This window comes from Pseudomonas sp. S06B 330 (assembly GCF_002845275.2).
Taxonomy (GTDB): Bacteria; Pseudomonadota; Gammaproteobacteria; order Pseudomonadales; family Pseudomonadaceae; genus Aquipseudomonas.
In genome coordinates this window covers 1,995,550-2,053,220 of the sequence record NZ_CP088149.1, presented here as the reverse complement: position 1 = coordinate 2,053,220, position 57,671 = coordinate 1,995,550, and the positions used below count along the sequence as shown (strand labels likewise).

49 protein-coding genes and 1 tRNA gene (2 of these 50 only partly in view) are annotated in these 57,671 nt (G+C 59.9%); 24 read left to right on the top strand and 26 right to left on the bottom strand.

Annotated features, from left to right (window positions below; genetic code table 11):
• A protein-coding gene (locus CX511_RS09490; protein WP_045180255.1) for a RidA family protein crosses the window boundary here: on the bottom strand, window positions 1–208 show its 5' portion. Its footprint begins 173 nt before the window's first position; the window shows 208 of its 381 coding nt (coding positions 1–208); its start codon is at window positions 206–208; its stop codon lies off the left edge, out of view.
• 229 nt (window positions 209–437) lie between these two features.
• On the opposite strand from CX511_RS09490, the gene CX511_RS09485 reads away from it, so the two are divergent.
• Window positions 438–512, top strand: a tRNA-Gln gene (locus CX511_RS09485).
• Window positions 513–655: 143 nt separating this feature from the next.
• On the opposite strand, the gene CX511_RS09480 is transcribed toward CX511_RS09485, so the two are convergent.
• Window positions 656–2,368 (bottom strand): amidase, encoded by a 1,713-nt coding sequence (locus CX511_RS09480; RefSeq protein ID WP_101291866.1) that lies wholly within the window; start codon window positions 2,366–2,368, stop codon window positions 656–658.
• 170 nt (window positions 2,369–2,538) lie between these two features.
• On the opposite strand from CX511_RS09480, the gene CX511_RS09475 reads away from it, so the two are divergent.
• The 3 genes from CX511_RS09475 to CX511_RS09465 all read left to right on the top strand — a co-directional run bounded on the left by CX511_RS09475 (window position 2,539) and on the right by CX511_RS09465 (window position 6,842).
• Window positions 2,539–4,956 (top strand): glucose/quinate/shikimate family membrane-bound PQQ-dependent dehydrogenase, encoded by a 2,418-nt coding sequence (locus CX511_RS09475; protein WP_101291867.1) that lies wholly within the window; start codon window positions 2,539–2,541, stop codon window positions 4,954–4,956.
• A gap of 93 nt (window positions 4,957–5,049) precedes the next feature.
• A complete protein-coding gene (locus tag CX511_RS09470) occupies window positions 5,050–6,327 on the top strand; it encodes a carbohydrate porin (RefSeq protein ID WP_101291868.1) in 1,278 nt (425 codons plus the stop codon).
• Between the two features lie 149 nt (window positions 6,328–6,476).
• Window positions 6,477–6,842, top strand: a complete 366-nt coding sequence (locus CX511_RS09465; protein WP_045180247.1) for a glyoxalase superfamily protein — start codon at window positions 6,477–6,479, stop codon at window positions 6,840–6,842.
• Between the two features lie 275 nt (window positions 6,843–7,117).
• On the opposite strand, the gene CX511_RS09460 is transcribed toward CX511_RS09465, so the two are convergent.
• Entirely contained in the window at window positions 7,118–7,594 is a 477-nt protein-coding gene (locus CX511_RS09460) for an Lrp/AsnC family transcriptional regulator (RefSeq protein WP_177327744.1), read from the bottom strand.
• A 144-nt stretch (window positions 7,595–7,738) separates the two neighbouring features.
• Between CX511_RS09460 and CX511_RS09455 the strand changes: the two genes are divergently transcribed.
• On the top strand, window positions 7,739–8,374 hold the full coding sequence (locus tag CX511_RS09455) for a LysE family translocator (RefSeq protein ID WP_045180243.1): 636 nt from the start codon (window positions 7,739–7,741) through the stop codon (window positions 8,372–8,374).
• A gap of 133 nt (window positions 8,375–8,507) precedes the next feature.
• On the top strand, window positions 8,508–9,527 hold the full coding sequence (locus tag CX511_RS09450; RefSeq protein WP_045180240.1) for a branched-chain amino acid aminotransferase: 1,020 nt from the start codon (window positions 8,508–8,510) through the stop codon (window positions 9,525–9,527).
• Window positions 9,528–9,578: 51 nt separating this feature from the next.
• On the opposite strand, the gene CX511_RS09445 is transcribed toward CX511_RS09450, so the two are convergent.
• Window positions 9,579–10,103, bottom strand: a complete 525-nt coding sequence (locus tag CX511_RS09445; protein ID WP_101291869.1) for a sulfite exporter TauE/SafE family protein — start codon at window positions 10,101–10,103, stop codon at window positions 9,579–9,581.
• A gap of 353 nt (window positions 10,104–10,456) precedes the next feature.
• Between CX511_RS09445 and CX511_RS09440 the strand changes: the two genes are divergently transcribed.
• Together CX511_RS09440 and CX511_RS09435 are read left to right on the top strand one after the other, a co-directional pair.
• Window positions 10,457–11,137 carry a response regulator transcription factor gene (locus CX511_RS09440; protein WP_045180238.1) on the top strand — a complete coding sequence of 227 codons (681 nt, stop codon included), beginning with the start codon at window positions 10,457–10,459 and terminating at the stop codon, window positions 11,135–11,137.
• Entirely contained in the window at window positions 11,115–12,503 is a 1,389-nt protein-coding gene (locus tag CX511_RS09435; protein ID WP_045180235.1) for a sensor histidine kinase, read from the top strand. Before CX511_RS09440 ends, CX511_RS09435 begins: the two co-directional genes overlap by 23 nt.
• 91 nt (window positions 12,504–12,594) lie before the next feature.
• Here the strand turns inward: CX511_RS09435 and cysS are convergent, their stop codons facing one another.
• Entirely contained in the window at window positions 12,595–13,977 is a 1,383-nt protein-coding gene (gene cysS, locus CX511_RS09430; protein ID WP_101291870.1) for a cysteine--tRNA ligase, read from the bottom strand.
• 9 nt (window positions 13,978–13,986) lie between these two features.
• Window positions 13,987–15,690 carry a glutamine--tRNA ligase/YqeY domain fusion protein gene (locus CX511_RS09425; protein ID WP_045180232.1) on the bottom strand — a complete coding sequence of 568 codons (1,704 nt, stop codon included), beginning with the start codon at window positions 15,688–15,690 and terminating at the stop codon, window positions 13,987–13,989.
• Between the two features lie 237 nt (window positions 15,691–15,927).
• On the opposite strand from CX511_RS09425, the gene CX511_RS09420 reads away from it, so the two are divergent.
• Complete coding sequence (locus tag CX511_RS09420; RefSeq protein ID WP_101291871.1) at window positions 15,928–16,431, top strand: peptidylprolyl isomerase; 504 nt, start codon at window positions 15,928–15,930, stop codon at window positions 16,429–16,431.
• Entirely contained in the window at window positions 16,428–17,150 is a 723-nt protein-coding gene (locus CX511_RS09415; protein WP_101291872.1) for a UDP-2,3-diacylglucosamine diphosphatase, read from the top strand. The genes CX511_RS09420 and CX511_RS09415 overlap by 4 nt, the downstream gene beginning before the upstream one ends.
• A 116-nt stretch (window positions 17,151–17,266) precedes the next feature.
• On the opposite strand, the gene CX511_RS09410 is transcribed toward CX511_RS09415, so the two are convergent.
• Genes CX511_RS09410 through CX511_RS09400 form a run of 3 tightly spaced genes read right to left on the bottom strand, consistent with a single transcriptional unit; the run spans window position 17,267 to window position 20,523 of the window.
• Window positions 17,267–18,796, bottom strand: a complete 1,530-nt coding sequence (locus CX511_RS09410) for a DHA2 family efflux MFS transporter permease subunit (RefSeq protein ID WP_101291873.1) — start codon at window positions 18,794–18,796, stop codon at window positions 17,267–17,269.
• Window positions 18,793–19,995 carry an HlyD family secretion protein gene (locus tag CX511_RS09405; RefSeq protein WP_101291874.1) on the bottom strand — a complete coding sequence of 401 codons (1,203 nt, stop codon included), beginning with the start codon at window positions 19,993–19,995 and terminating at the stop codon, window positions 18,793–18,795. The genes CX511_RS09410 and CX511_RS09405 overlap by 4 nt, the downstream gene beginning before the upstream one ends.
• Window positions 19,996–20,004: 9 nt before the next feature.
• A complete protein-coding gene (locus tag CX511_RS09400; RefSeq protein WP_045180220.1) occupies window positions 20,005–20,523 on the bottom strand; it encodes a MarR family winged helix-turn-helix transcriptional regulator in 519 nt (172 codons plus the stop codon).
• A gap of 259 nt (window positions 20,524–20,782) precedes the next feature.
• Here CX511_RS09400 and CX511_RS09395 point away from each other — a divergent pair, with 259 nt between their 5' ends.
• Together CX511_RS09395 and CX511_RS09390 are read left to right on the top strand one after the other, a co-directional pair.
• Complete coding sequence (locus tag CX511_RS09395; RefSeq protein WP_220639115.1) at window positions 20,783–24,235, top strand: toxin VasX; 3,453 nt, start codon at window positions 20,783–20,785, stop codon at window positions 24,233–24,235.
• Window positions 24,228–25,418 carry a DUF6708 domain-containing protein gene (locus CX511_RS09390; protein WP_231353392.1) on the top strand — a complete coding sequence of 397 codons (1,191 nt, stop codon included), beginning with the start codon at window positions 24,228–24,230 and terminating at the stop codon, window positions 25,416–25,418. Before CX511_RS09395 ends, CX511_RS09390 begins: the two co-directional genes overlap by 8 nt.
• Window positions 25,419–25,436: 18 nt before the next feature.
• Here the strand turns inward: CX511_RS09390 and CX511_RS09385 are convergent, their stop codons facing one another.
• The gene (locus CX511_RS09385; protein WP_045189914.1) at window positions 25,437–26,042 is read right to left on the bottom strand and encodes a MiaE family protein; all 606 of its coding nucleotides are present in this window, start codon (window positions 26,040–26,042) and stop codon (window positions 25,437–25,439) included.
• Between the two features lie 158 nt (window positions 26,043–26,200).
• Between CX511_RS09385 and CX511_RS09380 the strand changes: the two genes are divergently transcribed.
• The gene (locus CX511_RS09380; protein ID WP_045189912.1) at window positions 26,201–27,064 is read left to right on the top strand and encodes a universal stress protein; all 864 of its coding nucleotides are present in this window, start codon (window positions 26,201–26,203) and stop codon (window positions 27,062–27,064) included.
• A 105-nt stretch (window positions 27,065–27,169) separates the two neighbouring features.
• On the opposite strand, the gene CX511_RS09375 is transcribed toward CX511_RS09380, so the two are convergent.
• Window positions 27,170–27,637, bottom strand: a complete 468-nt coding sequence (locus tag CX511_RS09375; RefSeq protein ID WP_045189910.1) for a DUF1289 domain-containing protein — start codon at window positions 27,635–27,637, stop codon at window positions 27,170–27,172.
• Between the two features lie 406 nt (window positions 27,638–28,043).
• On the opposite strand from CX511_RS09375, the gene acnB reads away from it, so the two are divergent.
• Window positions 28,044–30,644 (top strand): bifunctional aconitate hydratase 2/2-methylisocitrate dehydratase, encoded by a 2,601-nt coding sequence (acnB, locus tag CX511_RS09370; RefSeq protein ID WP_177409697.1) that lies wholly within the window; start codon window positions 28,044–28,046, stop codon window positions 30,642–30,644.
• A 462-nt stretch (window positions 30,645–31,106) separates the two neighbouring features.
• On the opposite strand, the gene prpD is transcribed toward acnB, so the two are convergent.
• From prpD to CX511_RS09340, 6 genes are all read right to left on the bottom strand, one after another.
• A complete protein-coding gene (prpD, locus tag CX511_RS09365; protein ID WP_101293247.1) occupies window positions 31,107–32,591 on the bottom strand; it encodes a 2-methylcitrate dehydratase in 1,485 nt (494 codons plus the stop codon).
• 52 nt (window positions 32,592–32,643) lie between these two features.
• Window positions 32,644–33,834, bottom strand: a complete 1,191-nt coding sequence (gene prpF, locus CX511_RS09360; RefSeq protein ID WP_101293248.1) for a 2-methylaconitate cis-trans isomerase PrpF — start codon at window positions 33,832–33,834, stop codon at window positions 32,644–32,646.
• Between the two features lie 81 nt (window positions 33,835–33,915).
• Window positions 33,916–36,504 carry a Fe/S-dependent 2-methylisocitrate dehydratase AcnD gene (gene acnD, locus CX511_RS09355; protein ID WP_101293249.1) on the bottom strand — a complete coding sequence of 863 codons (2,589 nt, stop codon included), beginning with the start codon at window positions 36,502–36,504 and terminating at the stop codon, window positions 33,916–33,918.
• A 121-nt stretch (window positions 36,505–36,625) separates the two neighbouring features.
• A complete protein-coding gene (gene prpC, locus CX511_RS09350) occupies window positions 36,626–37,753 on the bottom strand; it encodes a bifunctional 2-methylcitrate synthase/citrate synthase (RefSeq protein WP_045189899.1) in 1,128 nt (375 codons plus the stop codon).
• A gap of 78 nt (window positions 37,754–37,831) precedes the next feature.
• Complete coding sequence (gene prpB / locus CX511_RS09345) at window positions 37,832–38,722, bottom strand: methylisocitrate lyase (protein ID WP_045189897.1); 891 nt, start codon at window positions 38,720–38,722, stop codon at window positions 37,832–37,834.
• Complete coding sequence (locus CX511_RS09340) at window positions 38,719–39,429, bottom strand: GntR family transcriptional regulator (RefSeq protein WP_045189895.1); 711 nt, start codon at window positions 39,427–39,429, stop codon at window positions 38,719–38,721. Before CX511_RS09340 ends, prpB begins: the two co-directional genes overlap by 4 nt.
• A 293-nt stretch (window positions 39,430–39,722) precedes the next feature.
• Here CX511_RS09340 and rloA point away from each other — a divergent pair, with 293 nt between their 5' ends.
• From rloA to pabB, 4 genes are all read left to right on the top strand, one after another.
• Window positions 39,723–40,259, top strand: coding sequence for a retropepsin-like aspartic peptidase RloA (gene rloA, locus CX511_RS09335; RefSeq protein WP_045189893.1), 537 nt, complete (start codon window positions 39,723–39,725; stop codon window positions 40,257–40,259).
• Window positions 40,260–40,264: 5 nt separating this feature from the next.
• Window positions 40,265–41,797 carry an osmotic stress tolerance membrane protein RloB gene (rloB, locus tag CX511_RS09330; RefSeq protein ID WP_045189891.1) on the top strand — a complete coding sequence of 511 codons (1,533 nt, stop codon included), beginning with the start codon at window positions 40,265–40,267 and terminating at the stop codon, window positions 41,795–41,797.
• Window positions 41,797–42,777, top strand: a complete 981-nt coding sequence (locus tag CX511_RS09325) for an alpha-L-glutamate ligase-like protein (protein ID WP_045189888.1) — start codon at window positions 41,797–41,799, stop codon at window positions 42,775–42,777. Before rloB ends, CX511_RS09325 begins: the two co-directional genes overlap by 1 nt.
• 127 nt (window positions 42,778–42,904) lie before the next feature.
• Window positions 42,905–44,248 carry an aminodeoxychorismate synthase component I gene (gene pabB, locus CX511_RS09320; RefSeq protein WP_045189886.1) on the top strand — a complete coding sequence of 448 codons (1,344 nt, stop codon included), beginning with the start codon at window positions 42,905–42,907 and terminating at the stop codon, window positions 44,246–44,248.
• Between the two features lie 66 nt (window positions 44,249–44,314).
• Here pabB and thrH read toward each other — a convergent pair whose 3' ends face one another.
• A complete protein-coding gene (gene thrH / locus CX511_RS09315) occupies window positions 44,315–44,932 on the bottom strand; it encodes a bifunctional phosphoserine phosphatase/homoserine phosphotransferase ThrH (protein ID WP_045189885.1) in 618 nt (205 codons plus the stop codon).
• Between the two features lie 129 nt (window positions 44,933–45,061).
• Between thrH and CX511_RS09310 the strand changes: the two genes are divergently transcribed.
• On the top strand, window positions 45,062–45,796 hold the full coding sequence (locus CX511_RS09310) for a phosphoadenylyl-sulfate reductase (protein ID WP_101293250.1): 735 nt from the start codon (window positions 45,062–45,064) through the stop codon (window positions 45,794–45,796).
• A 73-nt stretch (window positions 45,797–45,869) separates the two neighbouring features.
• Here CX511_RS09310 and cysB read toward each other — a convergent pair whose 3' ends face one another.
• From cysB to CX511_RS09290, 4 genes are all read right to left on the bottom strand, one after another.
• A complete protein-coding gene (gene cysB, locus CX511_RS09305) occupies window positions 45,870–46,844 on the bottom strand; it encodes an HTH-type transcriptional regulator CysB (protein ID WP_045189882.1) in 975 nt (324 codons plus the stop codon).
• A 124-nt stretch (window positions 46,845–46,968) separates the two neighbouring features.
• Window positions 46,969–47,466, bottom strand: coding sequence for a universal stress protein (locus tag CX511_RS09300; RefSeq protein WP_045189879.1), 498 nt, complete (start codon window positions 47,464–47,466; stop codon window positions 46,969–46,971).
• Between the two features lie 93 nt (window positions 47,467–47,559).
• Window positions 47,560–48,468: a 5'-nucleotidase gene (locus CX511_RS09295; RefSeq protein ID WP_045189877.1), complete on the bottom strand. Its 909-nt coding sequence runs from the start codon at window positions 48,466–48,468 to the stop codon at window positions 47,560–47,562.
• Window positions 48,469–48,571: 103 nt separating this feature from the next.
• The gene (locus CX511_RS09290) at window positions 48,572–49,519 is read right to left on the bottom strand and encodes a putative 2-dehydropantoate 2-reductase (protein ID WP_045189875.1); all 948 of its coding nucleotides are present in this window, start codon (window positions 49,517–49,519) and stop codon (window positions 48,572–48,574) included.
• 116 nt (window positions 49,520–49,635) lie between these two features.
• Between CX511_RS09290 and CX511_RS09285 the strand changes: the two genes are divergently transcribed.
• Together CX511_RS09285 and CX511_RS09280 are read left to right on the top strand one after the other, a co-directional pair.
• Window positions 49,636–50,082: a PilZ domain-containing protein gene (locus CX511_RS09285; protein ID WP_045189874.1), complete on the top strand. Its 447-nt coding sequence runs from the start codon at window positions 49,636–49,638 to the stop codon at window positions 50,080–50,082.
• A gap of 169 nt (window positions 50,083–50,251) precedes the next feature.
• Window positions 50,252–51,328, top strand: a complete 1,077-nt coding sequence (locus tag CX511_RS09280; RefSeq protein WP_045189872.1) for a 3-deoxy-7-phosphoheptulonate synthase — start codon at window positions 50,252–50,254, stop codon at window positions 51,326–51,328.
• A gap of 85 nt (window positions 51,329–51,413) precedes the next feature.
• On the opposite strand, the gene CX511_RS09275 is transcribed toward CX511_RS09280, so the two are convergent.
• Entirely contained in the window at window positions 51,414–51,695 is a 282-nt protein-coding gene (locus CX511_RS09275; protein ID WP_045189870.1) for a GNAT family N-acetyltransferase, read from the bottom strand.
• Window positions 51,696–52,203: 508 nt separating this feature from the next.
• Here CX511_RS09275 and oprI point away from each other — a divergent pair.
• Window positions 52,204–52,455 (top strand): outer membrane lipoprotei OprI, encoded by a 252-nt coding sequence (gene oprI, locus CX511_RS09270; protein ID WP_003259780.1) that lies wholly within the window; start codon window positions 52,204–52,206, stop codon window positions 52,453–52,455.
• Between the two features lie 137 nt (window positions 52,456–52,592).
• On the opposite strand, the gene CX511_RS09265 is transcribed toward oprI, so the two are convergent.
• From CX511_RS09265 to CX511_RS09255, 3 genes are all read right to left on the bottom strand, one after another.
• Window positions 52,593–53,564 carry a L,D-transpeptidase family protein gene (locus tag CX511_RS09265; protein WP_101293251.1) on the bottom strand — a complete coding sequence of 324 codons (972 nt, stop codon included), beginning with the start codon at window positions 53,562–53,564 and terminating at the stop codon, window positions 52,593–52,595.
• A 121-nt stretch (window positions 53,565–53,685) separates the two neighbouring features.
• Window positions 53,686–53,967 carry a hypothetical protein gene (locus CX511_RS09260; protein ID WP_045189866.1) on the bottom strand — a complete coding sequence of 94 codons (282 nt, stop codon included), beginning with the start codon at window positions 53,965–53,967 and terminating at the stop codon, window positions 53,686–53,688.
• Window positions 53,968–54,023: 56 nt separating this feature from the next.
• On the bottom strand, window positions 54,024–54,629 hold the full coding sequence (locus CX511_RS09255; protein WP_177409695.1) for an arylesterase: 606 nt from the start codon (window positions 54,627–54,629) through the stop codon (window positions 54,024–54,026).
• A gap of 10 nt (window positions 54,630–54,639) precedes the next feature.
• Here CX511_RS09255 and CX511_RS09250 point away from each other — a divergent pair, with 10 nt between their 5' ends.
• Together CX511_RS09250 and CX511_RS09245 are read left to right on the top strand one after the other, a co-directional pair.
• Window positions 54,640–55,323: an ABC transporter ATP-binding protein gene (locus CX511_RS09250; RefSeq protein ID WP_045189863.1), complete on the top strand. Its 684-nt coding sequence runs from the start codon at window positions 54,640–54,642 to the stop codon at window positions 55,321–55,323.
• A protein-coding gene (locus CX511_RS09245) for an ABC transporter permease (protein WP_101293253.1) crosses the window boundary here: on the top strand, window positions 55,323–57,671 show its 5' portion. 162 nt of this gene lie beyond the right edge of the window; only the first 2,349 of its 2,511 coding nucleotides appear in the window; its start codon is at window positions 55,323–55,325; its stop codon lies beyond the right edge, outside the window. The genes CX511_RS09250 and CX511_RS09245 overlap by 1 nt, the downstream gene beginning before the upstream one ends.

Below are 57,671 nucleotides of genomic sequence, written 5' to 3'. Positions count from 1 at the left end.
GATCCATGGAGCTGCCGGCGCGCTCCAGCGCAACCTTGAGCGCCTGCAGCGTGCACTCGCTCTGCACAGTAATATCGCCCAGTTCCAGGCTGCCATCGGCGCGGGTCGGAATCTGGGTGGAAACCAGCAGCCCGCCGAAGCCGGCAACGTCACTGGAAATGGAGTCTGCGTCAGGATCGGGAAGGAAGCTAATGTCGTGATTGGCCATGGAAATGTCCTGCTCAAAGAGGGGAAAAAGGCAGTGAAGCGTGTCCAGGGCATTATGAGGCCTGACGCTCTCCAACAGTAACCGGCTGTTTTAAAAACAATTTATTTGTTCTGACTCTTCACAGACGGAGAAAAAGTTGGTAAATTTCCGCGCATTCCCGCAACGGCACACATTGCTAGTTGTGGTGAATCTCTTCAAACGGGTGCCAGACACTCGTCGCAACAGCTACAGGGGCGTCGCCAAGCGGTAAGGCAGCAGGTTTTGATCCTGCCATGCGTTGGTTCGAATCCAGCCGCCCCTGCCATTTTTCTACTGATCCAACTCAACACCTTTGCCGACAGGCGTCTACTCGACACCCTTGTCGCGATTTCGCGTCGCTCAAATCTACTCCGCCGCCTTTTAGCGGCCAGGGCTGGAGCGACCTCACTCCAGCCCTACCCTGCGCTGTTACTGGCCAGCTACCAATGGCGGCGTACGCGGCGGCACCAGCCGCTTGGAGCCGGTGGATTCAAACGCAGCCGCTAGGCGCAGCAGCGACGAATCATCATAGGCGCGCCCGGCAAATGTCAGCCCGACCGGCATACCAATGTCCGCCATCACCCCCATCGGTACGGTAACGGTTGGCACCCCCAGATGACGAATGGCCAGGTTGCCGTTCGCAACCCAGACACCGTTGCTCCAGGCAATGTCCGCCGACGCCGGGTCGACATCCGAGTTGGCCGGCGCCACATCGGCCACGGTCGGGAACAGCACAGCATCAAGCTGCAAGCCATCCATCCAGTCTTCGAGGTCGATGCGCCGGGTCTTCTCTAAACCACGTAGCCCCTCCGGCACGGTGCTGATCTGATCCCAAGGCGTAATGCCGCGCTCGGCCATGCGCACGTACTCGTCCATACCGGCAGCCAGGTCGCCTTCACGGTTAGGCAGTGTGCCCGGATCGTGGGGAAAGATGTTCGGGCCATCGACATCGACCAGGCGGTTCAATTTGGGGTCACCGTTGGCCTGGAGGAAATCATCGAAAGCCCACGCCGTCAGGTCCCACAGCTCATGATGCAAAAACTCCTTGGAGACCAGGCCACGGCTGAACACCGTCGGCGCCCCAGGGCGGTCACCCTCGCAATTGGACACCAACGGGAAATCCACCTCGATCACTTCGGCACCCGCCGCTTCAAGGGCCTTGCGCGCCTGCTCCCACAGGGCAATGACCGTAGGCCGGGTATTGATGCGCTGACCGGTCGGGCCACCGATACCCGGGTTTTCGCTGGTGCCCGCCTCAGGATCGGCATTGATGTACATGCGCGGGATACCCAGACGCTTGCCGGCGAGCGCAGCGGGTGTGGCGGCCAATTCCAGATAAGAAGCCGGACGCACCGAGGCGACGCTAGGGATCGCCACCCATGGCTGCATCCGCCACAGGTCGCCACGGGTATCGGGGTCCTCGGCAACGACGACATCCAACACCTCAAGCAGATCGGCCATGGTCCGGGCAAACGGCACGACAACGTCCATGGTGGGCGTCAGCGGCCAGTTGCCGCGCACCGAGATCACTCCGCGCGACGGCGTGTAGGCACACAACCCATTGTTCGAGGCCGGCCCACGCCCACTCGACCAGGTTTCCTCAGCCAGGCCGAACGCGGCGAAGCTGGCGGCGGTGGCGGTACCGGCACCATTGGATGAGCCCGAAGCAAATGGCGCGGTCAGGTAGTCCGCGTTATACGGACTTTCGGCACGGCCGTAGACGCCACGCTGCATGCCACCATTGGCCATGGGCGGCATGTTGGTCTTGCCCAGACAAATGGCACCAGCGGCGCGCAGGCGCTCGATGGTGAATGCATCGCGGTAGGCCACCAACTCGGCAAACGCCGGGCTGCCGGAGGCGGCCGTGAGTCCTTTGACCAGGTAGCTGTCCTTGGCTGTATACGGGATGCCATCGAGCGGCCCGAGGATTTCGCCCTTGGCCCGGCGGGCATCGGCCGCCTGCGCTTCGGCGAGTGCTTCGGGGTTGCGCACGACCACAGCATTGAGCGCCGTCGCCGTGGCCGGGCCATCATAGGCATCGATGCGAGCCAGATAGGCCTGGACCAATTCGACCGAGGTGGTTTGGCCGGATTCGAGCGCTGCACGCAGCTCGGCGATGGAAATTTCAGTGACTTCGATCATGCTTGTTACTGCCTGCGGCTGAAGGTTGAGCAATGGGCACCATGAAACCCTGACACTGCCTTTAAAGCAACAGAGCAGCCTGATGATCCGAAGGTCTAAAATGTACTAACTTGTTAATTAGCTTGCTAAGGGTATAATTCGGCCACTCCCCACTTCGAGTTTTTTTCGATATGAAGCAAACACCGCGCACCTCTGGCGCCTCAACATTCATCCTGATAGGCCTGGGCATCATCATCGCCCTGCTCGGCCTGGCACTGGCCGCCGGTGGCGTGAAACTGGTGGGCCTGGGTGGCTCCTGGTACTTCCTGATTGGTGGCCTGGCCATGGCTGTGTCCGGCCTGCTGATAGCCCGCCGCAAACCATCCGGGGCCTGGTTGTATGCCGTCTTCCTGATCGGTACGGCACTCTGGGCATTGGCCGATGTAGGGCTGGTGTTCTGGCCACTGTTCTCGCGCCTGTTCATGTTCGGTGCGATCGGTTGTGTGCTGGCGCTGGTCTATCCGCTGCTAGCGCGCGCCGCTGGCACCACACCCGGCCGTGGCGCCTACGGCGTAGCGGGCGTACTGGCCGTCGTACTGGTGATTGCCGCGGGCAATATGTTCGTCGCCCATCCCACTGTCGCGCCCACTGGCAATGGCCCGGGCCTGACCCCGGTCGACCCGGCTAACGCCCAGAAAGACTGGGCCCACTATGGCAACACCGAAGGCGGTAGCCGCTTTGCCGCGCTGGATCAGATCAATCGCGGCAACGTCAACCAACTGAAAGTAGCCTGGACCTATCACACGGGTGATGTGGCCGTCAGCGACGGCAACGGCGCTGAAGATCAACTGACCCCACTGCAGGTTGGCAACAAGGTGTTCATCTGCACCCCGCACAACAACCTGATTGCCCTCGATGCCGATACCGGCAAAGAGCTGTGGAAGAACCAGATCAATGCCAAATCGGCGGTCTGGCAGCGTTGCCGCGGCATGGCCTATTTCGATGCCACTGCACCTATCGCGCAACCGACGCAAACGAACAGCTCGGCAATCATCCCGGCCAGCGTACCTACCGGTGCCAACTGCCAGCGACGCCTGCTTACCAACACCATCGACGCCCGTCTGATTGCCGTTGATGCCGATACCGGTGAGTTCTGCCAAGGCTTTGGCAACAACGGCCAGGTCGACCTCAAGGCTGGCCTGGGCAACGTCCCGGACAGCTACTACCAGCTGTCATCGGCGCCGCTGATGGCCGGTACCACCGTGGTGGTTGGCGGACGTATTGCCGACAACGTCCAGACCGACATGCCAGGCGGAGTGATCCGCGGTTTCGACGTCATCAGCGGGCAGATGCGCTGGGCCTTCGACCCGGGCAACCCCGAGGACCGTAACGCACCAAGCGGCGACAGCAGCTACGTGCGCAGCACCCCCAACAGCTGGGCGCCGATGTCCTATGACCCAGCCATGAACACCCTGTTCTTGCCGATGGGCAGCTCGTCTACCGACATCTATGGTGTCGAACGTACCGCGCTGAACCACAAATACGGCGCGTCGGTATTGGCGCTGGACGCGAGCAGCGGTGAAGAAAAGTGGGTGTACCAGACCGTGCACAACGACCTCTGGGACTTCGACCTACCGATGCAGCCCAGCCTGATCGACTTCACCAACGCTGACGGCCAGTCCGTCCCCGCCGTGGTGATCGGCACCAAGGCCGGACAGATCTACGTGCTCGATCGCGCCACTGGGAAACCGCTGACTGAAGTGGTGGAAACTCCGGTCAAGCCGGGCAACATCCCGAACGAGCCTTACTCGCCTACCCAGCCAAAATCGATAGGCATGCCGCAGATCGGTGCGCAACAGCTGACGGAGTCGGACATGTGGGGCGCCACACCCTACGACCAACTGCTGTGCCGCATCGACTTCAAGAAAATGCGTTATGACGGTCTTTACACTGCGCCGGGCACCGACCTGTCGCTGAGCTTCCCGGGTTCGCTGGGCGGCATGAACTGGGGCAGTATCTCTACCGATCCGGTGCACGGCTTTATCTTCGTCAACGACATGCGCCTGGGCCTGTGGATTCAGATGATTCCATCGCAGAACAACGGCCAGGCTGCCGCCGGTGGCGAAGCGCTGAACACCGGCATGGGCGCTGTGCCGCTCAAGGGCACGCCGTATGCGGTGAACAAGAACCGCTTCCTTTCGGTGGCCGGCATTCCTTGTCAGGCCCCGCCGTTTGGCACCCTCACCGCCATCGACATGAAGACGCAAAAAGTCGCCTGGCAGGTGCCGGTTGGCACTGTCGAAGATACCGGCCCGCTGGGTATCCGTATGCACCTGCCGATCAAGGTTGGCCTGCCTACTCTCGGCGGCACCCTGTCGACTCAAGGCGGCCTGGTGTTCATTGCCGGCACCCAGGACTTCTACCTGCGCGCCTTCAACAGCGGCAACGGTGAGGAAGTCTGGAAAGCCCGCCTGCCAGTGGGCAGCCAGGGTGGCCCGATGACCTATGTATCGCCGAAAACCGGCAAGCAGTACATCGTCATCACCGCCGGTGGCGCCCGTCAGTCGAGCGACCGTGGCGACTATGTAATGGCTTACGCCCTGCCCTGATTCGCCCGCCTTTACGCAGGGCAAGCCCGCTGTGCTAGCGGACTTGCCCTGCGATCAGGACCGCCTGCAATACATCGTTAGGAACGCTGCACAATGCCCCGCGCTTTTCGCTTCACCCATTGCCTGCTCACCGCCCTCACCGGTTTAACCGCCCTCCCCAGCCAAGCCCATGACGACCTCCTTACCCGCAACACCCTCAGCGGTGACTGGGGTGGCGTGCGTCAACAACTCGACGCGCATGGCATCACGTTCAAAGGTGATTACAGCGGCGAGACGGCCTACAACGCTGATGGCGGCCTGCACCGCTCAGCACGCTACTCGCAGAACCTCAAGCTCGGCGTGCAGTTTGACCTGGGTAAGCTGTATGGCCTGGAGCACGGCGACAAGATCCAATTAACCGTCAACGACCGCCGTGGCAACAGCGCCTCCGAAGAACTGGTCGGCAACCGTCTACCCATCCAGGAAAACTACGGCGGCCTCTACACCCGCCTGACTGAACTGAGTTACGAACGCACCCTGTTCACCCCGGCACTGAACGTCAAATTCGGCTACATGGCCATGGGTAACGACCTCGGCGGCCTGGACAGCGGCATCCTCTGCAACTTCATGAACGCCGGTTTCTGTGGTCACCCACTGAACATGTCGGGCGGCAGCGGCTGGACCAACTACCCCAATGCCCACCTTGGTGTGCGGGTGAAGTACGACCTGTCAGCAGCCTGGCAATTGCGTGTGGCCGCCTTCAATGTCGACCCTGAAAGCAACGGCAACTCCAGTCGTGCCTGGCACCTGGGGCCTAAACACAGCACCGGTACCGTGGTGCCGATAGAACTGGTGTACAAGCACCAAGGCAGCCTGCCGGGCGAGTACAAGCTGGGCTATTACTACGACAGCTCTGATACCCAGCGCATCGGCAGCGACGACGAGGTGGCCGGTCGTGGCGGCCATTACCTATTGATCGACCAGGCACTGTGGAGCTCCCAGGTCTCGACCGGGCGCAGCCTGCATGCCTTCGGTCAGTACTCGGCGGCCAGTGCAGCCGCATCGCCGTTCAAAACCTGGTATGGCGTGGGCATGGTGCTGTACAAGCCCTTCGAGGGCCGTCCCAAAGACACCTTCGCCCTGGGCTACGGCCGCGCCGTACCCAACCCGCGCAGTCGCGACGTGCAGCAGGATGCCGCCCTGGCCAATGGTGAAAACTTCCCTAACCTGGACAGCGCCGAACAGTTGATCGAGCTCAGCTACGGTTACCAGGCCACGCCCTGGCTGACCCTGCGCCCGGATGTGCAATACATCATTGAACCTGGGGCGTTTTCCGGGGAGCACATCGACAATGCCCTGGTCCTGGGGTTGCAGGTCAAGGCAACCTTCTAAGCCTCTCCCTGTGGGAGTCAACCCTGCGGGCTCCCACAAAATCAGCACAATACCAGTGCCCCACCAGCAGGCAGCGCCGCATTTGATGACGGTGACGCCGATCAGCTATAACTGCGCATCCAATAGATAGATGACAAGGACTTCATACCATGCACCTCGCCCCCGCCATCCCGGTCCTGCGTATCTTCTCAGTTGAAAAAGCCAAGGAGTTCTACCTCGACTTCCTCGGCTTCACCCTGGATTGGGAGCACCGCTTTGAGCCTGACCTGCCGCTTTACGCGCAAATCCACCGCGACGATCTGGTTCTGCACCTGAGCGAACATCACGGTGATGCGACGCCAGGTTCGACGGTATTTGCCCGCATCGAGGACATCGCCGCACTGCAGTGCGAACTGATCGACAAGCGCTACGGTTACTCCCGCCCTCAAGCACAGAATGTAGGCTGGGGCTTGCAGATGGAGATCGCCGATCCGTTCGGTAATCGCCTGCGCTTCTGTCAGCAGATCGAGGGCTGAACGGGCAGGCAAACAGCAACGCGCCCCACGATCGAATGCCGCTCCAGCAGTTGAAACTGGACGCGCAGAGGCTACTGGGAGCTGAGAGCCGCGTTGTACGGGACATGAAATGACAAGGCCCCGTCCATTGCTGGGCGGGGCCTTGATTTACCCTGCTGCCTGGTGTTGAAGCTCTCGTGCCTGCGCCGCGAATGGCGGTGTCGTGGCACGGATCGAGGTCAGCGGGCAAAGCGTCATTGAAATTATGGTGCGCCCGACTTTGTCATCTGTCCAGCTCAACGTGCATCTAGATGCGCCAACGGTAGCGGACCGTGGGGTTTGACCGTCTGGATCGCGAAATTACTGCGAATATCACTCACGCCGGGCAGCTTGAGCAGCGTCTCGATAAGAAAACGCTCGTAGCTGCGCAGGTCAGGCACCACCACCTGCAACAGAAAATCCGACTCGCCCGAAACCAGATGTGCGGCAATCACCTCGGGCAACGCCAGTACCGCCTGTTGAAATGCCTGCGCCGCCGGCTCGTGGTGGCGCTCGACCTTGACCCCGACAAACACTGTCAGGCCCAAACCCACTTCATCGCGGTCCAGCTGGGCAGCGTAGCCCTTGATCATGCCCGCTTCCTCCAGCAAGCGCACGCGGCGCAGGCAGGGGGAAGGTGACAGACCAATCAGCTCGGCCAACTCGACATTACTCAGGCGGGCGTTGCGCTGGAGCGCGTCGAGAATTTTACGATCAAAAGCATCAAGGGTAATTTTTGGCATTATCTGTATTTTCCTTTACTGATATTGGCAGTTTATATCAATACACCCCACCATCAACGCAACAATCGCAAGCACCTGCCAAGCCCTTCGGGCTTAGAATTTTCTCCAGTCTGTAGCTCGCCAGGGGATGGTTTGATGACTCAATACAGCGTGTTTTGCGTAGCCCTGCTGGTGGTCTACCTAGTACCAGGACCGGATATGTTCCTGTTGCTCAACACCGGCGCCAGCGAAGGCCGACGCCAGGCGTTGATGACCGCACTGGGCCTGGCCTTGGCGCGTGCAGCGCATGTTTGCCTGGCGGCCTTGGGCCTGGCCGCGCTGCTACGCAGCCACCCCTGGGCTTTTGAGCTGCTGAGCATCGCTGGTGGCCTGTACCTGGCATGGCTGGGCTGGCAATTACTGTGCGCGCCGCTGACCCCACCCCCCACTGTCAGTGACATTGCGCTGCGCCGAGGCCATTGGTCGGCAGCGTTGAAAAAAGGCCTGTTGACCAATCTGCTCAATCCCAAGGCCTTACTGTTTTGCTCGGTGTTGCTCCCGCAGTTCATCAGCCAAGAGGCCGGTTCAGTCAGCCAGCAGTTCGCTATCCTCGGCACCGCGCTGGTGGTTGTAGGCCTGGGTTTTGACAGTTTCTATGCTCTGAGCGGTGACCGCCTGGGCCGCTGGATGGCCGCCAGCCCGTGGAAACAGAAGTTGCAAAACCGACTGTTCGGCACCTTGCTGATCGGCTTCGGCACGCGCCTGGTTCTGCTGCGCGAGCTGGCTGGCTGAAGATTTTCACTGCGACCATGGTCCAATCCTATGACTGGGCGTTCCCGATCTGCACGGGATGTATTATCGTGGCTGCGTGCGCAATAACAGACGCCTGAGCCGTCAGGCATATGCAAACCGATTCGAGGGTGCCATGAGTAACGAAAGCATTAACTGGGACAAGCTGGGCTTCGACTACATCAAGACCGACAAGCGCTACCTTTCCTACTTCCGCAACGGCGAGTGGGACCAAGGCACCCTGACCGAAGACAACGTGCTGCACATCAGCGAAGGCTCGACCGCGCTGCATTATGGCCAGCAATGTTTCGAAGGCATGAAGGCCTACCGCTGCAAGGACGGCTCGATCAACCTGTTCCGCCCGGACCAGAACGCCCTGCGCATGCAGCGCAGCTGCGATCGCCTGCTGATGCCACAGGTGCCGACCGAACAGTTCATCGACGCCTGCAAACAGGTGGTCAAGGCCAACGAACGCTTCATTCCGCCATACGGCAAAGGTGCGCTGTACTTGCGTCCGTTCGTCATCGGCGTCGGCGACAACATCGGTGTGCGTACCGCGCCGGAGTTCATCTTCTCGATCTTCGCCATCCCGGTCGGCTCGTACTTCAAAGGCGGCATGACCCCGCACAAGTTCCTGATTTCCGACTACGACCGTGCCGCGCCTCAGGGCACCGGCGCCGCCAAGGTCGGCGGCAACTACGCGGCCAGCCTGCAACCGGGCTACAAGGCCAAGCAAGCCGGTTTTGCCGACTGCATCTACCTCGATCCGCTGACCCACACCAAGATCGAAGAAGTCGGCTCGGCCAACTTCTTCGGTATCACCGCCAACAATGAGTTCATTACGCCGAAATCGGCGTCCGTACTGCCGGGCATCACCCGCCTGTCGCTGATGGAACTGGCGCAAACGCGTCTGGGCCTGACGGTTATTGAGGGCGACGTATTGATCGACAAGCTTGACCTGTTCAAGGAAGCCGGTGCCTGCGGCACCGCCGCCGTGATCACCCCGATCGGCGGTATCCAGTACGGCGGCAAGCTGCATGTGTTTTACAGCGAAACCGAAGTCGGTCCGGTAACCCAGAAGCTCTACAACGAGCTGACCGGCATCCAGAGCGGCGACATCGAAGGCCCAGCGGGCTGGATCGTCAAGGTCGCCTGAGGCGCTACTGAGCGATAACAGAAGGGCATACCAGCGATGGCATGCCCTTTTTCATATCCACATAGACACACCCATTCTACCGATAAGAAATAACAGCAAGATCAAAAAGAACACCCGAATAAAACCACTACCATATCGCAATGCCAAAAAGACCCCCTGCAGCACTTCTTTGGTCCCGCATTGTATTTTCGTATGAACCCGCCCTAGATCCTTTCTTACAAAGGTATAAACCGCCATCACGATCAGTACGACAAAAACAACGGGCTCCATAAGCGCTTTCGGGACGAGCGAGATGGAAAAAGCCCCTAGTAACGCGAACATGAATGCAGAAACCAGAGTAGGAAGCAGAAGCCTCCATGCAATTTCTATTCTTTTTGTGTAGCTAAGAACGGATGAAAGATTTCCTGCCAAAACCGCCAGCTTGTTAGTTCCAAAAACGGTAGACAAGCTATATTGCGGCAAAGCGTGCAAGAGCGCCGGCACTTGAACGAGCCCTCCCCCACCTACCGCCGCATCTATTAAGCCACCGCAAAATGCAAAGAAGCCTAGTACTACCAAGGTGTATTCATAGCCCATGAGAATCGTCCAGCAAGGGCATGCACACTTACATCTACGGCACTCTTCAGTCGGCCATCCCAACGCCGAACGTGGCAGCCAAAACATTTACAAGCACCGCAAAATACGCCTATGAACGCTTGTAAAGTGGTAAAGACTGCAATCTAGCAAGAACACCCAATGCGAAGATGTAGGACCCTTCCGAGCATCGAGTAGGCTTGCTCCAAGGACTACTCTTTCGGCGCACATCTGCGCCCCGGCGACCAGCCACCCACCAAAGCGGCAAGAACACCGCGCAGATGAATTTTTCTTTAACCCGGGCACCACCTATTCTTTGGCACAATCACGTCTCTACTCGCCGCCCAGGTATTAGCATGCCCCGCGTACTGACTATCGAAGACGACGCCATCACCGCCCAGGAGATCGTCGCCGAGCTCTCCAGCCATGGCCTGGAAGTGGATTGGGCCGACAACGGCCGTGAAGGCCTGGCCAAGGCCATTGCTGGCGGCTACGACCTGATCACCCTCGATCGCATGCTCCCCGAGCTTGACGGCCTGACCATCGTCACCACCCTGCGCACCCTGAAGATCGCCACGCCGATCCTGATGATCAGTGCCCTCTCCGATGTCGACGAACGGGTCCGCGGCCTACGTGCCGGCGGTGACGACTACCTGACCAAGCCATTTGCCTCCGATGAAATGGCCGCCCGCGTTGAAGTGTTGCTGCGGCGCAACAGCGTACCGATGGCGCAGACCCGCCTGCAGGTCGGCGACTTGGAGCTTGACCTGATCAGCCACGAGGCCCGGCGCGGCGAGAACACCCTCAACCTGCTGCCCACCGAGTACAAGCTGCTAGAATTCCTCATGCGCCACGCCGGCCAGGTGATCACCCGGATGATGATCTTCGAGGAAGTCTGGGGCTATCACTTCGACCCCGGCACCAACCTGATCGACGTGCATATCGGACGCCTGCGCAAAAAGATCGATGCCGCTGGCCAGACTCCGCTGATTCGAACCGTGCGGGGCTCGGGCTATGCCATTGCCGAACCCATCTAAGGGTTGGAGTTCGTCGACCAGTCGTCTATTGGCGCTGTACAGCTTTCTCTTCGTGGCCTGGAGCAGCATCCTCATGGGGGTGCTGTACTTTGAAGTTTCGGACTACCTGAACAAGCTCACCCGCCATTCTCTGCTGCAGCGCCAGCACTTGTTCGCGCACATGAGCGGCAAGCAACTGGACGACGCCCTGATCGCCAGCCAAGCCTTCGAAGAACGCAGCTTCGATGCCTATGGCCTGTTTGATGCACAGTTCAACCCCTTGGCCGGACAAATCCGCCAAGTGCCGACCGACCTGGGCCTGGACGGCAAGATCCACGAACTGGGCCGTTGCCTGGATGCCGATGACCCGCACCTGCCACGCGACAGCTGCGACGCCGTGGCAATCAAGGTGCGTGATGGGCGCTGGCTGATCCTGGTACGCGACAACGGCTCGCTCTTCGTGGTCACTCGCATCATCCTCCACGCCCTGCTCTGGGGCCTGTCATTGACCATTATCCCCGGGATCGCTGGCTGGTACCTGCTGCGCCGCCGGCCACTCAAGCGCATCCGCGCGATCCAGGCCACGGCCGAACAGATCGTCGCTGGCGACCTGACCCAACGCCTGCCACTGTCGCCGCGACGGGATGAACTGGACATGCTCGCGGCCATCGTCAACGCCATGCTCGACCGCATCGAGCGCTTGATGCATGAAGTCAAAGGCGTCTGTGACAACATCGCCCACGACCTGCGCACGCCCCTGACCCGCCTGCGCGCCCAGCTCTACCGAATCCGCCAACACGCCGGTGATGACTCACCGCAGGCTGATGCCCTCGAACAGGCGATTGGCGAAACCGACACGCTCATGGCCCGCTTTCGCGGCTTGTTGCGCATCAGCGAGCTGGAAGATCGCCAGCGCCGAGCCGGTTTTGTCGAGCTTGATCCACATGCCCTGCTGCGAGAGCTGCATGACTTCTATCTGCCGCTGGCTGAAGACGGTGAGATTGCCTTGCAGCTGGAAATGGCCGATCAGCTACCGGCCCTGCACGGTGACCGCGAACTGCTGTTCGAAGCACTGGCCAACCTGCTTGGCAATGCGATCAAGTTCACCCCGGCCGCAGGCCAGGTGTTGTTGCGAGCGCGCAGCGATGCCACGGGCTTGCGTATTGAAGTGCACGACAGCGGCCCGGGGATTCCCGAGGATGAGCGAGGGGCGGTATTGAAGCGCTTTTATCGCAGTGAGCAAGGCCATCGTCACCCAGGTTTCGGGCTGGGCCTATCGGTGGTGGCGGCGATTGTTGACCTGCATGGCTTTGCGCTGGAGGTCGGGGCGAGTGAGTTGGGTGGGGCGAAGCTGGTGCTGCATTGTCGGACCGGGGTAGCCAGTTAGGGCTCATCGCTGGCAAGGCCAGCTCCCACAAGGATGTTTTACACAACACCTTTGTGGGAGTCGGTCTTGCCGGCGATGGCGGCAATGCTGATCAGTCAGCCAGACGCCAGGTAGTAGCACCCTTGCTGTCTTCAAGCACCACACCCATGGCGGTGATCTGGTCACGAATGCGGTCAGACTCTGCCCAGTTCTTGTCCGCACGCGCTTGCAGGCGCGCCTGTATCAAGGCTTCGACGTGCGCCGCATCCACTTTGCCTTCAGCACCGGCACGCAGGAAGTCGTCGGCGTCCAGCTGCAGCACGCCCAACAGGCCTGCCAGCTCACGCAGGCGACCGGCCAGACCCGCAGCAACCTCAGGCTCGCTTTCGCGCAGGCGGTTGATCTCACGTACCAGATCGAACAGCACGGCGCAGGCTTCAGGCGTACCGAAGTCGTCGTTCATCGCCAGGGTGAAACGCTCGACATACGCCTCGCCGCCCTTGGCCTCAACCCGCGGCAAGCCGCGCAGCGCGTGATAGAAACGTTCCAGGGCACCCTTGGACTCGCGCAGGCTGTCTTCGGAGTAGTTGATCGAGCTGCGGTAGTGGCTCGACACCAGCAGGTAGCGAACCACCTCGGGGTGATACTTGTCGAGCACATCACGAATGGTGAAGAAGTTGTTCAAGGACTTGGACATCTTCTCGCCATTGATGCGGATCATCCCGCAGTGCATCCACGAATTGGCGTACTGCTTGCCCGTGGCGGCCTCGCTCTGAGCGATTTCGTTCTCGTGGTGCGGGAACTCCAGGTCGTTGCCACCACCATGGATGTCGAAGCTCTCGCCCAGGCAGCAGGTCGACATCACCGAGCACTCGATGTGCCAGCCCGGACGCCCCGGGCCCCACGGCGACTCCCAGCTCGGCTCCCCCGGTTTGACACCCTTCCAGAGAACGAAGTCGAGCGGGTCCTGCTTGGCTTCGTCGACCTCGATCCGCGCACCGATGCGCAGGTCTTCGATCTTCTTGCGCGACAGCTTGCCGTAACCGACGAACTTGCCGACCCGGTAGTACACGTCGCCATTGCCTGGCGCGTAGGCGTAGCCCTTGTCGATCAGGGTCTGGATCATCGCGTGCATGCCGGCAATATGGTCGGTGGCACGCGGTTCCTGATCCGGCGGCAGGATGTTCAGACGGCGCTCGTCTTCGTGCATCGCGTCGATCATGCGGGCGGTCAGCGCGTCGAACGACTCGCCGTTTTCATTGGCCCGGTTGATGATCTTGTCATCGATGTCGGTGATGTTGCGCACATAGGTCAGGTCGTAGCCGCTGTAACGCAGCCAACGGGTGACCAGGTCGAAGGCCACCATGCTGCGGCCATGGCCCAGGTGGCAGAAGTCGTACACGGTCATGCCGCAGACGTACATCCGTACCTTGTTGCCTTCGAGCGGTTTGAAAACTTCCTTGGTCTTGCTAAGTGTGTTGTAAATGCTAAGCACGAGCGTTCCTCAGCTGCCCCACGAATCGCGCAGGGTCACAGTCCGGTTGAATACCGGGCGACCCGGCTGGGAGTCTTTCAGGTCGGCGCAGAAGTAACCTTCGCGCTCGAACTGGAAGCGGTCTTCTGGCTGGGCCTGGCCCAGGGAAGGTTCCGCACGACAACCGGTAAGCACCTGCAGCGAATCGGGATTGATGTTGTCGAGGAAGCTGCCGCCATCTTCGGTCTTCTCGGGGTTGGCCGAGCGGAACAGGCGGTCGTACAGACGCACTTCACACTCGACACTGGCCGCAGCCGGCACCCAGTGGATCACACCCTTGACCTTGCGGCCCTCAGGGTTCTTGCCGAGGGTGTCCGGGTCGTAGGAGCAATGCAGTTCGACGATGTTGCCGTCGGCGTCCTTGATCGCTTCGTCGGCGCGGATCACGTAGCTGCCGCGCAGGCGGACTTCACCGGCAGGTTCCAGGCGCTTGTAGCCTTTTGGTGGCTCTTCCATGAAGTCGTCGCGATCGATGTAGATCTCGCGCGCGAACGGCAGTGCACGCACGCCCATGTCTTCTTTCGGGTGGCGCGGCAGTTCGAGGTTCTCGACCTGGCCATCCGGGTAGTTGGTGATGACCACTTTCAGCGGACGCAGTACACACATGGCGCGCGGCGCGGTGCGATCGAGGTCATCACGGATGCTGAACTCGAGCATCGACATGTCGACCACGCCGTCGGAACGGTTGGTACCGATCATTTCGCAGAAATTGCGAATCGAGGCCGGGGTGTAGCCGCGGCGACGGAAACCGGACAGGGTCGACATGCGCGGGTCGTCCCAACCGTGAACGTGCTGCTCGTCGACCAGCTGCTTGAGCTTACGCTTGCTGGTGATGGTGTAGTTCAGGTTCAGGCGGCTGAACTCGTACTGGCGCGGCTTGGCCGGCACCGGCAGGTGCTCCAGGAACCATTCATACAGCGGACGATGACCTTCGAATTCCAGAGTGCAGATCGAGTGGGTAATGCCTTCGATGGCATCCGACTGACCATGGGTGAAGTCGTAGTTGGGGTAGATGCACCACTTGTCACCGGTCTGGTGGTGGTGGGCATGACGGATGCGGTACAGGATCGGGTCGCGCAGGTTCATGTTCGGCGAAGCCATGTCGATCTTGGCGCGCAGTACGCGCTCACCGTCCTTGAACTCGCCAGCCTTCATCCGGGCGAACAGGTCCAGGTTTTCCTCGACACTGCGCTCGCGGAACGGGCTGTTCTTGCCCGGCTCGGTCAGGTTGCCGCGGTATTCCTTGGCCTGCTCCGGGGTCAGGTCGCACACATAAGCGTTGCCCGACTTGATCAGATCCACGGCCCAGTCATGCAACTGGTCGAAATATTCGGAGGCGTAGCGCACCGGCCCGGTCCACTGGAAGCCCAGCCACTGAACATCGCTCTGGATGGCGTCGATGTACTCCTGGTCCTCTTTGGCCGGGTTGGTGTCATCGAAACGCAGGTGACAGGCTCCGCCGAATTCCTGGGCCAGACCGAAGTTCACGCAGATCGACTTGGCATGGCCGATGTGCAGGTAACCGTTGGGCTCAGGCGGAAAACGGGTGACGATGCTGCTGTGCTTGCCCGAGTCCAGGTCGGCCTGCACGATCGGGCGCAGGAAGTTCGCAGGAACGGCGGGAGCGCCTTTGGCAGCGGCGTTAGGAGCGGTGTCGGCAGTGGGCTTGCTCATAGGATCCTTGAAATACGGGTACACGGCCTGGGTAGGCCGACTGAATCAAAGCGCTTATCATAGCCGAAGCGGCCGAGCTGCCGACAGCATCGGGCCGACAAACTGGCGCGATATTCGCCTGACAATGCGAAAAAACTGCCGCGAACCACGTATCGCCAGCGGTAGACTGTGCGTCAGGTGTGTATCGCGATACTGCGCGAACTCTTTTCCAATGCCTTGAATAGCGAGAATTTGAGCATGACCCAAGTCAAATTGACCACCAATCACGGTGACATCGTCATCGAATTGAACGCCGAGAAAGCCCCGATCACCGTGGCCAACTTCATCGAGTACGTAAACGCTGGCCACTACAGCAACACCGTATTCCACCGCGTGATCAAAGGTTTCATGATTCAGGGCGGCGGTTTCGAGCCTGGCATGAACGAGAAGCGTGACAAGCGTGCCAGCATCCAGAACGAAGCTGACAACGGCCTGAAGAACGACAAGTACACCATCGCCATGGCCCGTACCATGGAGCCGCATTCGGCTTCGGCACAGTTCTTCATCAATGCCTCGAACAACGACTTCCTCAACCACAGCGGCAAGAACGTGCAGGGTTGGGGTTACGCGGTATTCGGCAAAGTGACCGAAGGTACCGACGTCGTCGACAAGATCGAAGCCGTTGCCACCGGTTCCAAGTCCGGTCACCAGGACGTGCCGAAGGAAGACGTGATCATCGAGAAAGCCGAGATCGTTGAGTGATACTGCTGATCTCTGATCTGCACCTGCAAGAAGAACGCCCGGACATTACCCGGGCGTTTCTTGATCTGCTCGACGGTCGTGCACGGCACGCCGAGGCGTTGTACATCCTCGGTGACTTTTTCGAGGCCTGGATCGGCGACGACGCCATGACGCCGTTCCAGACCACGATCTGCCAGGCCCTGCGCGCCTTGAGCGACAGCGGCACGCAGGTCTACCTGATGCATGGCAACCGCGACTTCCTCATCGGCGACGCCTTCTGCAAGGCGGCTGGCTGCACCCTGCTGAGCGATCCGAGTGTCGTCCAGCTCGGTGGCGAAGCGGTATTGCTGATGCATGGCGACAGCCTGTGCACGCTGGACCTGGCCTACATGAAAATGCGCCGTTACTTGCGCAACCCTGTGAGCTTGTGGATTCTGCGGCACCTGCCGCTGAGCACCCGCCAGAAGCTTGCGCGCAAACTGCGCAGCGAAAGCCGGGCGCAGACGCGGATGAAAGCCAACGACATTGTCGACGTGACGCCAGAAGAAGTACCGCGGGTCATGGCTGAGCATGGCGTGCGTACGCTGGTGCACGGGCACACCCACCGACCGGCGATTCACAAACTGATGGTTGATGAGCAACCGGCGCGGCGTATCGTGCTGGGTGATTGGGACCGTCAGGGTTGGGCGTTGCAGGTGGATGAGCAAGGGTTTCAGCTGGCGCCCTTTGCTTTTCCTTGATTGAAGGCCCGTCGGGCCTTATCGCCGGCAAGGCCGGCTCCCAACAGGGTGCATGGGTGCAATCCCTGTGGGAGCCGGCTTTGTCGGCGATGGCTGCAGCGCAGCCACGCTCACCCTCAATGCCCTGCCGATGCCGGCCCTGCCTTGGCCGCAAAGGGCGGCTTGGCCAGCCATACCAGCAGAATCAGCCCGGCAAACACCCACCCCATCAGGGTGAAATAATCCACCGTCGACATCATGTACGCCTGACTGCTGAGCATTCGCTCCAGCTGCGCGTAAGACTGCCCGTTCGCCCCTCCCAACTGGTTGAGGGCCTCCCGGGTAGCAGGTTCATAGGTGCTGATGCTTTCACTTAGATAGGCATGATGCTGGTCAGCGCGGCGAATCCATATCCAGGTGGTCAACGAGGCTGCAAAGCTGCCACCCAAGGTACGCAGGAAGGTGGCCAGGCCCGAACCGTCGGCGATCTGATGCGGCGGCAGGTCGGAGAGCAGGATGCTCAAGGTCGGCATGAAGAACAGCGCCACACCGATCCCCATGAACAGTTGCACCAGGGCGATATGCTGGAAGTCCACTTCATTGGTAAAACCGGCACGCAGGAAGCAACTGGTGCCAATCGCCAGGAACGCGATCCCTGCCAGCAGGCGCAGGTCGAACTTATGCGCGTACTTGCCGACGAAAGGTGACATCAGCACGGGCAGCAGCCCGATCGGCGCGACAGCCAAACCGGCCCAAGTCGCGGTGTAGCCCATCTGCGTCTGTAACCATTGCGGCAAAATCAGGTTGATACCGAAAAAGCCCGCATAGCCGCCCACCAGCACAATGGTACCGATGCGAAAGTTGCGGTGCACAAACAATCGCAGGTTGACTACCGGGTGCTTGTCGGTCAGTTCCCAGATGATGAAGGCCACCAGGAACACCAGCGAAATCAAACTGCCAACGACAATGAAGTTCGACTCGAACCAATCCAGGTCATTGCCTTTATCCAGGACAATTTGCAGGGCGCCGACACCGATGATCAGGCACAACAGACCGATGTAATCCATCGGCTGACGCTGGGTCATTACCGGTCGCGCACGCATCTGCTGGCGCACGACTACTGCGGCAAACAGGCCGATAGGTACGTTGATGAAGAAGATCCACGGCCAGCTGTAGCTGTCAGTGATCCAGCCCCCAAGGATCGGCCCGGCAATCGGCGCCACCACCGTGACCATCGCCAGCAATGCCAGGGCCATGCCGCGCTTGGCCGGTGGATAGACGGCGATCAACAACGTCTGGGTCATCGGGTACAACGGGCCAGCAACGATCCCCTGCAGCACACGAAACCCCACCAGCTCCGGCATCGAACGGGCAACGCCACAGAGGAACGAGGCCAGTACGAACAGCAATGTGGCCCAGATAAACAGCTTCACCTCACCGAAACGTCGGCTCAGCCAGCCGGTCAACGGCAAAGCAATGGCGTTGCTCACCGCGAAGGAGGTGATGACCCAGGTGCCCTGCTCGACACTCACCCCCAGGTTGCCGGCTATGGTCGGCAAGGCGACGTTGGCAATGGTGGTGTCGAGCACCTGCATGAAGGTCGCCAGCGAAAGCCCAATAGTAGTCAGCAGCAGGCTCGGCGGGCTAAATGACGCGTTGTTGCTCATCGCTGCGCCGTCTTGCTGGGACCTTCACTGTTGTCATGGATTAGCCGTGCAATCATCGCATCGGCCTCGACCAACTGACGATCGTACACTTGAGTCGCAAATGAAGCCTTTTGCGGCGGTAACTGCGCCAACACCGGGCCGCTCTGGTCATGCAGATCGACAGTGACCTGAGTTGACAGGCCGATGCGCAGCGGGTGGGCAGCCAGTTGTTCGGCATTGATATGAATGCGCACCGGGACCCGCTGAACGATCTTGATCCAGTTGCCGGTAGCGTTCTGTGCCGGCAACAGGGCGAAAGCACTACCGGTACCGGCGCCAAGGCTGTCAATGGTGCCGCTGTACTTGACCTCACTGCCGTACAGGTCAGCGACGATATCCACCGGCTGCCCAATGCGCATGTGGCGCAGTTGGGTTTCCTTGAAATTGGCATCGATCCATAGTTGATCCAGCGGGATCACCGCCATGGTCGCCGTACCCGGCTGCAGGCGTTGCCCCAACTGCACTGTGCGTTTGGCGACATAACCGGTGACCGGTGCCACCAGGGTGGTGCGCGCTGCAGCCAGGTACGCCTGGCGCAGGTCGGCAGCGGCAGCCATGACTTGTGGGTGCGAGGAGACCACTGTGTCATCAACCAAAGCAGAGGTGGTGTTGAGCTGTTGCCTGGCATTGATCAGTGCGCTCTGCGCCGAGGCCAGATCGTCGCGGGCGTGGGACAGCTCTTCCAGGGAAATCGCCCCGCCAGCGGCCAGGGTCTTGCGTCGGTTGTAGTTTTCCTGGGCCTTGGTCTGCTCGGCCTGACGCGCCGCCACCTGGGCCTTCATGCCATCAACATTGCTATACAACCCGCGCACCTGGCGCACCGCCCGTGCCAGCTGGGCCTGAGCGGATTGCAGGCCAACCTCGGCGTCACTGGGATCGAACTCGATCAACACCTGGCCGGCGTGGACCAGATCGCCGTCATCAGCACCGATGCTGACCACAGTGCCGGTCACCAAGGGAGTGATTTCCACCACGTTGCCATTAACGTAGGCGTCGTCAGTTTCCTCATTCCAGCGCCCGTACAGCGTGTGCCAGGCCCACACCGCACCGCCGCCGACCACAATCAGCAGGGCAAGGCCGAGCAACCAGGTCTTGCGCTTGCGACTGTTGTTGAGGTCCTGCGCAGAAGTCTCAGTGCCTGGGGAGTTGGCAATGGCCATGATCAATACCTACTGGATTTCTGGGGCACACGGCTGCGCGGCAGCCTTATGCTGGTTGGCCACATCGAGGCGCAGTGCCGTCAGGCTGTCGCCAGCAGCCAGCAGGACTTTACTCAACAGCCCTTCCAGGCTGGCCAGCTCTTCGGAAGAAAGGACACCGAGCAATTCGTTCATGGCGCCGGCGCCGATGTGCGGCAACTGATCGGCAAGCTTCTGACCCTCCTCGCTCAATGCCAGGCGTACCTGACGGCGGTCATCGGGGCAGCGGCGGCGCAGCAGCAAGTCTTTCTGTTCCAGGCGATCGAGCATGCGCGTCATCGAGCCACTGTCCAGGGCCAGGTAACGGCACAGTTCGGCTGGGGTATCGACACCGAACTGGGCAACGATGATCAACACCTTGAACTGCGCGGCAGTGACGCCGAACGCTTGCAGGTGACTGTCGAGAATGCGGTCTTTGACCAGCGCGGCGCGCCCCAGGAGCAAGCCGAGGGTGCAGGACTGGAAGTTTTCCGGGGTGTAATGCGGCATGAAGGCAATACCTGCTTAAGCAGTTGGTAACATAATGTTACTGCCTAAGCAGCTAACGTCAAGGCATTAATTAGCTTGCTTGGTATGTGGGAGCAGGCTTTGCGTTGGCCCATTAACCGACAATATGCAAATACAGGCACATTTTCGGAAGCGTCTGACATCAAATCTTGGCTGCTCTTGGTAGCTTTTCCGGGAGTTATCACCGCTTCCAGCACAATTTCTCCGAACGCTAGGCCGCTGAACGACAAGGACGCCTGCTGTGACTGTTCAACACCCACCCAAGATCAGCGCCAATACTGCCGCCATGGCCAAAAGCATCAAGGACGCACGTGCTCCTCTCGGGGTGTGTCCTTTGATGAATACGAAAGTGCAGTTGCTGCCGCTGCGCTACGGCTTGGTCGAGCACCTTGATCCTGCCGCTGAGCTGTCCATGCCATTCAAACTACAGAGCCAGCCGCTGGGCATCCGCCTGTTGCGTGATGGGTATCTGTACATCATCGACGACACCAGCGGTTATCTGCATGAGTACAGCATTGAAAAAGGCCAGATCAGCAAGTTGCTCTGGAACAGTCAGGAGGTTGCCAGTGACACACGCACCAGTGCTGTCGGCGAACCACACTTGGTGTTCAAGCGTAATCACACCTTGTATGCCTGCTACTGCGAAATTCAGTGGACGGCCTTCAAATGCGCGCAAGTGCTCACGTCCAGGGATGAACGCCAACGCTTGATGCAGCGTGTCGAACTGCAGAGTGCCTGCCCGCAGCGGGGCGGCGCCAACCTGTTGAGCAAACCACAGGCAGACAAATGGCTGGCGGAAGTGGCGGAAAACGCCCAACTGCCCGACGCGACAGGCACCAGCCAACGGCCAGCGTCCAAAGCCTTTCCCGACGGCGCCAACCCTGAAGAGACACAGCCCTACCACTGGGAAGAGCAGCCGTTGTTCCAGGACACGGAAATTGAAGCACTGACCAGTAAAGTACTCGGTGCTTACCAGGACGATTACCTGTTTCTGGTGCTGCGCGACGACATTGGCGTGATGCGCGACCTGGCCGCCGCCCAACTGAAAGTGGCCGACTGGATCGATCAGTGGAGTGCTGACGACACGCGCCAGGCCCAATACCTCAGTGGTACTTACATCCAGTCCTTGTACACCGTCAATACCGCACGCTTGGTGGCGCAGAGCGAAACCGACTCGGCCATTCGCGCGTTGAAAGATGACACCACAAAGCAACAGCAATCGAGAATCTTTGAGTTTCTAACGGTCCGGCACGAACATCCGGCACCGGGCATCTTCGGTAGCGAACAGCACTGGCGACAAGCGGCCGAGGACAATGTCTATGCCCGTGCCTTTATCGACATGAAAGACGCGCTGGGAGCTGCGCTCTATCAAAAACACCAGGATGCCCTCAACACGCTCAGCCTGGAGAGTTGGCACGCGCTGCACGGCAAGGACATTGGCCAGCGCGGCATCGACGACCTGGTCAAGCGGGCAGAAATGGAAGCCTTTGTCCTGGCGCAGCAAAACCTGCTGAGTCACTGGCATGCCCGCCTGCAAACCCTACGCGACGATCGCCTCAACCTGTTCACCGCCGGCCTGTTCCACCGCGCAGCCTGGTACTACGATTTCACACTCGATGCACAGATCAAGCACCGTCTGGAAACCGAATTCGTTTGTGTGGCGGCGATGTGCGCAGATCGAAACGCTGCGAAAAAACTGGCTGCTTACCTTGAGTCCGACCTGTTGACGGTGGTGCCTGGGCTCGACACCTTGAGCCTGGCAGAGCAAATCGACATTGCAAAAAAACTGGCGGACTTGAGCAGCTTCACCATCAAGGTGCTTGATGCTGCGCAAAGCACCAATAACGTCAATGTATTGAGCAATCAATTTCACAGCTTGATGATTAAACGCCTGCCCAATTACACCAAACTGAATACTCAGTTCATGGGTTTGCAGAGCATGCTGGAGGAGGCCTACATCCCGGCGCATCAGTTGGAAGCCGCCGATCAGCTAGAGAAGGCTCATGAGACCTTCAGGCAAGGACAGAACATTGACCCTAACGGCTACATTCGCCACCTCGGGGCGCCGGCCCGGCTGCAGCTGTTGCGCGAGTTCTCCCGCCAGGGCCTGACATTACGTGCGGCTTCAGCAACAGAAATAGCGGTGTTCAATCAGGCCCGTGAGCATTCGATGAACCTGCGCAGCCAGCTCAAGGAAATCTACAAGCTGCGCAACCGCGAGTTGCGGCGCCAAACCACAGGTTATGCAGAGCTAGGCAGTGAAGCGGTGTACACCCAGCGCATCATTCAATTGAAAGCTGCCTTGATGCCTTTAGAGGAAAGGCTCAGTGGTGCCTTGACGGTCGGTGGTAACAGTCCGGCGCAGATCGGGACGGTGATCGATGGCCTGGATCCGCAGTTGCGTGCAGAGATGACCAGGACCGCTCAGGACTTCCGGGCTACCGGAACCTTTAACAGGCCACTACTGGCGGCGGTGAAGTCGAAAGGCGATGGGATTGCGTTGGCGTTATTTGTGATTCAGGGGCTGAAGTTTATAGAGGCGATCACCACCATATATGAAAAGGAAGCTCCTACGAGAGCTGATAAGTGGAAGGCCATCGAATCATTTATCGGTATGTCAGCGGCCGGTTTTGCCGCAGTGCAAGGGTCAGCGGTCACTTTATTTCAGGCTCACATTGAGCAGATGGAAAGTGCTGCCGGTAAGTTAAACACCATGAGTCGTTTGGGACGATGGAGCGGCATAAGCGGATTTGGGGCGTTTTCATTTGGCGGCACAGCAGCATTAATCGACTTGGGTAGGCACTCGCTGCAATGGGGTAAAGCCTTGGCTAAAGGCAATTACAAGGGGCTGGGCGCTACCACTTTGCAGATTACCGGCGATGGGATATTGGTTGGCACCAACACCTGGGCCGCCAAGCACACAGGTTCCATCATCAAGAACATTTTGAAAACACCGACCGAACTGCGCGCTTTGGCGTGGGCAGAGGCTAGTCCACGGCTTTTGGCCATCGGTGCGCGTGCCAATCTGATAGGCCTGGTCGCCACGGCCCTGCAATTGGTGGGTGAGGGGTTGTACAACTACTTCAATCTGGATGATCTGCAAGCGTGGATGGAAACCAGTACCTGGGGCAACAAGTCCAAGCACCGCACCCTGCAAGACGAGTGGAGTGAACTGGCGAGGGTCGTGCAAAAGCCAACCTGTGAACTGATCCGCGATGAAAAACAAACCTACTTGAGGCTGGTGCTGCCTGGCATCAGCACTCAGGAAATGGACCAGCGCAAGTTACAGCTACAAGCCTACGAACAGGTCCGTGATAACTACGCACACCAGCCTTACAGGCGCAACCTGCCGCCAGCAAGCTGGAAAGAACGCACCGCCATATGGGCCACGCGTTTCATCGTCGTCAGTGAAGGGCAACAAGCACTGACGCTGCATTTGCCGATCAATGATTGCGAACAAACCTCAGATTTCGCCCTGGCCTTCACCATCGCCTACCAATTGGACGCCGAACGCGATGTACTCCACCAAACCACTTTTGTCCTGCGTAACCTGTACATCACCCGCTCTTATGGTGTGACCATCATGGCCAAGGGTATCTATCGACTTGACTCGGTAGAGAACATGCCCCCCGGAACAGGCAAGGCCCCATTCAGGTTTTTCATCAGAGACGACTTGGCGACTGTCGATGTTTAGCAAACTGTTCAAACGCAAAGACAAAAGCGTCGCTACTGAGCCGGCTCTGGACATTCGCAGTCAGCGCCCCAGTGCCGGTGAAATCCGGGTCAAGGGGTTGAACGAAACCCTGTTTCTGTCGCCCTTGCCCGTGTACACAGGTCAGGTCCAATCGTCTCGCCGCAACTTTTCGCAGATGAACGATACCTATCTGGAGTTGGGTGGTAGTAACCAAGGGATGGTTGAGCAAGGAAAGATCTTAGCGGCTGGCATTTGGATGCTACTGGTTACCGCATTTATTGTGCCTATTCTTATTTCTATAGGGCTCGCGATATTTAATCCACCTGGAATAGATCGAAAGTTTTTCGATATTATCGGAGGTTTTTTAGAGGTATTTGCTGGCGGTTCGCTTTTACTTACTATTCCTATGGGAGCGTACGTTTATGGAATGATCTCCAGTGTCTACGAGGCCGCCAAAACCTACCCCGTACGCTTCAACCGCCAACGCCGCGAAGTCTGCTACGTCGACTCCAAAACCCATCGGGTCTTGATCGTGCCCTGGGAAAGTGTGGTCGCCTGGGTGGCCAATACCCAGGGCGTCACCAGCTATGGCGCCACCCGTCAGTACACCTTGGGCATGGGCTTGGAGGATGAGGAGCAAGACACCGTGCAGTTCCTTCTGCTGCCGCAGCCCAGCGACGCCCATTCACTGGGAATGTGGACGTCGATTCGTAATTACATGGAAGACGGTCAATTGGTGGATACGCCGAACCCGATGCTTGCCGCCATGGGGTTGATTGCAACGGGTGATCGGCTCAAACCTTACGAAGGGCTGCACACCTTTGAACTCGAACGTGAAGACGCGCGCAGAAGGTGCCATATGAACGACGTGGGCGCCGATCTTTCTGCCAAGGAGCGTGAGAGATTTGGCTATCCCAAACGCAGCCCATGGCCCTTGCGATTCTGGTACATCCGCCGAGTGCTGGTGTTCTGGAAAATGCCTTACCTGCTTGCTGAATGGGGCCATCGAAAGGGCCGTCCGAAATTACCGGAGTCCGTACTGGCATGGTCCGAGCCGCTGCCTCCGGAGCAGTGGGCAAAGCCAAGCGCAGCCTTATTGAAAGCCAATCAGATAGTCAAAGAGGCAATGGACAAAAAAGCCTCGACGTTTGTCGAGGCGTGCAAGGCGGCAGGCTTACATTGATGGGCCTGCCCGGAGTAATCAGGCAGGAATGCCACTATGGAAACGAAACTCTTCATCCGGGCTGCCGATCAGTTCGGCCTCGGCGACCCTGACCTTCTCCACCACCCGCTCGATATCCGCCGCATCACCGTATTGATGCGCCAGCTTGAGATACCCCTGATAGTGCCGAGCCTCACTGTTGAGCAGGCCGTGATAGAACTTGCCCAATTCTTCATCCAGATGCGGCACCAGAGCGGCAAAACGCTCGCAGCTACGCGCCTCGATGAAGGCGCCGACCACCAGGGTGTCGACCAGCTTGACCGGTTCGTGGGTCCGCACTACTCGGCGCAACCCCGAGGCATAACGCCCAGCCGAGAGCGGGCGCAGGGCGATCTTGCGACGCTTCATCAGACGCATCACCTGCTCGTGGTGCACCAGTTCTTCGCGCGCCAGGCGCGACATCATGTTGATCAGGTCCACGTGCGTGTTGTACTTGGCCATCAGGCTCAACGCGGTGCTGGCAGCCTTGAACTCGCAGTTCTTGTGGTCGATCAACAGGGTTTCCTGGTCGGCAAGGGCCGCCTGGACCCAGGCATCAGGCGTACGGCAACCAAGGAACGCTTCAATTTCAGGAATAAGGGACATAGGCTCACAAAACAGGCAGGGCAACGGCAAGAGCAGCGATTATACCGGCGGCGGCGGCGATCACCAGTGACTATGCTTTGATATGTATCAACCCCCATAGCACTTGGCGCCGACTATAGTCAGGCACCGGTCGCCAAATCTGAAGGGAGTTCACGCTCATGCAAGAAGTACGCAGCATCCTGGTGGTACTCGATCCCGAACACGCCCACAGCCGTGCACTGACTCGGGCCAAACTGATTGCCGGCGCCACCGGTGCGCGCCTGCACCTGTTGATGTGCGACAAAAAACACGACCATAGCGCCCTGCTCAGCCTGCTGGCCAGCCAACTGCATGACGACGGCTACGATAACGTCACCCATGAACAAGCCTGGCACGACACCCTGCACGAATCGATCATCAATGTGCAGCAAGCAGAAGGCTGCGACCTGGTGATCAAGGAGCATCGCCCGGACAACCCGCTTAAACGGGCCCTGCTCACGCCAACCGACTGGAAGCTGCTGCGCCAGTGCCCTTGCGCGGTGCTAATGGTCAAGACCGAGCGGCCATGGACCGGCGGCGTGATTCTCGCCGCGGTGGATGTCGGCAACCATGACGAGGCGCATCGCCTGCTGCACAGAAACATCATCGACCACGGTTATGAGATCGCCAACCTGGCCAAAGGCAACCTGCATGTCATCAGCGCCCACCCCTCACCGATGCTGTCGGCAGCCGATCCGGTCTATCAATTGAAGGAAACCATCGAACAGCGTTACCGCGAAGAATGCAGCGCATTCCAGGCCGAATTCGATATCAAGGATGAACGCCTGCATGTGGCCGAAGGCCCGGCAGATGTACTGATCCCTTACACCGCCAGCAAATATGATGCGGTGGTGACGGTGATTGGCACCGTGGCCCGCACCGGGATTTCCGGGGCGTTGATCGGGAACACCGCCGAGGTGGTACTCGATGCACTTGAGTGCGATGTGCTGGTGCTCAAGACCGAGGAAGTGAAGGTGCACCTGACTGAACTGGCCAGGGGCTGAGGGCCTCATCGCGGGCAACGCCAGCGCTCACAGGATTTTTGCCTGGCAAAGATCCTGTGAGCGCCGGCCTTACCGGCGATGGACTGCAAAGCAGCCCCGGTTTTTTTACCCCAAGGCATCCTTGAGAAACCCCGGCGCGATGTAGCGCTGGTAATGGGCTTCTGACAGCAAGAAAAATTCCCGATCAATGGCATCGCGCAACTGCGGCAATTCCCAGTCGCGAAACTCCGGCAACAACACCATGCCATAGGCCTCAATATCGCGGATAACCCGCGCGCCACGGGCGATCAGCTGGTACGCCCAGCAGTATTCGGACTGGTGCGGGACGAAGCGGATCTTGCGCTGCTCCAACTGCAGACGCAGACGTGTGGCATCAAAGACCTCAAGTTTGGCGACCATGACCTGCACCAGCAATTGCTCCAGGCGCAGCCACACTGCACGTTTTTCATCGTCGCTGTAGCCGTTCCAGTTGATCACTTCATGATGAAAACGCTTGCAGCCACGGCACACCAAGTCCCCGTAAACCGTGGAACAGAGGCCGACACAAGGCGTTTTAATTGACTGATTGGACATGAAAAAATCGATAGCTGGGCGGTGGATCAGGCTGCCATGTTAGCCCTTTGTCTAACGGGGGTCACCCGCTAAAGTCATCGCACCCGCCTTACCTTTATCCAGTTTTTACCGTAGAATCATCCGGCCTTTTTAAGGCGCCAATGTCCGTTAGAAGCTGTTTTCAAAGCGTCACGAGCACAGTTAATCCGGTAGAACGGCGTTGGCCCGGGATATTCGCCTGTCGCATATCCCGCGCCAGCCCTCATCAGCCTCCGTTCTACAGGCGTAAAACTTTGAAAGCAGCTTCTGTAAGGATTTCCTCCAACCCTGGCTACGCGGCCCAAGAAGCCGTATTGCGCACGGGTGCTGGAATTTCTGGATGAGCGTCCCGGACACCCATTTGGGACCACTGATGAGGGTAATAACTGTGCTTGAAGCCTACCGCAAACACATCGAAGAGCGTGCCGCCCAGGGTATCGTGCCCCAGCCGCTTAACGCCGAACAAACCGCAGGCCTGGTCGAGCTGCTGAAGACCCCCCCTGCTGGCGAAGAAGCAGTCCTCGTCGACCTGATCACCAACCGCGTTCCACCAGGAGTGGACGAAGCCGCCTACGTCAAGGCCGGTTTCCTCTCTGCTATCGCCAAAGGCGAAGCCACTTCCCCGCTGATCGACAAAAAGCGTGCCGTCGAGCTGCTGGGCACCATGCAGGGCGGCTACAACATCGCCACCATGGTCGAGCTGCTGGACGACGCTGAACTGGCCGCCGTTGCCGCCGAACAACTCAAGCACACCCTGCTGATGTTCGACGCCTTCCACGACGTCGCCGAAAAAGCCAAGGCGGGCAATGTCCACGCCAAAGCCGTACTGGAATCCTGGGCCGCCGGTGAGTGGTTCACCAGCAAGCCAGCCATTGCTGACAAGTACAGCCTGACCGTGTTCAAGGTCCCTGGCGAAACCAACACCGACGACCTGTCCCCTGCCCCGGACGCCTGGTCGCGCCCTGACATCCCGCTGCACGCCCTGGCCATGCTGAAAATGGCCCGTGACGGCATCGTGCCTGAGCAGCAAGGCGCCATTGGCCCGCTCAAGCAGATCGAAGAAGTCAAAGCCAAAGGCTTCCCGGTTGCCTACGTCGGTGACGTGGTCGGTACCGGTTCTTCGCGTAAATCCGCGACCAACTCGGTGCTGTGGTTCTTCGGCGACGACATCCCGTACGTACCGAACAAGCGCGCTGGCGGTTTCTGCTTCGGCTCGAAAATCGCCCCGATCTTCTACAACACCATGGAAGACGCCGGCGCCCTGCCGATCGAGTTCGACGTGTCGAACCTGAACATGGGCGACGTCATTGACGTTTACCCGCACGCTGGCAAAGTCTGCAAGCACGGTACCGACGAAGTCATCACCACCTTCGAACTGAAGACCCCGGTGCTGCTCGACGAAGTCCGCGCTGGCGGCCGTATCCCGCTGATCGTTGGCCGTGGCCTGACCGACAAGGCTCGTACCGAGCTGGGTCTGCCGGTTTCCGAGCTGTTCAAAAAGCCTGAGCAGCCTGTCGACACCGGCAAAGGCTACACCCTGGCACAGAAGATGGTCGGCAAGGCCTGCGGCGTGACTGGCGTTCGTCCAGGCACCTACTGCGAGCCGAAGATGACCACCGTCGGTTCTCAGGACACCACCGGTCCTATGACCCGTGACGAGCTGAAAGACCTGGCGTGCCTAGGCTTCTCTGCTGACCTGGTCATGCAGTCGTTCTGCCACACCGCCGCCTATCCAAAGCCAATCGACGTCAACACCCACCACACCCTGCCGGATTTCATCCGCACCCGTGGCGGCGTGTCCCTGCGTCCAGGCGACGGCATCATCCACAGCTGGCTGAACCGCATGCTGCTGCCGGACACCGTCGGTACCGGTGGTGACTCGCACACCCGCTTCCCGATCGGCATCTCCTTCCCGGCCGGTTCCGGTCTGGTCGCCTTCGCCGCTGCCACTGGCGTCATGCCGCTGGACATGCCGGAGTCGGTACTGGTGCGTTTCAAGGGCAAACTGCAACCCGGCATCACCCTGCGTGACCTGGTACATGCCATCCCCTACTACGGCATCAAGAACGGCCTGCTGACCGTCGAGAAGAAAGGCAAGATCAACGCCTTCTCCGGCCGCATCCTGGAAATCGAAGGCCTGGACGAGCTGACTGTCGAGCAAGCGTTCGAACTGTCTGACGCCTCGGCTGAGCGTTCGGCTGCCGGCTGCACCATCAAGCTGCCAGAAAAAGCCGTTGCCGAGTACCTGAAGTCGAACATCACCCTGCTGCGCTGGATGATCAGCGAAGGCTACGGCGATGCCCGCACCATGGAACGTCGCGCTCAAGCGATGGAAGCCTGGTTGGCCAACCCAGTGCTGCTGGAAGCCGACAAGGACGCCGAGTACGCCGAGATCATCGAAATCGACCTGGCCGACGTCAAAGAGCCTGTGCTCTGCGCGCCGAACGACCCGGACGACGCGCGTCTGCTGTCGACCGTTCAGGGCGAGAAGATCGACGAAGTGTTCATCGGTTCGTGCATGACCAACATCGGTCACTTCCGCGCTGCCGGCAAGCTGCTGGACAAGGTCAAGGGCTCGATCCCAACCCGTCTGTGGCTGTCGCCGCCAACCAAGATGGATGCTCACCAGCTGACCGAAGAAGGCTACTACGGCATCTACGGCAAAGCTGGCGCACGCATGGAAATGCCAGGCTGCTCGCTGTGCATGGGTAACCAGGCACGCGTCGCGGCGAACTCGACGGTTGTGTCGACTTCGACCCGTAACTTCCCGAACCGTCTGGGTGATGGCGCCAACGTCTACCTGGCCTCTGCCGAGCTGGCTGCTGTTGCCTCGATCCTGGGCAAACTGCCAACCGTCGAAGAGTACATGGAGTACGCGAAGAACATCGACAGCATGGCTGCCGACGTTTACCGCTACCTGAGCTTCGACCAGATCGCCGAGTTCCGTGAAGCTGCTGCCAACGCCAAGATTCCGGTTGTGCAAGCGTAAGCTGACTTAGCGTGAAAAAAGCCCCGCCACTTCGGCGGGGTTTTTTTATTGTTCTTCACGCGTTCTCTTCGATTGTGGGAGCCGGCCTTGCCGGCGATGGTATCAATGCAGTGTCAATTGCTGCGCGGTGTCCGCATCGCTGGCAAGACCAGCTCCCACAAGAGCAGTGCAACACCTCGTAATGCACTGCACTACTCTTGATCTTCATACGCGCAAGTTCAGGCGCCGCAGACTGCGACCTCAGGAAGCAGAAGCGTAGGGCCGTATGCAGGAGCGAGCGATTTTGCCTACTTTTCCCAAGAAAAAAGTAGGCCGCCGCAAGGGCAGAAGGGGCCGGCAGCATCGCCACATTGAATGGATAAGCCCCCAAGCCCAAGAGCATCTCCCCCGACAATCCGTGAAGAGCCTTTTTATTGGACCTGCTTTGCAAGCCATCACTGGCAAGGCCAGCGATCAGCCCCTTCAGATCACAAACAACGCCACAAACCGATGCACCGCCATCGCTTCCAGCGCCGCCTGATCCCTGCACAAGGCAAAAATCTCGTTCACCCGTTGCGCGGCAAAGCGCGTCGCCAGGTTGGCCTTGAACTTCTCCTCCAGCAACGGAATACCCTCGGCGCGACGCCGCCGATGACCAATCGGGTACTCCACCACCACTTGTTCAGTGCTGGATCCATCATTGAAAAAAACCTGTACGGCATTGGCGATCGAACGCTTGTCCGCTTCCAGGTACTCCCGGGTGAAACGCGGCTCTTCGACAATCTCCATCTTCTCGCGCAAACGATCAATGATCGGGTGGGCAGCATGAAACTCATCCTCATACTGCTCGGCGACCAAATTGCCGAAGACCAGCGGCACCGCAGTCATGTACTGGATGCAATGATCACGATCGGCGGCGTTAGCCAACGTGCCGACTTTGGAGATGATGCGGATCGCTGACTCATGGGTGGTGATGACGATCCGCTCGATTTCATGCAGGCGATTGCGCACCTGTGGATGCAAGGTGACGGCTGCTTCACAGGCGGTCTGAGCATGAAACTCGGCGGGGAAGCTGATCTTGAACAGCACATGCTCCATCACGTAGCTAGCCAATGGCTGGGAAAGACTGAAGGCGCGCTGGTTGTCGGGCTTGAGTGCCAAGTCCTTGTTGGTATGGCTGAACAGCACATCGTAGAAGCCCCATTGCGGTGCAGTAAGCACCCCAGGAACGCCCATCTCGCCACGCAAGGCGATGTCCGCCAGACGCACACCACGGCTGGTGGCATCACCTGCCGCCCAGGATTTGCGCGAGCCGGCATTCGGTGCATGACGATAAGTACGCAGCGCCTGGCCGTCGACAAAGGCATGAGACAATGCAGACAGCAGCTGCTCTCGGTTGGCACCCATGAGCTTGGCGCACACCGCTGTAGACGCGACCTTGACCAGTAGCACATGGTCCAGGCCAACACGATTGAAGGAATTCTCCAGGGCGATCACCCCCTGGATTTCGTGGGCCATGACCATGGCCTCAAGCACTGTGCGCATGCTCAAGGCTGGCTCTCCATTGGCCACACGTTTTTGCGAAAGATGATCGGCCACGGCAAGGATGCCACCGAGGTTATCCGAGGGGTGCCCCCATTCGGCGGCCAGCCAGGTGTCGTTGTAGTCGAGCCAACGGATGGTACAACCGATGTCCCAGGCAGCCTTGACCGGGTCCAGGCAGTAGCTGGTGCCCGGCACTCTTGCGCCATGTGGCACCACCGTGCCTTGCACCAGCGGCCCCAAGTGCTTGGTGCACTCAGGGAAGCGCAATGCCAGCAGGCCGCAACCCAGCGTGTCCATCAGGCAGTTGCGCGCCGTGTCCAGCGCCTCTGCGGACCCGACCTGATAGCTGAGGACATAGTCAGCGATGTCCTGCAGTACCCGGTCGTAGTCGGGACGGTTGTTCAGATCAACGTTGGCACTCATTTCACATCTCTCTGTTGACGTAGGTAAACAGGGAGCCAAGCGCCGCTAGGGGTTAGAAGGCATCACCGGGCACCCGCACCCAGCCCTCCATCAGCACCCGAGCGCTACGGCTCATGATTGCTTTGGTAACCGTCCACTCACCGTTCACCTGACGCGCCTCGGCGCCAACGCGCAGGGTGCCCGAGGGGTGACCGAAACGTACGGCACTACGCTCACCACCACCGGCAGCAAGGTTGACCAGGGTGCCTGGGACTGCCGCAGCAGTGCCGATCGCTACCGCTGCCGTTCCCATCATGGCGTGGTGCAACTTGCCCATGGACAACGCGCGCACCAACAGGTCGACGTCGCTTGCTGCCACGGTTTTACCGCTGGACGACTGATACGCCGTCGGCGATGCGACAAAGGCGACTTTCGGCGTGTGCTGGCGCTTGGCGGCTTCATCGATGTGCGTGATCAAGCCCATGCGTACAGCACCGTAGGCACGAATGGTCTCGAACCGGGCCAGGGCCTCTGGGTCACTGTTGATCGCGTCCTGCAGCTCAGCACCGGTATAACCGATGGCTTCAGCCTGGATAAAAATGGTCGGGATCCCGGCATTGATCAGGGTCGCCTTGAGCGTACCGACACCAGGCACTTCCAGGTCATCGATCAAGTTACCGGTGGGGAACATCGAACCGCCCTCGCCGTCTTCGTCGGCGGCCGGGTCGATGAATTCAAGCTGCACTTCGGCAGCCGGGAAGGTCACACCGTCCAGCTCAAAGTCACCGGTCTCTTGCACTTCACCGTTTGTGATCGGCACGTGAGCGATGATGGTCTTACCGATGTTGGCCTGCCAGATACGCACGACGGCAACACCGTTTTGTGGCACGCGACTGCTGTCGACCAGGCCAGCACTGATGGCGAACGAACCGACCGCTGCCGAGAGGTTGCCGCAGTTACCGCTCCAGTCGACGAAGGCCTTGTCGATTGAGACCTGACCGAACAGGTAGTCAACGTCGTGCTCGGCCTTGCTGCTGCGCGAGAGAATCACCGTCTTGCTGGTACTGGAGGTGGCACCGCCCATGCCGTCGATTTGCTTGCCATATGGGTCGGGGCTGCCGATGACGCGCAGCAGCAGTGCGTCGCGGGCAGCGCCCGGGACCTGGGCGCGCTCAGGCAGGTCGTCGAGGCGAAAAAACACGCCTTTGCTGGTGCCGCCACGGATGTAGGTGGCCGGAATTCTGAACTGCGGTACGTGAGCCATGGGAATCTTGTCCTGTGAAAAACACACACTAAGCACTGACACCAAGCCTGTGGGAGCGGACTCCCACAGGTTGGGGCTACCTCAGACTGTCGCCGACTCGAGGAAGTCCTGGGCAAAGCGCTGCAACACCCCACCCGCTTCGTAGATCGACACTTCTTCGGCGGTATCCAGGCGGCAGGTCACCGGCACTTCGACGCGCTCGCCATTGTGGCGGGTGATCACCAGAGTCAGGGTCGCCCGCGGGGTACGCTGGCCGACCACGTCGAAGGTCTCGGTGCCGTCGATGTCCAGGGTGTGACGGTTGACGCCCGGCTTGAATTCCAGTGGCAATACGCCCATCCCTACCAGGTTGGTGCGGTGGATACGCTCAAAACCTTCAGCGACGATGGCTTCGACACCCGCCAGACGTACGCCTTTGGCCGCCCAGTCACGAGACGAACCCTGGCCATAGTCGGCACCGGCAACGATGATCAGTGGCTGCTTGCGCTCCATGTAGGTTTCGATGGCTTCCCACATACGGGTAACCTTGCCTTCCGGCTCGATTCGCGCCAGTGACCCCTGCTTGACCTTGCCGTTTTCCCGGACCATCTCGTTGAACAGCTTCGGGTTGGCGAAGGTCGCGCGCTGGGCGGTCAGGTGATCACCACGGTGGGTCGCATAGGAGTTGAAGTCCTCCTCCGGCAAGCCCATTTTCGCCAGGTATTCACCGGCAGCGCTGTCGAGCATGATCGCGTTCGACGGTGACAGGTGGTCGGTGGTGATGTTGTCCGGCAGTACGGCCAATGGGCGCATGCCCTTGAGCGTGCGTTCGCCGGCCAAGGCGCCTTCCCAGTACGGCGGACGACGGATGTAGGTGCTCATCTCACGCCAATCGTACAGCGGATCAACCTTGGGACCGGTGTCCTCTTCAATGGCGAACATCGGGATGTAGACCTGCCGGAACTGCTCTGGTTTGACCGCTGCCTTGACCACGGCGTCGATTTCCTCGTCGCTCGGCCAGATATCTTTCAAGCGAATTTCCTTGCCGTCGACCACACCCAGAACATCCTTCTCGATGTCGAAACGGATGGTCCCGGCAATGGCATAGGCCACCACCAGCGGCGGCGAAGCCAGGAATGCCTGTTTGGCATAAGGGTGGATACGGCCGTCGAAGTTGCGGTTACCCGAGAGCACCGCGGTGGCGTACAGGTCGCGATCGATGATTTCCTGCTGGATCACTGGGTCCAGCGCACCGGACATGCCGTTGCAGGTGGTGCAGGCAAAGGCGACGATACCGAAGCCAAGCTGCTCCAGCTCATCGTCCAGACCGGCTTCTTTCAGGTACAAGGCAACAGTCTTGGAGCCCGGCGCCAGCGAGGATTTCACCCAAGGTTTGCGGGCCAGGCCCAGCTTGTTGGCGTTGCGTGCCAACAGGCCGGCGGCGATCACGTTACGCGGGTTGCTGGTGTTGGTGCAGCTGGTGATAGCTGCGATGATCACAGCACCATCCGGCATTTGCCCGGGTACTTCATCCCACTGACCGGCAATGCCTTTGCTGGCCAGGTCACTCGTAGCGACACGGGCGTGTGGGTTGGACGGGCCGGCCATGTTGCGGACGACGCTGGACAGGTCAAAGCGCAGCACCCGCTCGTAGTCAGCGTTGGCCAGGCTGTCAGACCACAGGCCGGCAACCTTGGCATAGGTTTCCACCAGCTTGACCTGCTGGTCTTCACGGCCGGTGAGCTTGAGGTAATCAATGGTCTGCTGGTCGATGGAGAACATTGCGGCAGTAGCACCATACTCCGGCGCCATGTTGGAGATGGTTGCGCGGTCACCCAGCGTCAGGGCACGAGCACCTTCACCGTAGAATTCGAGGTAGGCGCCGACGACCTTTTCCTTACGCAGGAACTCGGTCAGGGCCAGCACTACGTCAGTGGCGGTAATGCCCGGCTGCGGCTTGCCGGACAGTTCAACGCCGACGATCTCCGGCAGACGCATCCACGAGGCACGGCCAAGCATTACGTTCTCGGCTTCCAGGCCGCCAACACCAATGGCGATCACGCCCAGGGCATCAACATGCGGGGTGTGGCTGTCGGTACCGACGCAGGTATCGGGATAGGCCACGCCACGCTCGGCATGGATTACCGGCGACATCTTCTCCAGGTTGATCTGGTGCATGATGCCGTTGCCAGGCTGGATCACATCGACGTTCTTGAACGCCTTCTTGGTCCAGTTGATGAAATGGAAGCGGTCTTCGTTACGACGGTCTTCGATGGCACGGTTCTTCTCGAATGCCTGCGGGTCGAAACCACCGCATTCGACCGCCAGCGAGTGGTCGACAATCAGTTGTACCGGCACCACAGGGTTGACCTGGGCCGGGTCACCACCGCCTTCGGCGATGGCGTCACGCAGACCCGCGAGGTCGACCAGCGCGGTCTGACCGAGGATGTCGTGGCAGACCACTCGCGCCGGGAACCAGGGGAAGTCGAGGTCACGCTTACGCTCGATCAGCTGGCTCAGCGACGCATTAAGGGTCGCAGGATCGCAGCGACGCACCAGGTTTTCAGCCAGCACACGGGAGGTATAGGGCAGACGGTCGTAGGCGCCGGGCTTGATCGCGTCGACAGCCGCACGAGCGTCGAAATAATCCAGGTCAGTGCCCGGCAGGTTCTTGCGAAATTCAGTATTCATGGCACAGGGACTCAATCACGGTAAGGTCGGCGGCTCAGCAGACAACCCGGAACCCTGTGGGCGCTGGCATTGCCAGCCCCCACAACACAAAGGCTCCTGGGTTACCCCATCAAAGCCAGGCTCAGCGTTGTTCGATTGGCACGAACTTGCGCTGCTCAACGCCGGTGTACTCGGCGCTCGGACGGATGATGCGGTTGTTGGCACGCTGTTCGAACACATGGGCTGCCCAGCCAGTCAGGCGCGAGCAGACAAAGATCGGGGTGAACAGCTTGGTTGGAATGCCCATGAAGTGATACGCCGAGGCATGGTAGAAGTCGGCGTTAGGGAACAGCTTCTTCTGCTCCCACATGGTCTTGTCGATGGCTTCGGATACCGGGTACAGCACGGTGTCACCGACTTCGTCGGCGAGCTTCTTCGACCAGCCCTTGATCACTTCGTTACGTGGGTCGGACTCTTTGTAGATGGCATGACCAAAGCCCATGATCTTGTCTTTGCGCTCAAGCATCGCCAAGGTGCCATTGATGGCTTCCTGCGGGGTCTTGAACAGCTCGATCATTTCCATTGCTGCTTCGTTGGCACCGCCGTGCAGCGGGCCACGCAGCGAACCGATGGCAGCGGTGACGCAGGAGTACAGGTCCGACAGCGTCGAAGCGCACACCCGGGCAGTAAAGGTCGAGGCGTTGAACTCGTGCTCGGCGTAAAGGATCAGCGACACGTTCATCACTTTGACGTGCAGCTCGCTCGGCTTCTTGCCGTGCAACAGGTGCAGGAAATGGCCGCCAATGGTGTCTTCATCACTGGTGCAGTTGATGCGCACACCGTGATGGCTGAAGCGGTACCAGTAGCACATGATCGCCGGGAACATCGCCAGCAGACGGTCAGTCTTGTCGTGCTGCAGGTCGAAGCTCAGCTCCGGCTCCAGGGTGCCGAGTACCGAGCAACCGGTACGCATCACATCCATCGGATGGGCGGTGCCCGGAATGCGCTCGAGCACTTCTTTCAAGGCTTGCGGTACGTCGCGCAGGGTTTTGAGCTTGCCTTTGTATTCGGCCAGCTGGGCGGCACTTGGCAGCTCACCATAGAGCAGCAGGTACGCGACTTCTTCGAATTCGGCATGTTCGGCCAGTTCACGAACATCGTAGCCACGGTAGGTTAGACCTGCACCGGCCTGGCCCACGGTCGACAGTGCAGTTTGCCCGGCCACTTGACCACGCAGGCCGGCACCACTGAGTACTTTTGCTTCGGCCATGTTTCTCTCCAATCTTGAATTTATTATGGAATATCTGGCTAATCGCGGGCCAAGCCCGCGCTTACACGGTAATGGGGATCAACCCTTCTTTTGCGCAAACAGGGCGTCGAGACTTTGCTCGAACGCGTGGTAGTTGATGGCATCGTACAGCTCCATACGAGTCTGCATGGTGTCGATAACGTTCTTCTGCGTGCCGTCGCGGCGCAGCGCGGTGTAAACATTCTCGGCCGCCTTGTTCATGGCGCGGAACGCTGACAGCGGGTACAGCACCAGCGAGACATCGACCGAGGCCAGCTCTTCGGTGGTGTACAGCGGGGTAGCACCGAATTCGGTGATGTTGGCCAGGATCGGCGCCTTGATGCGGTCAGCGAAGGTCTTGTACATGGCCAGTTCGGTGATGGCTTCCGGGAAAACCATGTCGGCACCGGCTTCGATGCACGCAGCAGCACGATCCAGGGCCGCTTCCAGGCCTTCGACGGCCAGGGCGTCAGTACGCGCCATGATCACAAAGCTGTCGTCGGTACGCGCATCCACGGCCGCCTTGATGCGATCGACCATCTCCTGCTGGGAAACGATTTCTTTGTTCGGGCGATGGCCGCAGCGCTTGGCGCCGACCTGGTCTTCGATGTGGATCGCAGCAGCGCCAAACTTGATCATCGACTTGACAGTACGGGCGACGTTGAATGCCGAAGAACCAAAGCCGGTGTCGACATCGACCAGCAGCGGCAGGTCGCAAACATCGGTGATCCGCCGTACGTCGGTGAGCACGTCATCCAGCCCGGTGATACCCAGGTCCGGCAGGCCCAGGGAGCCGGCCGCGACGCCGCCACCCGACAGGTAGATAGCCTTGAAACCGGCACGCTTGGCCAGCAGTGCATGGTTGGCATTGATCGCACCGACAACCTGCAGCGGGTGCTCGGCGGCGACTGCATCGCGAAAGCGCTGGCCGGGACTGCTTTTCTGACTCATGACTCACCTCGTGGGCTGGTAGCGTCGAGATAGTGACGCTCAATATTGCGTTTGGAGGCGCCGATGTGACGGCGCATCAAGAGCTCGGCCAGTTCGCCGTCACGGTCGGCGATGGCATCGAGAATCCGGTGGTGTTCGGCGAACGCCTGGCGTGGCCGATTGGGCGTAGCGGAAAACTGGATGCGGTACATGCGCACCAGCTGATACAGCTCGCCGCAGAGCATCTGCACCAGGGTGCGATTACCGCTGCCCTGGATGATCCGGTAATGGAAGTCGTAGTCGCCCTCCTGCTGGTAGTAACCCAGGCCGGCCTGGAAGGTGGCATCACGCTCGTGGGTGTCGAGCACCCGACGTAGCTCATCGATCTCGGCTACGCTCATGCGTTCGGCAGCCAGACGACAGGCCATGCCTTCCAGAGACTCACGGATCTCGTACAGCTCGATCAACTCCGCATGACTCAGCGACACCACCCGCGCACCGACGTGCGGCACGCGCACTAGCAGACGCTGGCCTTCCAGGCGGTGGATCGCCTCACGCAGCGGCCCACGGCTGATGCCGTAGGTACGCGCCAGCTCAGGCTCGGAGATTTTGCTGCCAGGGGCGATCTCGCCCTTGACGATGGCTGCCTGGATACGCCGGAAGACGTTTTCCGAGAGGGTTTCGGAATCCTCTGCTATCGCGCCGGGGGCTTGGGCTGTGTCCAGCATATTGTCGACACCTTAGAAATCAATGACGCCAAAACTAGCCAAATCAGCAAGCATAGTCAAAGACAAATTCAATATTGTCGACAATCGTCTAATAACGAACTTCACCGGCCCCGGCGTTGTCTGAGTGCAGCGCGCTGGCGCCAGCACACCAGCGTGATAGAATGCCGCGCCCCACACAGGGCATGAATAGTGTGTTTGTCATCCGTATGTGGTGATGACAGATAAACGAGGAAGCTTGCGCAGTACTGCCAGTGGCCTTGACCCGAACATCGCACAGCACCGCGCCAGGATTTATGAGACTTACACCCCTTCCACTGTTGCTCAGCCTGTTTTTGTTGCCTGCCGTTGGCCAGGCCGCGGAAAAGACCGTGTACGGCCTGAATGAATACGCCCGACTCGCCGATATCGACCTCGAGGTTGCCGCCAAACTCGATACCGGGGCCAAGACGGCCTCGCTCAGCGCGCGCGACATCAAGCGCTTCAAGCGCAATGGCGAATCCTGGGTGCGCTTCTACCTGGCAATTGACGCCGCCCACGCACATCCGATAGAACGACCCCTGGCCCGTGTCAGCAAGATCAAGCGACGCGCCGGCGATTACAACCCGGACGAAGGCAAGGCCTACACCGCCCGCCCGGTGATTGAAATGAACATCTGCATGGGCACCGCCCAACGCGTGATCGAAGTGAACCTTACCGACCGCAGCGCGTTCCAGTACCCGCTGCTGATCGGCTCCGAGGCACTCAAACACTTTGATGCGCTGGTCGACCCAAGCCTTAAATACGCGGCCGGCAAACCTGCCTGTGCCCCTGACGCTCCCAAAGCAGAGTAATCCCGATGCGCTCTCTTACCCTTCATCTGAAAGTCCTGATCACCGTACTGGTGCTACTGGGCATCATGGTTACGGCCTATCAGATCTTCTTTCTCGGCATCCCGGTGACCGAGGATGAGACTGACGACCTGTGGAACATCGACGCCAAAGTCGAGTTCGTCGCCAACCCCAAGGACCCGGTCAAGATCCAGATGTTCGTACCGCCCTTGAGCCGCGATTACGTCAGCCTCAATGAGAGCTTTATCTCCAACAACTACGGGGTCAGCGTCAACCGCGTCGACGGCAACCGCAAGGTAACCTGGTCGGCCCGCCGTGCCAGCGGCAACCAGACCCTGTACTACCGCCTGGTCCTGACCAAGCGCTACAGCACTGAAAAGGCCAAGATCAAAGGCCCGACCTTCCGCGACAGCCTGGCGGTCGAGGGCCCTGAGAAAGTCGCCGCCGAAGCGCTGATGGCACCTATCCGCCAGCACTCGGCCGACGTCGAAACCTTTGTCAGCGAAACCATCAAGCGGGTCAACAACCTCAATGACGACAACGTCAAGTTGCTGTTGGCCGGTGACACCTCGTCGCTGAACAAGGCCAAGGTCATTGACCTGCTGCTGTCGATCGCTCACGTGCCGGTGGAAAAGGTCCATACCATCCGCCTGGTCGCCGACCAGCCTCAAACCCCTGAACTGTGGCTGCGCAGTTTCAACGGCACCGACTGGCTGTACTTCAACCCAGATACCGGCGAACAGGGCCTGCCGACTGACCGCCTGCTGTGGTGGACCGGCGATGACAACCTGATCACTGTCGATGGTGGCAAAAAAGCCAACGTCAGCTTCAGCCTGAACAACAGCGAGATGAACGCCATCCGTCTGGCCAAGCTGACCGACGAGAACACTGACGCCGACTTCCTCGAATACTCGCTCTACGGCCTGCCCCTGCAAACCCAGCAGACCTTCATGATCATGGTGATGATCCCGATCGGCGTGCTGGTGATTCTGGTGCTGCGCAACCTGATCGGCCTGCAGACCCTGGGCACCTTCACCCCGGTACTGATCGCTCTGGCCTTCCGTGAAACCCAGTTGGGCTTTGGCATCATCCTGTTCACGGTGATTACCGCGCTAGGCCTGTCACTACGTTCCTATCTCGAACACCTGAAGCTGCAGATGTTGCCGCGCCTGTCGGTGGTGTTGACCTTCGTGGTGGTGTTGATCGCCGCGATCAGCCTATTCAGCCACAAGCTGGGCCTGGAGCGTGGGTTGTCGGTGGCACTGTTCCCGATGGTGATTCTGACCATGACCATTGAACGCCTGTCGATCACTTGGGAAGAGCGTGGTGGCGGCCACGCGATGAAAGTCGCCATTGGCACCCTGTTCGCCGCATCTCTGGCGCACCTGCTGATGAGCGTGCCGGAACTGGTCTACTTCGTCTTCACCTTCCCGGCGGTACTGCTGATTCTGGTGGGCTTCATGCTGGCGATGGGTCGCTACCGCGGCTACCGCCTGACGGAGCTGGTACGTTTCAAGGCTTTCGTGAAGGCTGACGCCTGATGTTCGGTCTCTGGAAAACCTGGAAAGCCCTGGAGGCCCGGGGCATCATGGGTATCAACCGGCGCAATGCGGACTACGTCCTCAAGTACAACAAGCGCCACCTGTACCCGATCGTCGATGACAAGATCATCACCAAGGAGCGTGCCATCCAGGCCGGCATCCATGTGCCGGAAATGTACGGGATCATCTCCACCGAGAAAGAGATCGACAAACTCGGCGAGATTATCGGCGGGCGCAACGATTTCGTCGTCAAACCGGCCCAAGGTGCCGGTGGTGACGGCATCCTGGTGGTGGCTGATCGCTTCGAAGATCGTTACCGCACGGTTTCGGGCAAGATCATCAGCCACGAGGAAATCGAGCACCAGATCTCCAGCATCCTCACCGGCCTGTACTCGCTGGGTGGTCACCGCGACCGCGCCCTGATCGAGTACCGGGTAACCCCTGACCAGATCTTCAAAAGCATCAGCTACGAAGGCGTGCCGGATATCCGCATCATCGTCCTGATGGGCTATCCAGTAATGGCCATGCTACGTTTGCCAACCCGCCAGTCCGGCGGCAAGGCCAACTTGCACCAGGGTGCCATCGGCGTCGGTGTCGACCTGGCCACCGGCGTGACCCTGCGCGGCACCTGGCTGAACAACATCATCAGCAAGCACCCGGACACCACCAACGCGGTAGACGGCGTGCAACTGCCGAACTGGGATGGCTTCATGAAGCTGGCCGCCGGCTGCTATGAGTTGTGCGGCCTGGGTTATATCGGTGTCGACATGGTCCTGGACCAGGACAAGGGCCCGTTGATCCTCGAGCTCAACGCCCGCCCTGGCCTGAACATCCAGATCGCCAACGACTGCGGCCTGACCAAGCGTACCCACGCCGTCGAAGCCCACCTGGAACAGCTGGCCAAAGACGGCATCCAGGAAACCGCTGAACAGCGCGTGCGCTTCGCCCAGGAGCTGTTCGGCCACGTGCCGTCCAACTGAGTGCCTTTATGCCTACGTCAGCCTGCCTGGCTGACGTAGGTGGTAGACTCAATGTCGAAGTCCGCGCTAGGCGCATTTCCTGCAGAAGACTACAATCGCCTCCCCGCATTCATAGCTGTTCACTTGCATGCCGACCTGTACGCTCCACCCCCTGCCCTACCAGGCCGACCCTGCGGCCTATTTTGAGCACGTGCGCAAAGCGCCAGGTGCCGTCCTGCTCGACAGCGCCCGTCCAACGGCCGAACGTGGCCGCTTTGATCTGCTCAGTGCCTGGCCGATACAAACCCTGACCCCAAACGCCACTGAAAGCGGCGAGGCCTACCTGCAACGCCTGCGCGCAAGCCTGGAGCAATTGGGTCGGGCAGAACTGCCGGACACTGTCGACCTACCCTTTGCCGGCGGGCTGATCGGCTACCTTAGCTACGACTTCGGGCGGCGACTGGAACACCTTCCTGCAATCGCCATTGATGACCTGGGCCTGGCAGATGGCTGCCTGGGGCTCTATGCCTGGGCGCTGATCAGCGATCACCAGCTGCGCACAAGCCAACTGCTGTTCCACCCCAGCCTGGACGAGGCTGAGCACCAGCGCCTGATCAGCCTCTTCAGCAGCCCGCCACCGACCGAGCAGACCCGGTTCTCGTTGCAGGCACCGATGCGCGGCGACATCAGCGCCGACACCTACCGCCAGGCCTTCGACCGGGTACAGAGGTACATCTATGCAGGCGACTGCTACCAGATCAACCTCACCCAGCGTTTTCGTGCGCCTTGTCAGGGCGACCCTTGGCACGCCTATCAGGCCCTGCGCCATGCATGCCCGACACCGTACTCGGGCTTCCAACTGCTGGCTGACGGCAGCGCACTACTGAGTTTTTCGCCAGAGCGCTTCATCCGAGTCAGCGACGGCCAGGTGGAAACCCGACCAATCAAGGGCACCCGCCCACGGGGCAATGATGCCACCGAGGATGCACGTAACGCTGCAGAACTGCTCGACAGCCGCAAGGATCGGGCAGAGAACCTGATGATCGTCGATCTGCTGCGCAACGACCTGGGGCGTACCTGCGAGACCGGCTCGGTCAAGGTTCCGGAGCTGTTCAGCCTGGAGAGCTACCCCAATGTGCATCATCTGGTCAGTAGCGTCACCGGACGTTTAGCGGTCGGCAAAGACGCCCTGAACCTGATCGCCGACAGTTTCCCTGGCGGCTCGATCACTGGCGCACCGAAGATCCGCGCCATGCAGATTATTGACGAGCTGGAGCCCAGCCGTCGGGCGCTGTATTGCGGGTCGTTGTTGTATGTGGACGTGCGCGGCGAGATGGACAGTTCCATCGCCATTCGCAGCTTGCTGGTCAAGGATGGTCAGGTGTGTTGCTGGGGTGGCGGTGCAGTGGTCGCCGATTCGGACTGGCAGGCAGAGTACGAAGAGTCGATTACCAAAGTGAAGGTGTTGCTCGATACCCTGCAAAGCCTCTGAACAAGCATCGCCGGCAAGGCCGGCCATGGGCCGGTCCACGCACGGCGCAGACCAGCCTCAACCCCATCAGAGACTCAGCGAACGATTCGAAGCCTTGATGAATTCCTTCTTCAATGCCGCAAAATCATGCACTGCCGGGAACTGCGGAAATTCGCGAATCACGTTTTCCGGCGCATGGAACAGAATCCCCGCATCGGCCTCACCGAGCATCGTCGTGTCATTGTACGAATCGCCCGCCGCAATCACCCGGTAGTACAGGCTCTTGAAGGCCAGCACCGACTGGCGCTTGGGGTCTTTCTGGCGCAACTGGTAGCCAGTCACCCGGTCCGTTTCGTCAGTGATCAAGCGATGGCAGAGCAAGGTCGGGAAACCCAACTGGCGCATCAGCGGCTGGGAAAACTCATAAAAGGTGTCAGAGAGAATCACCACCTGAAAGCGCTCGCGCAGCCAGTCAACGAACTCGATGGCGCCTTCCAGCGGCGTGAGCGTGGCGATTACCGCCTGGATGTCGGAAAGCTTCAGGCCATGCTCATCGAGGATGCGCAGGCGTTGCTTCATCAGCACGTCGTAATCGGGAATATCACGGGTGGTGGCCCGCAATGATTCGATTCCGGTTTTTTCCGCGAAGGCGATCCAGATTTCCGGGACCAATACGCCTTCCAGGTCGAGACAGGCAATTTCCACAGCACACTCCTCGAACAACGCCAAAAATGGGAAGCCGCACTCTACATGTGCGGCGTCTGCCCGAGCAATTTTTGTTAAGATCGAGCCATTACGAGCGCCAAGCGCCATTCAATGACCGGAAGCCGCCTGATGAGCCAACCCTTCGACGTCGCCGCCCTGGCCGCGACTTATGCCACCAAGTCCCCGCAAGACATCCTCAAGCTTGCCTTCGAGCACTTTGGCGATGACCTGTGGATCTCCTTCAGCGGCGCCGAAGACGTGGTGCTGGTGGACATGGCCTGGAAGCTGAACAAGAACGTCAAGGTGTTCAGCCTCGACACCGGTCGCCTGCACCCGGAGACCTATCGGTTCATTGACCAGGTACGCGAGCACTACAACCTGCCGATTGAGATTCTCTCGCCCGACCGCAGCAAGCTCGACCCTTTCGTCAAGGAAAAGGGTCTGTTCAGCTTCTACAAAGACGGCCATGGCGAATGCTGCGGCATCCGCAAGATCGAGCCACTGCGGCGTAAATTGAGCACCGTCAGCGCCTGGGCCACCGGCCAGCGTCGCGACCAGAGCCCGGGCACCCGCAGCCAGGTGGCGGCACTGGAAATCGACAGCGCGTTCTCGACACCCGAGCACACGCTGTACAAATTCAACCCGCTGGCACAGATGACCAGCGAAGAGGTCTGGGGCTATATCCGCATGCTTGAGCTGCCCTACAACAGCTTGCACGAGCGCGGCTTCATTAGCATCGGTTGCGAGCCTTGCACCCGCCCGGTACTGCCCAACCAGCACGAACGTGAAGGTCGCTGGTGGTGGGAAGAGTCGACTCAAAAGGAATGCGGCCTGCATGCCGGCAATCTGATCGCAAAAAATTGAGCTGCACGCTGTAAGCGTCAAGCCAAAAAAAAGCAGCCCGCACGCGGACTGCTTTTTCTTACAGCTTGAAGCTTTAGTGCACCGGCAGCTCGACGCCTTCGAACAGCTCTTCAAGCTCTTGCTTGTTATGGCACTGGATAGCCTTGGCCATTACTTCGCGGGTCAGGTGCGGGGCAAACTTCTCGATGAAGTCGCACATGAAGCCTCGCAGGAAGGTACCGCGACGGAAGCCAATCTTGGTCACGCTGGACTCGAACAGCTCACTGGCATCGAGCACCACCAGGTCATTATCGAGCTTGGTGTCGACCGCCATCTTGGCCACGATACCAACGCCCAGCCCCAGGCGCACGTAAGTCTTGATCACGTCGGCGTCGGCGGCGGTAAATACCACTTTCGGCGTCAGGCCGCGATGGCTGAACGCTTCGTCGAGCTTGGAACGACCGGTGAAACCGAACACATACGTGACGATCGGGTATTCGGCCAGGGCTTCGAGGGTGAGTTTGGGCAGCTTGGTCAGCGGGTGGCCTTGCGGCACGACCACGCAACGGTTCCAGCGATAGCACGGCATCATCACCAGGTCGCCAAACAGCTCCAGAGCTTCGGTGGCAATGGCAAAATCCACGGTGCCGTCTGCAGCCATTTCAGCAATCTGCATGGGCGAACCCTGATGCATGTGCAGCGCCACTTCCGGATACTGCTTAATGAAGCTGCTGATCACTGGCGGCAACGCATAACGCGCCTGGGTGTGGGTGGTGGCGATCGACAAGGTGCCCTTTTTCTCGTTGGAGAATTCCTGGGCAATCTGCTTGATGCTTTCCACCTTGCGCAGGATCTCGCCGGCAGTGGTGATGATACGCTCACCCGCCGGGGTCACACGGGTCAGATGCTTGCCGCTGCGGGCGAACACTTCAACGCCCAGTTCGTCCTCAAGCAAGCGGATCTGCTTACTGATACCCGGCTGGGAGGTGTACAGACTCTGCGCTGTCGCAGAGACGTTGAGGTCGTGGTGCGCCACTTCCCAGATGTAGCGCAATTGTTGAAGCTTCATAGGTATCCCTCAAATCAGCTGGGCGTCACCGGCAGCAGCGACGATTTATAACTATATTAGTGGTTTGAAGAATAAATCTAGAACTATTTTAGCAGTCTAGCGGGAATCCGCCGGCAACGCAGGCTTACGCCTTCCTACGCCCCAAGTGCTGGGCTAAAGGCACCATGTAGATCGGAACCGGGGACAGCTGCAACAGGCGCACGGCCGTGCGGCCAATGGGAATATCAACCCCCGCGCCCTGGCTATGACTGCCAAAGATCAGCAGATCAACACTCAGGCGCTGGGCCTGCTCAAGGATCACCTGGGCCGGATCGCCCTGACGCACGCGCACTGCCTTGATCAGCGCCAGGTCGGCTTCTTCACCTAATTCATCACGAAAGTTTTCCAGGACTTTCTGCTCAATGTTGGCCATGACGTTGTTGACCCCCTGACTGTGCAACTGATCCAGGGTCTGTTCATCCAGGTAACTCTGCAGCAGGGACTCGGCAAACTGCCCCATGGGTTCGACCGCATGAATCACATAAAGCTCTGCATTGAAGGTACGCGCCAGCGCCAGCGCGTGTTGCATGACAAAAGGCGCGTATACACCGAGGTCAGTGGCATACAGCATGGAACGGATCATTCGACCTCCTTGACTGCCGTCTAGGCAGAGCAAGCTTCAGCTTAGCAGCGCGCTGATACCGTGCCGCTCCGTCCAGCGCCCGACCTGTACGCCCTAGCCCAGCGTCGGTTCATTGCTGATGCCATGGGGCACATGACCGGTTGCCACGACACTGCGCGCGCGCTCGCAATGACCAGCCTGGTCATCGAAAAACACATCGGCAGCGAACGCTTCTAAGAACGCCGACTTGTCCAGGCCACCGAGAAACAGTGACTCGTCGAGGCGGATATCCCACTCACGCAAGGTTCGGATCACGCGTTCATGAGCGGGCGCTGAACGGGCGGTGACCAAAGCCGTACGAATCGGACAAGTCCCTTCGGGAAACTCCTTCTGCAACAGGTTTAGTGCAGCGAGAAACGGCTTGAAGGGGCCACCGCGCAAAGGCTCACGCGCCGACTGCCGTTCGCTAGCCTGGAACGCCTCCAGCCCACCCAATTGATAGACCCGTTCAGACTCGTCAGAGAACAACACCGCATCACCGTCAAACGCGATCCGCAGCTCATCGCTGGCGGCTCGACGCGCCCCTCCGGAAAGGATCGTCGCTGCAGCGAAACCGGCCTCAAGCGCGCTACGCACATCGTCAGCATCGGTGGAGAGGAACAAATGACAACCAAAGGCCGCCAGGTAAGGATAAGGGCTGCGCCCGCCGACAAAGGCGGCGCGATAGATCCCCAGGCCATGATGCTCGATCGAGTTGAACACCCGCAGGCCGGTATCGGCGCTATTGCGCGACACCAACACGACTTCAACCCGTGGTTGGCCGAGATGGGCATTGAGCCCCAACAGCTTCTGCACCAGCGGAAAAGCATCACCGGGCTCCAGCACTTCGTCTTCGTGCTCGATCTGATATTGACGGTAGGCTTCGACCCCTTGCGCCAAATACAGGCGATGGCTTTCACTCAGGTCGAACAGGGCTCGCGAGGAGATGGCGACCACCAGTTTATCGCCGAGGCTCTTGCTCATGGATTACTCCTCATCGGCCTGTCAGGCTGTGGTGATTGTGAGAGCCGGGTTTGCCGGCGATGGGCCGGCCCGCGCTTGGCGCGAAGCAGCCCCACAGTGCACCCTAGCGATTATGCCGGTCAATAAACGCCAGCGACTGATACAGCGCCTCGATACGCGGCAAACTGCAACCGGCTTTGCGCGCCCGCACCAACGGCTCAACATAGATCGCCGCCAACTCCAAAGGTCGCTTCTGGGTAAAGTCGTGGTACATGCTTGGCCAGTAGTCCGGCATCTTTTCCGTCATGCTAAACAGCTGCTCAGCATAGCCCTCAGGCATTGTGTGGCCACAGCTGCGCGCGCCCTCCACCACTTCGGCCATTATCGCCTGGATCAGCTCGCGACTGTGCGGATCGGCCATCAATGGCGTGGTGCTGGCACCCAGCATTACCGACAGACCGTTGTAGGGCACATTCCACACCAGCTTCTGCCAGCGAGCCTGAGCCAGGTTAGCCATGGCCTTGGCATCGATGCCCGCTTGCCGGAACAGGTCGGCACCGGCCTCGGCAATATTCTGACGCACGACGGCATCGGTTGCCGGTCCGCTGTGATAGCCCAGGTTTACCGCCCCCAAGGCCTGGTGACGAACTACCCCAGGCGCCTCGCGGTGAGCACAGATAAAACACAAGCCCCCAAGCAAATGCAGATTATCGGGCAGCAGCGGGCGCAGGCCCTTCTCAACACCCAGGCCATTCTGCAACAGCACCACTTTGCCATCGCTGGCAGCGGCCTTGGCGATAATGGGCGCCATGTCGACATTGCTGGTGGTTTTGGTACCCACCAACAGCCAGTCACAGGGCGGCATGTCGGCGACATCGGCATACGCCTGCACGGGCATCTGCAGCGTTCCGTGTACGGCGCTCTCGATCCGTATGCCATGTTCATTGATGGCGTCAAACTCGCTACGCAGGAGAAAATGCACGTCGAATCCCGCTCTGGCCAGCATCACGCCGTAAAAGCCGCCAATGGCGCCGGTGCCGATGATGCCAATTCGTGGACTGCTAGTGTTCATTCTGCTCTCCTCAAGCGTTAATTTTTTGTTCACTTTTTTTTCACGCAAATCAACCGTTTTACCAACCGTCACTATACTGAGGCGAACAAGGTCAAAAAATCGACACGGAGTCGACCATGCGCGGTTTTCTGTCCCACCCGGACGATGTCCCGGTCGAGCTGGCCCTTCGCCAGTCGCCAAGTCTGTTTCGCCAACGGCTGCACACTATCAGCCTGGGTGGTATCGCCTGCAACCACCCCCGCGCCTACCGCCGCGGCATGGCCGTGGAAATGATCATTCCCTCCCTGGGTGAAAACGCCCGCTATCCCGGTTACGTAGCCTGGTGCCAGAAGCAGCAGGAGGGCTACCGGGTGGGCATCGCCTTCATCGATGAACAGGCCCTGTTCGGTGCACGAATGAGCGAGCAGGTCTGCCAGATCCAGCACCTCTACCAGCAGCAGGCGCAAAGCGAAGCCGCGCCTGGCGACCTCGAGATCCTCGCTCAGCAATGGGTCAGTCTGCACGCCAATGAGTTCTCCGAGGCCAGCCTTGAGGCCACGCATACCCGACAGATTCTCATTTAAGGCGAAAAACCCTGCCCCTGCAGGCTTTCACACGCAGGAAAGCGGCCTCTACCCATTGTCGAGCCACGGTGTAACGCGCTAAGGTTCGGCTCCCCGCTGCGTACAATCTTGCTGCTCCGCCGCACGGGGATCGCTGGCGGCCGGCACCCGTGACCTGACGAGTAACACGATGGCTGATTTACCGATCGATGACCTAAACGTTGCCTCCAACGAGACCTTGATCACCCCCGATCAGCTCAAGAAGGAAATCCCCCTCAGCGCCACCGCGCTCAAGACCGTGACTGCGGGCCGTGAAGTGGTGCGCAATATTCTCGACGGCAAGGATCACCGCCTGTTCGTGGTGATCGGCCCCTGCTCGATCCACGACATCAAAGCGGCCCATGAATATGCCGAGCGGCTCAAAGTCCTCGCCGCGGAAGTGTCCGATACTCTGTACTTGGTCATGCGCGTGTACTTCGAAAAACCACGCACCACAGTCGGCTGGAAAGGCCTGATCAACGACCCGTACCTGGACGACTCGTTCAAGATTCAGGACGGCCTGCACATCGGACGTCAACTGTTGCTGGACTTGGCAGAAATGGGCCTGCCGACCGCTACCGAAGCCCTTGACCCGATCTCCCCGCAGTACCTGCAGGACCTGATCAGCTGGTCGGCTATCGGCGCACGCACCACCGAATCCCAGACCCACCGCGAAATGGCCTCGGGCCTGTCCTCGGCCGTAGGTTTCAAGAACGGCACCGATGGCGGCCTGACCGTGGCCATCAATGCCCTGCAGTCGGTTTCCAGCCCTCACCGTTTCCTTGGTATCAACCAGGAAGGCGGCGTTTCCATCGTCACCACTAAAGGCAACGCCTACGGTCACGTGGTGCTGCGCGGTGGTAACGGCAAGCCGAACTATGATTCGGTCAGTGTCGCGCTGTGCGAACAGGCGCTGGCCAAGGCCAAGATCAAGCCAAACATCATGGTCGACTGCAGCCACGCCAACTCCAACAAGGATCCGGCCCTGCAGCCACTGGTGATGGAGAACGTCGCCAACCAGATCCTCGAAGGCAACCAATCGATCATCGGCCTGATGGTAGAAAGCCACCTGAACTGGGGCTGCCAGGCGATTCCAAAGGACCTCAATGACCTGCAGTACGGTGTTTCGATCACCGACGCCTGCATCGACTGGGACGCCACCGAGAAGACCCTGCGCAGCATGCACGCCAAGCTCAAGGACGTACTGCCCAAGCGCAACCGCGCCTGACAGGCAGATACAAAAACGCCGGGCATTGCCCGGCGTTTTTGTTTGTTCATTTGAAGGGCAGCGTCAGCGCTGCCCTTCGCAATTCTCAAGCCTTGGTGGAGTGCCGCTGCTGGCGCTCCATGTAACGCTCCACGTAAGAACATGAAGGAATCACGGTGTAGCCCATGTCCTCTGCATACTGCAGCGCCGTCTCGGTCAAAGCCGCGGCAATACCCCGACCCCGCAACGCATTGGGAACAAAGGTGCGGTAGATATCCAGGGTTTGCTTACCCAGGTCCATGTAGGTCAGGTAAGCACGATGACCGTCCACACTGGTCTCGAATTGATGACCCGCCTGGTCATGGTGGATGGACAACGCCTCGCTCATCACTACTCCTCGCGGGTCTTATGATCTGACCCCTACCTTACCGATGTTTGTCCGGCGAAGGAACCTCTACGCCACCCCGTGCCCGTTTGGACAGCAAGAACAGCTTGGTCGTTCTCTGACAAAAGAGCACGTACAAATAGTAGGCGCCCAGGGCCCGGAAGCTCAAGGCGTCTGGTCGTAAAAATTGTGCTCTTGCGCCAGCGAGCCAGGCAACGGGAAAGCGGCCTGAACAGTTGCCGGATGTTGTAGTGCTAAGACGTTGGATGACACTTTAAGTCACCGTTAGTTCAACAAAAAAGCGCACTTGCTACACTAGATTACAGCCGCTGCGGCGGCACCTTCACAGTTTTTTTACAAAGGCTGTGTAGGTCCCGGGACAGGCGTATTTTTTTGCAGTTCTTGCGCTCTGTCAGTTTACTTACTACAAGTAATGGGTACTATGTACACCGGCTAGTTTCTCTTTGCTGAGAGATGGCTATTTAATAGAAAGTCCTTGAAGGGGAACACGATGAACAACGTTCTGAAATTTTCTGCTCTGGCTCTGGCCGCAGTTCTGGCTACCGGTTGCAGCAGCGTATCGAAAGAAACCGAAGCTCGCCTGACCGCTACTGAAGACGCAGCTGCTCGTGCACAAGCTCGCGCTGACGAAGCCTACCGCAAAGCTGACGACGCTCTGGCTGCTGCTCAAAAAGCACAACAGACCGCTGACGAAGCTAACGAGCGCGCTCTGCGTATGCTGGACAAAGCCAGCCGTAAGTAATTATCCCTCGGGATTTTTATTTGGAGCCGACCCACTTGTGGGTCGGCTTTTTTATTGCCTACCAGAAACTTACCGACAACCGCCAGAAACGAAGAGGCCTGCACAATGGCAGGCCTCGGATGCAACACCCCTGGGGCTTATTGCATGTCTAGCGGTACGCTGGAAACCATCGGTTGCTGGCCGGTGGTCGGCACAGCAATTTCCACCGGCATGCCGTCTTCTGCGGCAACCACGTCACGGACCATGTCCCAGTTCATGCGCAGGTTGTTGGCCAGGTCTTCACGCTTGAGCAAAGCGTTGATCACCGCCGTGTGCTTGTCGACCACCGATGGATCGCCCTTGTCGTCCAGCGGCGTATGCGCTTCGAGGTAAACCTTGCCCGCACTGAGGCCGAATTTGTACGGCTCGTTGATGATGCGCACCGCAACACCGACCGGGGCCATCTTCGACAGTTCCAGCACATTGTTGTTGAACATGCGGAAGCAGCCATGGCTGGTGCGCATGCCGATACCAAACTTTTTATTCGAACCGTGGATCAGGTAGCCCGGCACACCGAGGGTGAACTTGTACGGCCCCAAGGGGTTATCCGGGCCCGCGGGCACCACCGTCGGCAGGATGTCACCATCGGCGGCGTGCTCCTTGCGGATCGAGGCCGGTGGCGTCCAGGTCGGGTTCGGCGTCTTGGCGGTGACGCGAGTGTTGGCAATCGGCGACCCCCAACCCTCACGACCGATACCCAGCGGGTAGGTGTGCACGACGTTCTGCCCTTTCGGGTAGTAGTACATGCGGTACTCGGCCAGGTTGATGACGATGCCTTCACGCGGGCCCGGCGGCAAGATGAACCGGGTCGGCAGGATGATCTCGGTGCCGGCACCTGGGAGCCAGGGATCGACGCCCGGGTTGGCGGCGATCATTTCCAGGTAGCCCAGGTCATTGGCAGTGCCGATATCGGCGAAGGTATCTTCGTACTTGGCCTTGATCACCTGGACCTGGCCAATGACGTCTTCGCCAGGCTGTGGCAGGGGGAACTCCAGCGCAGCAGCGGGACCTGCCGCCAGCAGGGCGGCCAGGGACAGGCAACGGGTGACGGCGGGAAAGCGCGGCAACATCCGGGAAATCCTTCGCTAATTCAGTGAGGTCAAGACGACGATTGTACACCGCCCCCAGCACAATCGGGAGTAATCCGCGGCGCAGAAGGCGGGGTAAAGGATGAAAGGCTATGTCGAACTGTTACAGCTGCGGCCAGACCGGCCGCGTGCCACGGCGCTGGGCATCGAGAATGGCTCGGCACAGCGTGCACAGGCGGCGATCACGGTAGATACTGCGCTCGACCGTCGACCAGCGCGGCTGTGCCGGCAGCAAGGTGCCGCACAGTGTACGGTCAGCCGAGCCTCCCAGCTCCAGCTGACGGGCCACAAGATGGACGCGGATCTCCTGGCAGGCGAACAGGTCAAGCTGTTCGTCAGGCTCGATCAATTGATAGGCAAACAGGGACCAGGCGGGACGCGGCATCGGGGGCTCCAAATCGGGGGCGCAACATTAGCCGAAAGCCGGTCAGTATAAAAGCGTCAAAGTAGCGGTTTTAGCTGCGGCCAGGCATTTTCCAGCAACCGGGCCTGGGCCCCCTGCCCCGGATGAATGCCATCGGCCTGCATCAGCTCGGGTATACCCCCTACCCCTTCAAGGAAAAACGGCACCAGCGGCACCTGCTTTTCCGCTGCGAGGTTTTGATAGACCTGGGCGAACGCCGTGGTGTAGCGCTGACCGTAATTAGGTGGCAAGCGCATGCCCAGTAACAACACCTTGGCACCGGCTTCCCGGGAGCGATCGATCATCGAGGCAAGATTTTGTTGCAATTGCTTGGGCTGCTGCCCACGCAGGCCATCATTGCCTCCCAGCTCGAGCACCACAACGTCCGGCTTGTGCTCTGCAAGCAGCGCCGGCAGCCGCGCCTGGCCTCCTGCGCTGGTGTCACCACTGATCGAGGCATTGACCACTGTGGCGTCAAAGCCCTCGGTTGCAAGGCGTTGCTCCAGCAAGGCCACCCACCCCTGGCGGGTATCCAGGCCGAAAGCGGCACTGATACTATCGCCGACAATCAGCACGGTCCCCGCGGCTGCACCCTGGGCAATACACATCAAGGCCAGGCCAGCACTCAATAACCACACTCGCATCGGATTCTCCATGGGCCCCAGCATTCTCAGTGCGCGCAACCTTAGCAAAGTGGTTCCCAGCGCGGAAGGCGACTTGACCATCCTGCACGAACTCTCACTGGAACTGAAACAGGGCGACAGCCTGGCCATCGTCGGTGCGTCGGGCTCAGGTAAGTCGACCCTGCTGGGCCTGCTCGCCGGTCTCGACTTGCCCAGTGCAGGCTCGGTGACCCTGGCCGGGCATGACCTCGGCCCCCTGGACGAAGACCAACGCGCCCGGGTACGCGCTGAGCATGTCGGTTTCGTGTTCCAGTCGTTCCAGTTGCTCGACAGCCTCAATGCCCTGGAAAACGTCATGCTGCCGCTGGAGCTGGACGGCCGCCGCGATGCCCGCGAGCATGCCCGCAACCTGCTTGAGCGGGTGGGCCTGGGCCAGCGCCTGAGTCATTCGCCACGCCAGTTGTCCGGGGGTGAACAGCAACGGGTCGCCATTGCCCGAGCCTTTGCCGCCGAACCGGCAGTACTGTTCGCCGACGAGCCGACCGGCAACCTCGACAGCCACACCGGTGAGCGCATCAGCGATCTGTTGTTCGAACTGAACAAGGAACGCGGGACCACCCTGGTGCTGGTCACCCATGACGAACGCCTGGCCCAGCGCTGCCGTCGTCTGATCCGCCTGGACGCCGGCCACCTGGTCGCGCCACTGGAGCCCTGATGGCCCGCCTGCCGTTTTTCCGCCTGTTTGCCCTGGCCCTGCGCCAGCTGCTTCGTGACGCCCGCGCCGGTGAACTGCGCGTGTTGTTCTTCGCCTTGCTGGTGGCCGTGGCGGCCAGCACTGCCATCGGCTACTTCGGTGCGCGCCTCAACGGCGCAATGATGCTGCGTGCCACTGAGTTTCTCGGTGCAGACCTGGTGCTGCAAGGCAGCTCGCCGGCCCAGCCCGAACAGCTTGCCCAGGGTACTGCGGCAGGCTTACAGCACGCCCAGGTGGTCGAATTTTCCAGCGTGATAGCGACCGACAACGGTATCCAGCTCTCGAGCGTCAAGGCGGCCGACAGCGCCTACCCGTTGCGCGGTGAACTGCGCAGCGCCGCTGAACCCTACGCCAAGGAAACCAGCGGTGGAGGCCCGGCGGCGGGTGAAGCCTGGGTCGAACCGCGGCTGCTGGCCGCGCTCGACCTGAAGATCGGCGACAGCATCGATGTCGGCATGAAAACCTTGCGTATGAGCCGGGTGCTGACCTACGAGCCGGACCGCGCCGGCAACTTCTACAGCCTGACCCCGCGGGTGCTGATCAACCTTGCCGACCTCGAAGCTACCGGTGTTGTCCAGCCCGGCAGCCGCGTCATGTACCGCTACCTTTGGCGTGGCGAGCCCGAGGCTCTGGCCCGCTATCACGACAGCGTCAGCAAAAACCTGGCGCCCAACCAGCGCCTGAAGGATGCTCGCGACGGCAACCAACAAATTGGTGGGGCCCTGGGTAAAGCCGAACGTTATCTGAACATGGCCAGCCTGGTGGCCGTGCTTCTGGCCGGTGTCGCCGTGGCCTTGTCGGCCAGTCGCTTTGCCACTCGCCGCTTCGACGCCAGCGCCTTGCTGCGCTGCCTGGGGCTGTCACGCCGCCAGGCGCTGGGCCTGTTTTGCCTGCAATTGGCAATCCTCGGCAGCTTGGCCGCCTTTGCGGGTGCCGTGCTGGGCTGGTTGGCCCAGCTTGGCCTGTTCAAATTGCTCCAAGGCCTGATGCCCGCGCAGATCCCGCCGGGCGGCCTGACGCCAGCACTGGCTGGCATTGCCACCGGCCTGGTAGCGCTGGCAGGCTTCGCCCTGCCGCCACTGGCTGCCTTGGGCCGGGTACCGCCGCTGCGTGTACTGCGCCGTGACCTGCTGCCGGTACCGCCCAGTAGTTGGTTGGTGTACGGCGCCGCCCTGCTTGCGCTCGGCCTGATCATGTGGCGCTTGAGCCTGGACCTGCTGCTGACCTTTGCCCTGATCGGTGGTGGCCTGGTTGCGGCTGTCGTCCTTGGCGGCCTGCTGTTGCTCGGCCTGCGCAGCCTGCGGCGCCTGCTCGTGGACTCGCCCCTGGCCTGGCGCCTGGGCTTAGGCCAACTGTTGCGCCACCCGCTGGCGGCCGCCGGGCAATCCCTGGCTTTCGGCCTGATCCTCTTGGCCATGGCCCTGATCGCTCTGCTGCGTGCCGAGCTTCTCGACACCTGGCAGAACCAATTGCCCAAGGACGCGCCAAATTACTTCGCACTGAACATTCTGCCCGACGACAAAAGCACCTTTGCCCAGCGCCTGACGGAGTTTTCGGCCGAGGCCGCGCCGCTCTACCCGGTTATTCCCGGGCGCCTGACTGAAATCAACGGCCAGGCCGTGCAACAGATTGTCAGCAAGGAATCCACCGGTGACCGTGCCGTGCAGCGCGACCTGAGCCTGACCTGGGCCGCCGACCTGCCGCAGGGCAACACCCTCAGCGAAGGTCAGTGGTGGCGAGCCAGTCCTGACAGTGAAAGCAGCCTGCCCGGCGTGTCGGTTGAAACCGAGCTGGCCCAAAGCCTTAAGCTCAAGCTCGGTGACCAGCTCACGTTCAGCATTGGCGGTCAGCAGCGTCAGGCCGTAGTCAGCAGCCTGCGCACGGTCAACTGGGACAGTTTCCAACCCAACTTCTACATGATCTTCCAGCCCGGTACCCTGCAGGACCTGCCAACCACTTACTTGACCAGCTTCTTCCTCGCCACCGGCCACGATCAGCAAATCGTGGCCCTGTCGCGAGCGTTCCCGGCCGTGACCATCCTGCAGGTCGATGCCCTGCTCGAGCAGCTGCGCAGCATCCTCGCCCAGGTCACCCTGGCAGTGGAGTACGTGTTGCTGTTTGTACTGGCCGCAGGGCTGGCAGTACTGTTTGCCGGACTGCAGGCAACCCTCGACGAGCGCATCCGCCAGGGCGCACTGCTGCGCGCCCTGGGTGCGGGGCGCGGCCTGTTGATCAAGGCCCGGCGTATTGAGTTTGGTTTGCTCGGTGCGGCCAGTGGTTTGCTGGCGGCCATTGGCTGCGAGGTGATC

What these genes read in the sequence shown, in the direction of transcription:
- prpC (WP_045189899.1), bottom strand. Translation starts at nt 37,753, where the DNA reads ATGGCCGAAGCAAAAGTACTCAGTGGTGCCGGCCTGCGTGGTCAAGTG.
- CX511_RS09405 (WP_101291874.1), bottom strand. Translation starts at nt 19,995, where the DNA reads ATGGCCATTGCCAACTCCCCAGGCACTGAGACTTCTGCGCAGGACCTC.
- CX511_RS09420 (WP_101291871.1), top strand. Translation starts at nt 15,928, where the DNA reads ATGACCCAAGTCAAATTGACCACCAATCACGGTGACATCGTCATCGAA.
- prpB (WP_045189897.1), bottom strand. Translation starts at nt 38,722, where the DNA reads ATGAGTCAGAAAAGCAGTCCCGGCCAGCGCTTTCGCGATGCAGTCGCC.
- CX511_RS09475 (WP_101291867.1), top strand. Translation starts at nt 2,539, where the DNA reads ATGAAGCAAACACCGCGCACCTCTGGCGCCTCAACATTCATCCTGATA.
- acnD (WP_101293249.1), bottom strand. Translation starts at nt 36,504, where the DNA reads ATGAATACTGAATTTCGCAAGAACCTGCCGGGCACTGACCTGGATTAT.
- CX511_RS09450 (WP_045180240.1), top strand. Translation starts at nt 8,508, where the DNA reads ATGAGTAACGAAAGCATTAACTGGGACAAGCTGGGCTTCGACTACATC.
- CX511_RS09480 (WP_101291866.1), bottom strand. Translation starts at nt 2,368, where the DNA reads ATGATCGAAGTCACTGAAATTTCCATCGCCGAGCTGCGTGCAGCGCTC.
- CX511_RS09375 (WP_045189910.1), bottom strand. Translation starts at nt 27,637, where the DNA reads ATGTCCAATCAGTCAATTAAAACGCCTTGTGTCGGCCTCTGTTCCACG.
- rloB (WP_045189891.1), top strand. Translation starts at nt 40,265, where the DNA reads ATGCGCTCTCTTACCCTTCATCTGAAAGTCCTGATCACCGTACTGGTG.
- CX511_RS09425 (WP_045180232.1), bottom strand. Translation starts at nt 15,690, where the DNA reads ATGAGCAAGCCCACTGCCGACACCGCTCCTAACGCCGCTGCCAAAGGC.
- CX511_RS09435 (WP_045180235.1), top strand. Translation starts at nt 11,115, where the DNA reads ATGCCATTGCCGAACCCATCTAAGGGTTGGAGTTCGTCGACCAGTCGT.
- CX511_RS09325 (WP_045189888.1), top strand. Translation starts at nt 41,797, where the DNA reads ATGTTCGGTCTCTGGAAAACCTGGAAAGCCCTGGAGGCCCGGGGCATC.
- CX511_RS09340 (WP_045189895.1), bottom strand. Translation starts at nt 39,429, where the DNA reads ATGCTGGACACAGCCCAAGCCCCCGGCGCGATAGCAGAGGATTCCGAA.
- CX511_RS09400 (WP_045180220.1), bottom strand. Translation starts at nt 20,523, where the DNA reads ATGCCGCATTACACCCCGGAAAACTTCCAGTCCTGCACCCTCGGCTTG.
- CX511_RS09275 (WP_045189870.1), bottom strand. Translation starts at nt 51,695, where the DNA reads ATGAGCGAGGCGTTGTCCATCCACCATGACCAGGCGGGTCATCAATTC.
- CX511_RS09380 (WP_045189912.1), top strand. Translation starts at nt 26,201, where the DNA reads ATGCAAGAAGTACGCAGCATCCTGGTGGTACTCGATCCCGAACACGCC.
- CX511_RS09260 (WP_045189866.1), bottom strand. Translation starts at nt 53,967, where the DNA reads ATGCCGCGTCCCGCCTGGTCCCTGTTTGCCTATCAATTGATCGAGCCT.
- prpF (WP_101293248.1), bottom strand. Translation starts at nt 33,834, where the DNA reads ATGGCTCACGTACCGCAGTTCAGAATTCCGGCCACCTACATCCGTGGC.
- CX511_RS09265 (WP_101293251.1), bottom strand. Translation starts at nt 53,564, where the DNA reads ATGTTGCCGCGCTTTCCCGCCGTCACCCGTTGCCTGTCCCTGGCCGCC.
- pabB (WP_045189886.1), top strand. Translation starts at nt 42,905, where the DNA reads ATGCCGACCTGTACGCTCCACCCCCTGCCCTACCAGGCCGACCCTGCG.
- CX511_RS09255 (WP_177409695.1), bottom strand. Translation starts at nt 54,629, where the DNA reads ATGCGAGTGTGGTTATTGAGTGCTGGCCTGGCCTTGATGTGTATTGCC.
- CX511_RS09290 (WP_045189875.1), bottom strand. Translation starts at nt 49,519, where the DNA reads ATGAACACTAGCAGTCCACGAATTGGCATCATCGGCACCGGCGCCATT.
- CX511_RS09310 (WP_101293250.1), top strand. Translation starts at nt 45,062, where the DNA reads ATGAGCCAACCCTTCGACGTCGCCGCCCTGGCCGCGACTTATGCCACC.
- cysB (WP_045189882.1), bottom strand. Translation starts at nt 46,844, where the DNA reads ATGAAGCTTCAACAATTGCGCTACATCTGGGAAGTGGCGCACCACGAC.
- CX511_RS09410 (WP_101291873.1), bottom strand. Translation starts at nt 18,796, where the DNA reads ATGAGCAACAACGCGTCATTTAGCCCGCCGAGCCTGCTGCTGACTACT.
- CX511_RS09390 (WP_231353392.1), top strand. Translation starts at nt 24,228, where the DNA reads ATGTTTAGCAAACTGTTCAAACGCAAAGACAAAAGCGTCGCTACTGAG.
- CX511_RS09295 (WP_045189877.1), bottom strand. Translation starts at nt 48,468, where the DNA reads ATGAGCAAGAGCCTCGGCGATAAACTGGTGGTCGCCATCTCCTCGCGA.
- prpD (WP_101293247.1), bottom strand. Translation starts at nt 32,591, where the DNA reads ATGAGTGCCAACGTTGATCTGAACAACCGTCCCGACTACGACCGGGTA.
- CX511_RS09385 (WP_045189914.1), bottom strand. Translation starts at nt 26,042, where the DNA reads ATGTCCCTTATTCCTGAAATTGAAGCGTTCCTTGGTTGCCGTACGCCT.
- CX511_RS09280 (WP_045189872.1), top strand. Translation starts at nt 50,252, where the DNA reads ATGGCTGATTTACCGATCGATGACCTAAACGTTGCCTCCAACGAGACC.
- CX511_RS09455 (WP_045180243.1), top strand. Translation starts at nt 7,739, where the DNA reads ATGACTCAATACAGCGTGTTTTGCGTAGCCCTGCTGGTGGTCTACCTA.
- rloA (WP_045189893.1), top strand. Translation starts at nt 39,723, where the DNA reads ATGAGACTTACACCCCTTCCACTGTTGCTCAGCCTGTTTTTGTTGCCT.
- CX511_RS09445 (WP_101291869.1), bottom strand. Translation starts at nt 10,103, where the DNA reads ATGGGCTATGAATACACCTTGGTAGTACTAGGCTTCTTTGCATTTTGC.
- CX511_RS09285 (WP_045189874.1), top strand. Translation starts at nt 49,636, where the DNA reads ATGCGCGGTTTTCTGTCCCACCCGGACGATGTCCCGGTCGAGCTGGCC.
- oprI (WP_003259780.1), top strand. Translation starts at nt 52,204, where the DNA reads ATGAACAACGTTCTGAAATTTTCTGCTCTGGCTCTGGCCGCAGTTCTG.
- CX511_RS09250 (WP_045189863.1), top strand. Translation starts at nt 54,640, where the DNA reads ATGGGCCCCAGCATTCTCAGTGCGCGCAACCTTAGCAAAGTGGTTCCC.
- CX511_RS09465 (WP_045180247.1), top strand. Translation starts at nt 6,477, where the DNA reads ATGCACCTCGCCCCCGCCATCCCGGTCCTGCGTATCTTCTCAGTTGAA.
- CX511_RS09470 (WP_101291868.1), top strand. Translation starts at nt 5,050, where the DNA reads ATGCCCCGCGCTTTTCGCTTCACCCATTGCCTGCTCACCGCCCTCACC.
- CX511_RS09440 (WP_045180238.1), top strand. Translation starts at nt 10,457, where the DNA reads ATGCCCCGCGTACTGACTATCGAAGACGACGCCATCACCGCCCAGGAG.
- CX511_RS09300 (WP_045189879.1), bottom strand. Translation starts at nt 47,466, where the DNA reads ATGATCCGTTCCATGCTGTATGCCACTGACCTCGGTGTATACGCGCCT.